Origin of the sequence: Paraburkholderia terricola, from assembly GCF_900142195.1 — a bacterium.
Lineage (GTDB): Bacteria > Pseudomonadota > Gammaproteobacteria > Burkholderiales > Burkholderiaceae > Paraburkholderia > Paraburkholderia terricola.
Window position 1 is genome coordinate 1 of record NZ_FRAB01000034.1, and the last position, 56,436, is coordinate 56,436.

Genomic DNA, 56,436 nt, shown 5'->3' on the forward strand with positions numbered 1-56,436 from the left:
GACCCGCTTCAAAGCTGGCGGTGTGAGCCGCTTTCTTTGCCTACTTTCTTTGCGGCGGCAAAGAAAGTAGGTGCCGCCCCGCACAGGGGCAACGCCAATAGACCACTAACAAATCAAGCAAAGGCCAACAAACCAACCCCAAAACCAAAACCAAAACCAAACCCGCCGACTAGGCAAAAAAAACCTCAATCGGGCAATTCCGCCGCCCCCATCCTCCGAGCAATGACCCGCGCGCGTTGCGCCAAATACCCTGACCCGCGATGCTCATCAAAATACCTGGGCTGCGGCAGCATCACCGCCAACCGCGCCGACTGCCCCGCGCTCAACTTGCTAGCGGACGTCTTGTAGTAATAGCGTGCCGCCGCCTCAGCCCCATAAACCCGATTCCCCCATTCAACGGAGTTGAGATAGATCTCAAAGATGCGCTCCTTGTCCATCAGGCTCTCGAGCATCCACGTAATGATCAACTCCTGTCCCTTGCGGATATAACTCTTCTCCCGAGACAAAAACAGATTCCGCGCCAATTGCTGCGTGATAGTCGACCCGCCGCGAACGATCTTGCCCTTGGCCTTATTCCGCTCCCAAGCCTGCAAGATGGCGTCCGTTTCATAGCCGTTGTTGCTGGCGAAATTCGCGTCTTCCGAAGCGATGATCGCGCGCTTCAGATTGCGCGAAATCTGGTCATACGGCACCCACGTATGCTGCATCGAAAGATCCGGCCGTTCCCGCGACAACCGCCACGCGTCCGAACGCATGAAAGCCGTCGAGCGCGGATTCACGTAATTCCACACCGCGATCTGCGCGAAGTAAAACGCCTGCGTCACGAACCACGCAATCGCCAGCACGGCGCCCAGATAAAACATCCATCGCACCGGACCTGGCCGGCTCGCGCGCCGCGTTGCTGTCATCGGGGTCTCAGTCCTGGAGTCGGTGAATGCCGCGAGATGAAGCGCCGCTCTATGCGTGCGACGGCGCCGTCAACAGCGCACGCAATTCGGCCAGCACCGGCGCGCCGTCGGGCCGCACGCCGCGCCATACGTAAAACGATTCGGCAGCCTGCTCGACCAGCATGCCGAGACCGTCGGCGCCGCGAGCGCCAAGTTTGCGCGCGTGTTCGATGAACACCGTCGGATGCGCGCCGTACATCATGTCGTAGGCGAGCGTGCCGCTGCCGAACGCGCGGTCGTCGCACTCGGGCAACGACGCCTCCAGACTGCCCGCCGTCGCGTTGACGATCACGTCATACGCGCCGGCTTCGATCGCCCGAGCGCTGCCGCCGCTCAAACGGCACGCGGCGTCGCGCGCGGCTTGCGCGAACTGATCGACGAGCGCCTCGGCCTTCTCCGCCGTGCGATTGACGATGGTCAGCGTGTGCGGCGCGCGCTCCAGCATCGGCAGCACCACGCCGCGCGCGGCGCCGCCCGCGCCCAGCAACAGGATGCGCGCGCCCTTCAACGGCACGCCGAGATTCACCTCGATGTCGCGCACCAGTCCAAAACCGTCCGTGTTGTCGCCGTAAATACCACTCGAATCGACGCGCAAGGTGTTCACCGCGCCCGCCGCCGCCGCCCGCGGCGACAACACATCGGCGAACGCGTGCGCGTCGAGCTTGAACGGCACGGTCACGTTCAGGCCGCGTCCGCCTGCGTCGATAAACGCGCGCACATGCGGCACGAAGGCATCCACCGGCGCGAGCAAATGGCTGTATTCGATCGGCTCGCCGGTCTGCGCGGCAAACCGGCCATGAATGAACGGCGATTTGCTGTGAGCGACCGGATTGCCGATCACCGCATAACGGTCGCGCGACGGGTTGGCGTTCATCGTCCCGGCTCCGTCACGTGCTGCTGGTCGGCTGACGCGTCGCTTGCGCCATCGCCGTTCCCGGCGTCGCTCTGTGTGGCCGCGTCGCCGTCGAGGTTGGCTTCGGCTTGCGCCTCGGCTTCGCCTTCGGCGCTTGCATCGGCGGCGTCGATGATTTCGTCCTCGCCGTCATCCGCTTCCTCGACCTCGCCACCGCTCGTCACGGTCGGCGCGTCGAGCACATGCAGCAGACGCACGGACGCTTCGACGGTCAGTTCGTCGAGCGACATCACTTCCATCAGCAAGCGCGTGCCACGTGCGTGCACGCCGAGGCCCGGCACGTGCAGCAGCAGCGGAATTTCCTCGAGGCGCACCAGATCGCCCTTCACCACCGACGCCACTACCTGCTTCCTGTTCTCCTGCTTCAGCCAGCGCAGGCACCAGAAGTACTCCATGCGGCGCTGGTGATCGGCGTACGCGGTATAGGTGTCGTCGAAACCTTGCACGACCGCGAACAGATCGGCGTCTTTCGGCTTGAACGGCGCGGCCAGCTTCGCGGTCACGCCATGCTGCACGCAGGCGATCAGTTGCCACTGATTCACCAGGTCGACGTAGCGGCGCAGCGGCGAGGTGCTCCACGCGTATTGCGTGACGCCGAGGCCCTCGTGCGGCGCGGCCGAGGTCTGCATGCGGGTGCGCTTGGGGCCGGTCGGCGCGCCGAATGCGCGCTGCGTGCGATAGATGCCGGGCACGCCGTGATCGTGCAAAAACGCGCCCCATGACGAGTTGGCGAGAATCGCCAGTTCCGCGACGATCGTGTCGAGCGGCGAACCGCGCCGGCGCGGCGTGATCGTGATGTGCTCGCCTTCCACGTAGAAATTGAAGTCGGTATTGCGCTGCACTTCGCGGCGCAGGCCGTAACCGGCGCGCGCGGCCTGTCGTTTCTCGAACAGCGCCTGCGCGAACGGCCACAGCACGGCGATGTCTTCCTTGTGCGGATAGTCGCCGGTGCCGGCGGCAAGCGCCTCTTCGGTGACGAGTTCGTCGAGCGTGTTGTGACGCAGGTTGTTCTTCACGAACACGCGCTCGGCGCGCGTTTCGCTCGCGACGATTTCCTGCGTCTCGCGATTGACGATCACATACAGCGAAAGCGCCGGCCGCAAGCCGCCTTCGGCGAGCGTAAACGCTTCGACGACGCTATCGGGCAGCATCGTGATCTTGTCGCCCGGCATGTAGACGGTGGACAAACGCGTGCGCGCGATCGCGTCGACCTCGTCGCCGCGCTGAATGCCGAGCGCCGGCGCGGCGATGTGCACGCCGATCCGCACGCGGCCGTCCGCCAGATGCTCGACGGAGAATGCGTCGTCGATTTCCGTGGTGGTGATGTCGTCGATCGAGAACGCCTCGACGTCGGCTTCCGGCAAATCCTCCGGCAACGCGCCGACCTGGACCGGCGGGAAACCGGTGCCGTGCGGGAAAAACTCCGACAGAAACCTGGCCTCATGCAGCGCGCGCGCCGACGCAATGCCGCCGCATTCGAGCATCAGGCGCGCCTGCGAAATACCGCGCGCCGCCGCGGCGCCCTCGAGCGCCTTGTATTCGATCGTGTTCTTGTCGGGCCGCGTAAGCAATGCGAGCGCCTTGCTGCCGGTGAACGCTTCGGGCAGACGGCCGGCCTTCAGCTCTTCCTCGTAGCCCGCCTGCACGAGCGCCTGCTGACGCTTGCGCTCGAGGCCGGCGAGCGCCATTTTCAGTTGCTCCTCGGGCGCGCGCTGATACATGCCGCGGCCCTTGCGGCGGAAGTACACGGGCGCGCCGTGCATGCGCAGCACCAGCGCCGCGCGCTCGATCGGGCCGAAGCTTTCGCCGAAATACTCCGCGCCGAGCGCGGCGAACGGGAATTCGTCGTCAGGCGCGCATTCCCACAGGAAATCCAGATCGATGTCCTGCGCGGCGGCGTCGGCCTGCTGCATCAGTTCGGCCGCGCTCGGCTTGTCGAATTCGATCAACACGTCTTTCGCGCGCACCTTGGCGCGCCGGCCGCCCGGCAACTCGACCTGAAACGCATCGCCCTGGCGCGACAGCACGCTGCCCGCCTTGAAACTGCCCGATTCCTCGAAGAAAACGTTCACTCAATACTCTCGTTCTGACTTGCATCTGCCGGCGCATCCGATCTGATTTCAGCGATCGGTCGACTGCGTGCGCGGCGCGGCAACGTGTTCGTGGTAGTGGATCCGCGGCGCGATACGCGCGCGCCGGCGGGTTGAATCCGATATTCGGCGGCCGGATCGCCGGATCGCCGGATTTGCGTGACTTCAGGCCGCTTCGCGCGGCGCCGGCGGCTCGACGTCTTCGGCGTCGCAAAAGGCCAGCACGTCGTCGACATATTGCGCAAACTCGCTGATCGCGTGGTCGCTTCCTTCGATCAGCGTAGTGCGTGCGCCGGGATAGTGCGCGAGCATTTCGCGGTAATCGAGTACCTCGTCGCCGGTGGCGGCCAGCAAATAATAGCGTTCGGGCCGTGTGATCGACGCCACGCCGAGCGCGCGCAACTCATCCAGATGATGCGGCTCGACAACGATGCTGCCGCCGCCGTGCCACAACGGCTGCTCGCCGAGATAGGCGCTCAGATCGCGCTGCGGCACGACCGCGGGGTTCAGCAAGACGGCGGGCCAGCCGTGCTTCTCCGCGAGATACGTGGCGAAATAGCCGCCGAGCGAACTGCCGATCAGCGTCACATGGTCGGGTTTCGCGGCAGCCACCAGCGATTCGGCGAGCGCGACCGTCTCGAGCGGCGAGACCGGCAGCATGGGGCAGCACCATTCGTCGCCGCGGCCCAGTTCGACGAGGCGCGCCGCCAGCACGCGCGCCTTGAACGAATTGGGCGACGAGCGGAAACCGTGCAGATAAAGGATCACGAAGCGCCTCGCGCTGAAAGTGCGTCGAGCAGCTTCTGATGCACGCCGCCGAAGCCGCCGTTGCTCATCACCAGAATCTGGTCGCCGGGGCGCGCCGCGTGGACCACCGCTTTCACCAGCGCGTCGAGATTGTCGAAGGCCTGCGCCTTGCCGCCGAGCGGCGCGAGCGCTTCGCCGAGGTTCCAGCCGAGCGCGTCGCGACCGGACGGCGCGCCGTAGCCGAATACGAGGTCGGCGTCGGCAAGACTGGCCGGCAACTGCGCTTTCATCACGCCGAGCTTCATGGTGTTCGAGCGCGGCTCCAGCACCGCGAGAATCCGCGTGTTGTCGCGGCCGACGCGGGCGCGCAGACCGGCCACCGTGGTGTCGATCGCGGTGGGGTGATGCGCGAAGTCGTCGTAGACGGTCACGCCGTCGACGCTGCCGCGCACTTCCATGCGGCGCTTCACATTCCGAAAACTCGCCAGCGATTTCGCGGCTTGCGCCGGCGGCACGCCGACATGGCGCGCGGCGGCGATCGCGGCCAGCGCGTTCATGCGGTTGTGCTCGCCCTGCACCTGCCACTCGACCACGCCGACGCGCTCGCCGTTGTGATACACGGCGAAACGCTCGTCGACGGGCACGCCGTCTTCCGCAGGCAGGGTTTCCCAGCCGCCCTGCACGCCGAAACGCTCCACCTCGCTCCAGCAACCGCGGGTCAGCACCCGTTCGAGCGCGTCCTCGCGACCGTTCGTCACGACGCGGCCGATGCCCGGCACCGTGCGGATCAGGTGGTGGAACTGCGTTTCGATCGCCGCCAGATCCGGGAAGATGTCGGCATGATCGAATTCGAGGTTGTTCAGGATCGCGGTTTTCGGCCGGTAGTGAACAAACTTCGAGCGTTTGTCGAAGAACGCGGTGTCGTACTCGTCGGCTTCGATCACGAAGAAGCTCGAATCGGTCAAGCGCGCCGACACGCCGAAGTTCAGCGGCACGCCGCCGATCAGGAAACCGGGATTGAGGCCCGCGTCTTCGAGCAGCCAGGTCAGCATCGAGCTGGTGGTGGTCTTGCCATGCGTGCCGGCCACCGCCAGCACCCACTTGCCGTTCAGCACGTGCTCGCCGAGCCACCGCGGACCGGACACATACGGCAGGCCGCGGTCGAGGATCGCTTCCATCAGCGGGTTGCCGCGCGAGACCACATTGCCGATCACGAACAGATCGGCGTTCAGGCCGTTCAATTGGTCCGCGTCGTAACCTTCGATCAGCCGAATGCCTTGCGCCTCGAGCTGCGTGCTCATGGGCGGATAGACGCCGGCGTCGCAGCCCGTCACGGTGTGACCCGCGCCGCGCGCGAGAACCGCGAGACCGCCCATGAACGTGCCGCAGATGCCGAGGATGTGGATGTGCATAAGCCTGTCGTGCCGCGCGGGCGTTTTTGCGAGGGATGGGATGCAGCGAAGCGGCCGGAACGACCGTCCGCAAAGGACGCTATTGTAACCGACCGCTTCCCTCCGCCCCACGGGCGCGCGCCCGCGCCGGCCGTCGAAAGGCCGGCGGCGGCTAGCCGGAAAGGCCTGTCATCAATCTCTAGTATGATCCAGAGATGGCCCGCAAATCACACTTCGATCCGCAGCGCGTGCGCGAGGAAATCGCCATCGCGGCTGCCCGGCTGATCGCCGAAGACGGTCTCGACTACGCCACGGCCAAGCGTAAGGCGGCGCGCCAGGTAGTCGGAGAGAGCCGTGTTGCCGGCGAATGGCTGCCGGATAACGACCAGATCGAGGAAGAAATCCGCGAATACCAGGCGCTCTTCCAGGGCGACAGCCAGCCGGCCCTGCTGAGGCGGCTGCGCCATATCGCGGTGGACTGGATGGAGCGGCTAGCGCCGTTCAACCCCTACCTGACTGGCGCCGTGCTCGGCGGCACGGCCGGCGAACACTCGGATATCCACCTTCAGGTGTTCTGCGACAACCCGAAGGAAGTCGCGATCTACTTTCTAAACGCCAATATTCAGTACGACGTCTCGGAAACGCGGCATTTCGCCGGACGCGGCTACGTCGAAACATTGAGCTTCATGTGGCGCCCATCCGATGAAGGGCGCGACGCGGAGCCGGTCGGCATCCGCGTCGCCTTGTACGAAACCGACGATCTGCGCGGCGCCGTGCGCGCCGACGCGCGTGGCCGCACCGCCCGCGCCAATCTGCAAGCGGTCCAGACACTGCTCCAGAGCAGCGACATCCCTTCCTGACCCAAGACAGACGCAACATGAACATAAGACGTATCGTGGCCGGCGCGCTAGTCGCTATCGTGGCGGCCGGAGGCGGTGTGCTCGCCAATCATTGGCTGAACGGCAACGATGCCCAACTTTCGCAATCTGCGCAGTCGAAACCCGACGAGAGCGCGGTCACTCAGTTATGGAGCGCGGCCGTGACCGACGCGACGGGCAAGCCGCAATCGCTGGCCTTGTTCAAAGGGCAGCCGATCGTCGTCAACTTCTGGGCTTCCTGGTGCGGACCCTGCGTCGAGGAAATGCCGGCTCTTTCGCAGCTTCAGCGCGAATATGCGAAGAAAGGGATCCGCTTCGTCGGACTTGGCGTGGATTCGGAGAAGAACGTCCAGGCGTTCTTGCAGAAGGTCCAGGTCGCCTACCCCGTCTATGTGACGGGGTTCGGCGGCGCCGATCTCGCCCGCGCGTTCGGCAACACGGCGGGAGGCCTGCCCTTCACCGTCGTCATCGACGCGCAGGGCAACGTGCGGTCGTCAAAATTAGGACAAATCGACCCGCAGGCGCTGAAACAGACGCTTGACGCCCTCTAAAACTTACATTCCTTTAACACTCGGATAATCGCTGAAGGCATTCGTTTCGCCGAAAATCCCGCATTTTTGGCGGAAGTTGGCAGGTTCGCGCGATGATACGGCCGCTTGGGGACCGGGGCGTATATCGGCGAAACTAGACAAGTTTCTCTAATCAGCGCTAAAGTGCGCCCAATTCCACGGAAAAAGAAGCGACCATGACGCGACTGCTGGTACTGCACGGACCGAACCTCAACCTTCTCGGCACCCGGGAACCCGAGGTCTATGGTCGCGTGACCTTGCCGCAGATCGATCAGGCGCTGGCGGACCGCGCAGCGGACGCCGGCGTCGAACTGGCCTCGTTCCAGAGCAATCACGAAGGCGCGCTGGTCGACCGCATCCAATCCGCCCGGACTGAACACACCGATTTCATCCTGATCAATCCCGCCGCGTACACGCACACGAGCGTGGCCATTCGGGACGCACTGGCGGGGGTCGGCATCCCGTTCGTCGAGATTCACCTGTCGAACGTGCATCGCCGAGAACCGTTCCGGCATCACTCGTATTTCTCCGACCAGGCTGAGGGCGTGATTTGCGGCCTCGGCTGGAAGGGATATCTATACGGGCTCGAATTCGCGCTCGACCGGCTCGCCGCCGGTTCATCGCGCGGCTGATTTCCAAACACATCTAATTTGCGCCGGCCGCACACGCGCCCGGCACTTCACGTATTAAAAGGGGCTCCTGATGGATCTACGTAAACTAAAAACTCTGATCGACCTCGTCTCGGAGTCCGGTATCTCCGAACTCGAAGTGACCGAGGGCGAAGGCAAGGTGCGCATCGTCAAGAATGCGCCGCCGGTTTACGTGCAGCCGTCCGCCTCGTACGCACCGCAATACGCGCAGCCCGCGCCGCCCGCCGGCGAAGCGCCCGCCGCGGCGGCTCCGGCCATTCCCGCAGCGGCCGCGCCGCAAGGCCACGTGGTGACCTCGCCGATGGTCGGCACGTTCTACCGCGCGCCGTCGCCGGGCGCCGATCCGTTCGTCCAGGTGGGCGACACGGTCAAGGAAGGCCAGACGATCTGCATCATCGAAGCGATGAAGCTGCTCAACGAAATCGAGTCGGACGCGTCCGGCGTGGTCAAGGAAATCCTCGTCGAAAACGGCCAGGCGGTCGAATACGGCCAACCGCTGTTCGTGGTCGGCTGACGCGGCACGCACTGCGCTCGCCGCCCGCGCGCCCGCTGTTCGAGGCGCGCGACCGATCCTCTGAGGCAGCCTGTGTCGTGAACGACCGGGCGCCCATTGATGAGTCGAAAACCCGCTATGTTTGAAAAAATCCTCATTGCCAACCGTGGCGAGATCGCGCTTCGTATCCAGCGCGCCTGTCGCGAACTCGGCGTCAAGACGGTCGTCGTCTATTCGGAAGCCGACAAGGAAGCCAAGTACGTGAAGCTCGCCGACGAGGCGGTCTGTATCGGCCCGGCGCCTTCGAATCTCAGCTACCTGAACATGCCTGCGCTGATCAGCGCCGCCGAAGTCACCGACGCCGAAGCGATTCACCCCGGCTACGGCTTCCTGTCGGAGAACGCCGACTTTGCCGAGCGTGTCGAGCAGTCCGGTTTCACCTTCATCGGCCCGCGCCCGGAAACCATCCGCATGATGGGCGACAAGGTCACGGCGAAGCAAACCATGATCAAAACCGGCGTGCCCTGCGTGCCGGGTTCTGAAGGCGCGTTGCCGGAAGATCCGAAAGAGATCGTGAAAATTGCCCGCCAGGTCGGCTATCCGGTCATCATCAAGGCCGCCGGCGGCGGCGGCGGCCGCGGCATGCGCGTGGTCCATACGGAAGCGGCGCTCGTCAACGCGGTCAACATGACGCGCGAGGAAGCCGGCCGTGCGTTCGGCAACCCGCAGGTCTACATGGAGAAATTCCTGGAGAACCCGCGGCACATCGAAATCCAGGTGCTGTCGGATTCGTTCAAGAACGCCGTATGGCTGGGCGAGCGCGATTGCTCGATGCAGCGCCGTCACCAGAAGGTGATCGAGGAAGCGCCGGCGCCGGGCATCGCACGGCGCCTGATCGACCGCATCGGCGATCGTTGCGCGGACGCCTGCAAGAAGATGGGCTATCTTGGCGCGGGTACGTTCGAGTTCCTGTACGAAAACGGCGAGTTCTACTTCATCGAAATGAACACGCGGGTGCAGGTCGAGCATCCGGTGACCGAACTGATCACCGGCGTGGACATCGTGCAGGAACAGATCCGTATCGCGGCCGGCGAAAAACTCGCGTTCCGTCAGCGCGACATCGTGTTCAAGGGTCACGCGATCGAATGCCGGATCAACGCGGAAGATCCGTTCAAGTTCATTCCGTCGCCGGGACGTTTGACGTCGTGGCACATGCCGGGCGGTCCCGGCATCCGCGTCGATTCGCATGCCTACAACGGCTATTTCGTGCCGCCGAACTATGATTCGATGATCGGCAAGCTGATCGCTTACGGCGCGACGCGCGAGCAGGCGATCAAGCGGATGCGCATCGCGTTGTCGGAAATGGTGGTGGAAGGCATTCAGACCAACATCCCCCTGCACCGCGAGTTGATGCTGGATGCGAAGTTCGTCGAGGGCGGCACCAGCATCCATTACCTCGAAAACCGCCTGGCCGCGAAGCTGCAAGCCGCGCCGGAAGAAGCATAAGCCATGAGCTACCGGGAACTGATCGCCGAGCTGGCACGCGAGCACGCGGAGGAGTTCTCCGACGCGCTGCTCGAGTTGGGCGCGCTGTCCGTATCGGTCGAGGACGCGGACGCCGACACGCCCGACGAACAGCCACTGTTCGGCGAACCCGGCCTCACGCCGGATCGCTCGGCATGGCAGCGTTCGCGCGTGATCGCGCTGCTCGCGCCGGAACACGAGCCGGCGGTGCTGCTCACCGCCGCGGCGAACCAGTTGGGTTTGTCCCCGGCGCCGGCGTTCACCGTGCGCGAGGTCGAGGAACAGGATTGGGTGCGGCTCACGCAGTCGCAATTCGATCCGATTCCGATCGGCCAACGTATCTGGGTCGTGCCGTCGTGGCACGACGCGCCGGACCCCGAAGCACTCGTGCTGGAACTCGATCCGGGCCTCGCGTTCGGCACGGGCAGCCATCCCACCACGCGTCTGTGCATGGAGTGGCTGGAGCAGTCGGTCGAGCCGGGGCAGTCCGTGCTCGACTACGGCTGCGGCTCGGGCATCCTCGCGATTCTCGCGAAGAAGTGCGGCGCCGATCCGGTGTACGGCATCGACATCGATCCGCAAGCGGTCGAGTCGGCCCGTCACAACAGCGAACGCAACCGCGCGGACGTCACCTACGGCCTGCCTGACGAATGTCCCACCGGCGAGTTCGATATCGTGGTCGCCAATATCCTGTCGAATCCGCTCAAGCTGATGGCCTCGATGCTCTCGTCGAAGGTGAAGCCGGGTGGCCGGATCGCGCTGTCGGGCATCCTCGCGCGGCAAGCGGACGAAGTGGCGCAGGTCTACGCGCGATGGATCGACATCGGCGTATGGCGCGAGCACGAAGGCTGGGTATGCCTAACGGGAACGCGCCGCGAAAGCCTTTAGAATAAGGGGTATTGTCCAACCAACGGCCTCCCCGGCTTATCGGCCCAATATGCTCCTGGCAACGCGCTGTCCCTTCTGCGAAACCGTTTTCCGCCTGCAACCGGCGCAGCTCGCGCTGCGTCGCGGCCTCGTGCGTTGCGGCAATTGCAATGAAGTCTTCGACGCGTCCAGCAGTCTGTTCGACATCACCGAAGGCGGAGACTTTTCCTCTGCCAAGCCGGTCGCCGCCGCCGCGGCGATCGAGGCGCTCTCCGGCGTGCGCCCCGAGCGGCTCGATTTCCGCGCGAGCAACTGGGACCCTCACGCGCCCTTTCTGGACGCCAAGGTCAACAACGGCCTGCCGTATGACGGGGGCAACGTGCCGCGCATGGCGGCTCTCGCCGGCGCGGCCGCGCCGCATCATCACGTCACGGATGAACCGGAATTTCCGGCCGGCGCTTTCACGGCGCCGACGGCCGCCGACGACGAACCTATCCTCGCCGACGCGCCACTCGACCCCTTCGCCTACCCGGCCGAGCCGCCGGCGGCAGATGCGCCGCGCGTCTGGCACAAGACCGAGCGCGCGCCTGAACCTCCCGTCGAAGAACCGCTTGCCGGAGAGCCGGCTTTCTTTCGCGGCATCCCCGACAACGAGCCGCGTTTCGGCGCGAGCGGTGCCGGCGCGGCCGGCTTCGGTGCCGTCGACCCCGGACCGGCGAGCGGCTTCGGCACGGCCGGTACAGCGCCGAGGGGACCCGCCGCTGCGGCCAGCGGCGAACCGTTCTCCGTCCATCCGGTGAACGATGGTGTCGATCCGTTCCCCGTGGTGCGTGAAACGCGTCCCGCCGAACCGCGCCGTGTCGGCTGGATCATCGTCGGGTCGGTGCTGGCGGTGCTGTTGATCGTCGCGCTCCTCGCGCAACTCGCCTGGTGGCAGCGCGAAACCGTGCAGGTCTATTTCCCGAGCTCGCAAGCGCTCTACGTGAAGGCCTGCGCGCAACTCCGCTGCCAGGTGACGCCGCCGCACGACATCGACGGCTTGCAGGTCGAGCCGTCCGATCTGCGGCAAATCGACGGTCCGCATAAGCTCGAACTGAAGATGCCGCTGCGCAACCGCTTCAATGTCGCGTTGGCCTACCCGGCCATCGAACTCACGCTGCTCGACGATCAGAACAACGTGGCCATGCGCCGCGTACTGTGGCCGCAAGACTACGTCGCGCCCGGCACGCCGATCGCGGCCGGTCTGCCCGCGCACACCACGCAAACCATGATCGTGCGCCTCGACACGGGCAATGCGGTCGCTTCCAATTTCCGCGTACAGATTTTTTATCCGTAACGCATCCTCGCGCGCCCGGCTTCGACCGGGCGCCTTCACCGTCATTCCTGACGACTTTTCGGAGCACGACAACATGAGTCAAGTTACGCTGGGCGGCAACCCGATCGAAGTGGCCGGCACCTTTCCGTCGGTGGGCCAGAACGCCCCCGCCTTCTCGCTGGTCGGCAAGGATCTGAAGCCGGTGTCGCTCGCCGATTTCGCCGGCAAGCGCAAGGTGCTGAACATCGTGCCGAGCCTCGACACGCCGACCTGCGCCACCTCCACCCGCAAGTTCAACGAAGCGGCCGCCAAGCTGAGCAACACGGCGGTGATCGTGGTGTCGGGCGACCTGCCGTTCGCCGCATCGCGCTTCTGCACGACGGAAGGCATCGAGAACGTCGTCACGGCCTCCACGTTCCGCGGCCATGAGTTCGCGCAAGCCTACGGCGTCGACGTGACGAGCGGGCCGCTCGCGGGTCTGACGGCGCGCGCCGTGGTGGTGATCGACGAGAACGACAAGGTCGTGCACGCCGAACTGGTCGGCGAGATCAAGAACGAACCGAACTACGATGCAGCACTCGCCGCGCTGAAGTAAAAACCTTCGCGCACGCACTCCGGCGCCGCGCTTGATGCGCGGCGCTGTCACATCGTCGCGCCTTTCTCTTCGTTGATTTTTACAGGAACGCTCGCCTTGGCTACGCTGATTTGCGGCTCGCTCGCCTACGACAACATCATGACCTTCGAGGGCCGTTTCCGGGAGCACATCCTGCCGGAGCAGGTCCACATCCTGAACGTGAGTTTTCTCGTGCCGACGATGCGCCGCGAGTTCGGCGGCTGCGCGGGCAACATCGCCTACTCGCTGAATCTGCTGGGCGGCGACGCGCGCATCATGGGCACGCTCGGCTCGGTGGATGGGCAACTCTACATGGACCGTTTCACGCAACTCGGCCTGTCGACGGAACACGTGCTGATGGTGCCCGACACCTATTCGGCGCAGGCGATGATCACCACCGACCTGGAAAACAATCAGATCACCGCGTTCCATCCCGGCGCGATGATGCAGTCGCATCTGAATCGCGCCGACGAAGCGCCGGGCATCACGCTCGCCATCGTCGCGCCCGATGGCTACGACGGCATGGTCCAGCACTCGGAGCATCTGGCCGCGGCCGGCGTGCCCTTCATCTTCGATCCGGGCCAAGGTTTGCCGCTGTTCGACGGCCCGTCGCTGCGGCGCATGATTGAACTTGCTACTTATGTAGCTGTCAACGATTACGAAGCCAAACTGGTGAGCAACAAGACGGGCTGGTCGATCGAAGAAATGGCCGGCAAGGTCGAGGCGCTGATCGTCACGCTCGGCGAACACGGTGCGCAGATTCATCACGCTGGCGGCGTCGAAGATATTCCGGCGGTCAAGGCACGGCAAGTGCTCGATCCCACAGGGTGCGGAGACGCATTCCGCGGCGGGTTGCTGTACGGCATCGAGAACAAGCTTGGCTGGGCTACCACCGGCCGTCTCGCCAGCCTGATGGGCGCGCTGAAGATCGAACACCAGGGCCCGCAAAACTACGCGCCCACTCGGGCGGAGATCAACGAACGGTTCGAGCAGGCGTTCGGATACGGCCTGCGGTAATACCGAGAGCTATTGGAGTTAGGGAATGAAAACAATGAGTCGCCTGGTGGTGGTCGCCTTGATCGCCGGTTCACTGGCCATGTCGGGGTGCGCATACAACAGCAGTTCCGCCGACGTCTACACCGCGTCGCAAGCGCAGCGTGAGGAAACGGTTCGCATGGGTACGGTCGACAGCGTCCGCGCGGTGAAGATCAGCTCGAACAACGGCCAGCCGAGCGGCTTGGGCGCGATCGGCGGCGGTGCCTTGGGCGCAGTGGCCGGCAGCGCGCTCGGCGGCGGCCGCGGCTCGATCGTGACGGGCATCATCGGCGGGCTGGCCGGTGCGGTGGCGGGCAATTCGGTCGAGAACGGCGTTGCCGTGCGCGACGGTCTCGAGATCACCGTGCGGCTCGACAACGGCGACATGCGCGCGATCACGCAAAGCGCCACCGGCGAAATCTTCCGCGCCGGCGACCGCGTGCGACTCCTCTCCAGCGGCGGCGTCACGCGCGTCACGCACTAGTTTCCCCTCTCGCGCGGCAGCGCTTTACGCGCCACCGCGGCGACCTCACACGCATGCCCTCCCCTGTGCATGCGTTTTTTTTCGCCTGTCGATTGCATGCGACATGAGATCCGCGAGCGAATCCTGGCATTGCTCGCACGCGGCGCAAAAAAAATCCCGTCGCCGGAAACCCGGCAACGGGACCCTGACCGAGTAGCGCTCGATCACACTGCGTTAAGCGCTACTCGATCATCGGACACATCATGCGACGTGTCGAAGTGCTTCTGCTTCTACCGCTTACGGACGGCTGCCCGTCGGGAACGGCCATGCCGCTGCCGGGTTCAGCGCGGTCTTCACCGTCGCCGCCGGTGCGCTCGAGACAGTAGTCGCAGCGGGTGCAGGCGCAGCCTTCTTGGCGACAGCCTTCTTCGCAGGCGCAGCCTTCTTGGCAGGAGCAGCGGCCTTCTTCGCGGCAGCCTTCTTGGCAGGCGCAGCCTTTTTAGCAGGCGCGGCCTTCTTGGCAGCAGCCTTCTTGGCGGGCGCAGCCTTCTTGGCAGCAGCCTTCTTAGCCGGTGCGGCCTTCTTTGCCGCAGCCTTCTTCGCCGGCGCCTTCTTTGCCGCAACCTTCTTTGCTGCAACCTTCTTCACAGCGGCCTTCTTCGCCGGCGCTGCCTTCTTGGCCGGCGCCTTCTTCGCTGCAACCTTCTTCACAGCGGCTTTCTTGGCGGCAACCTTCTTGGCCGGAGCAGCTTTCTTCGCTGCAACCTTCTTAGCCGGTGCCTTCTTCGCTGCAACCTTCTTCACAGCGACTTTCTTCGCCGCTACTTTCTTTGCCGGTGCGGCCTTCTTAGCCGGAGCAGCTTTCTTTGCCGCAACCTTCTTCGCTGCGGGCTTCTTAGCTGCGGCTTTTTTTGCAGTTGCCATCATTTTCTCCTTCAGGTTTTCAGATGAGAGTCAGTTCAAACTACACCCTTCGTCAAAACCCGCTTCCCGCGGACGCTTCTCAAGGCGCGCGCTACGAAGCGGGCTATTCATCGGCGTACGCAGGTGCTGCGCGCTTACGCTAATGAATGCGGTAAGGCGCGCCGTGCCCTTGGGCACCGCGCGCCAAATCTGGTCGGCACTGGATTCCAGCGCCGGCAATTGCTTGATCGAGCCGCCGGCGATCACGCCAACGGCTTTTTCCGGGGGGAAGTTTGCCCATCCCACTGAAGGGTTCGCAAAGTGCCGGTCATGTTCGTGGGCCGCGAAGGCACGCGGCGCACTGGGCACGCTTTGCATCAGGCGATTAAGCTCCTAAACATAAGTGCCGCGGCCTTGAGCCAACGGCATCCCCATCGATGAATACATCTGCGGCTCGAACCCGGATCACTCCCAGGTCAGCGCGCCGCCTGTTTGATATTCGATCACTCGCGTCTCGAAGAAGTTGCGTTCCTTCTTCAGGTCGATCATCTCGCTCATCCACGGGAACGGGTTTTCCTCGTTCGGATACAGCGGATCGAGACCGATCTGCTGGCAACGACGGTTGCAGATGAAGCGCAGATAGCTCTTGAACATCGACGCATTGAGGCCGAGCACCCCGCGCGGCATCGTGTCTTCCGCGTAACGATATTCAAGTTCGACCGCTTGCTGGAAGATCTCGCGGATTTCCGCGCGGAACGCAGCCGTCCAGAGTTGCGGGTTTTCGAGTTTGATCTGGTTGATCAGGTCGATGCCGAAGTTGCAGTGCATCGACTCGTCGCGCAGGATGTATTGGTACTGTTCCGCCGCGCCGGTCATCTTGTTCTGGCGGCCGAGCGCCAGGATTTGCGTAAAGCCGACGTAGAAGAACAGTCCTTCCATCACACAGGCGAACACGATCAGCGAGCGCAGCAGCGTCTGGTCCGCTTCGAGCGTGCCGGTCTTGAAGGCCGGGTCGGTCAGCGTGTGGATGAACGGAATCAGGAATTCGTCTTTCGCGCGGATCGAGGCAACCTCGTGATATGCGTTGAAGATTTCGCCCTCGTCGAGGCCCAGCGATTCGACGATGTACTGGTAAGCGTGCGTATGGATCGCTTCTTCGAACGCCTGGCGCAGCAGGAACTGGCGGCATTCGGGCGCCGTGATGTGGCGGTAGGTGCCCAGCACGATGTTGTTGGCGGCGAGGGAGTCCGCCGTCACGAAGAAGCCCAGGTTGCGCTTGACGATGCGGCGCTCGTCTTCGGTCAGCCCGTTCGGGTCTTTCCAGAGGGCGATGTCGCGCGACATGTTCACTTCTTGCGGCATCCAGTGGTTGGCGCAACCAGCCAGATACTTTTCCCAGGCCCACTTGTATTTGAACGGCACCAACTGATTGACGTCGGTCTGGCCGTTGATGATGCGCTTGTCGGCGACATTGACCCGCGCTTCGGAAGCGGCAGCCGTTCCGGCAGCGCGAGGAGCGGAAGCAACGGGAGCGACAGCGATGTCGTTCGCGAAGATGTCTTGAGCCGAGGGAGCGTGAGGAGCGGAACGCGTTCCGACTTGCGAACCGACAGCCGATCCCGCAGCGTTGCGCAACACGTTCTGTTGCGTAGCGCTCGAGGGAGTTACGGCAGTGATCTCGTCATCCCAGTTGAGCATAAATGTCACCATCAATTTAGAACGGTTTGTACCATCTTTTCACGAGCGATAAAAGCCTTCGCCGATGAAAAATCCTGTTTTCGATTCGCGTTGCTACGTTCATACAACACTTTGTTCGACACTGTGTGTGCGTCGCCTCATGTGAAGCGTGTTGAACGTGTGTCGTCGAGGTGCTTCGCGAGCTCGAGGAGCAACGTATCGAAGCCTCGTTTCGCTGCTCTGTCTATCTGTATCGCGGAGTGTGCGTGGAGCATGTTGCGTTGCCGACTGCTGCCTCGCTCGCGGCTTCTGCATTTACCCGCGTTTGCCATTTCGTCAGTGGCGGCGAGGTGAAGTTCAATGCAAGGTCGAGCGATGCATCTGGCCGGCTGCGTTGCCTTGGCCTCATCGATCGAAGCGTTTGCCGAGCGCACTGTGCCGCGCGCTTCGTTGGTGTCGCCGACTGCCGACTGCCGATCTACCGCTTCACGGCCTCAGTCGCTTGCCGTGCTTCGCTGCTTTCGATGAACGACGCGGCTTCGATCTCAACCACCGCGCCGCTCATCTCATTCGCTTCTGCGTCACTTCCACCAGGTTCGCTGCTCGCTGCATGCGGGTCTGCATGCGGGTCTGCATGCGGGTCTGCGTGCGGGTCTGCGTGCGGGTCTGCATGCGGGCCATTACCTACACCCGTCAGCAAACAACGATCCTGCTATCCGCTTCGTGCTTGCCGGGTTGTTACTGGCAAGCCTCGCACTCGTCGAAGCCGGGGTCGCCCGGACGCATCATGCACACCGGACCATCCGCTTCCGGCGCGGCTTCAACCGCGACGGCCGGCACTGCGGGCGCGGCCGCTGCCTGGATGCCGCCGCCAGCAACGCCGCCGCTCACGCCGAAGCCACCCGCCGCGCCGCCGCCGATACCGCCCGTGCCTTCACCGCCACCCGAGGACACCGCGTTCAGCGCGCCGTGCGCCACCGTCGATTTCTCGACGTGCGTCGCCGCCATCGTGCGGAGGTAGTAGGTGGTCTTGAGACCGCGCACCCAGGCGAGCTTGTAGATCTCGTCGAGCTTCTTACCCGACGCGCCACCCATGTAGATGTTCAGCGACTGCGCCTGGTCGATCCACTTCTGACGACGCGAGGCCGCTTCGACCAGCCACACCGGATCGAGCTCGAACGCGGTCGCGTAGATCGCGCGCAGGTCGGCCGGGATACGGTCGATGCGCGAGAGCGTGCCGTCGAAATACTTCAGATCGGCGACCATCACTTCGTCCCACAGGCCGCGTGCCTTCAGGTCGCGCACCAGGTAGTCGTTGACCACCGTGAATTCGCCTGACAGATTCGACTTCACGTACAGGTTCTGGAAAGTCGGCTCGATGCAAGCCGACACGCCGATGATGTTCGAGATCGTCGCCGTCGGGGCGATCGCGACGCAGTTCGAATTGCGCATGCCGTAGGTGGCGATGCGCTGGCGCAGTTCGGTCCAGTCCATCGACTCGCTCGAATCGACTTCGACGTAGCCGCCGCGCGCTTCGGCCAGCAGCTTGAGCGAGTCTTGCGGGAGGATGCCGCGATCCCACAGCGAGCCGCGGTAGCTGGAGTAACGGCCGCGCTCCTGCGCCAGTTCGGTCGACGCGTAGTAAGCGTAGTAGCAGACCGCTTCCATCGACGTGTCGGCGAACTTGACCGCCTCGTCCGACGCGTACGGCGTGCGCAGCAGGTGCAGGCAGTCCTGGAAGCCCATGATGCCGAGGCCGACCGGACGGTGCTTCAGGTTCGAGTTACGCGCCTTGGCGACCGCGTAGTAATTGATGTCGATCACGTTGTCGAGCATGCGCATCGCCACGCTGACGGTGCGCTTGAGCTTGTCGTGGTCGAGCGCGAGCGTGCCGTCGGCCTGCTCCTTCAGGTGAGCGACGAGGTTCACCGAGCCCAGATTGCAGACGGCGATTTCGGCGTCGCTGGTGTTGAGCGTGATTTCCGTGCACAGGTTCGACGAGTGGACCACGCCGACGTGCTGTTGCGGCGAGCGCACATTGCACGGATCCTTGAACGTGATCCACGGGTGGCCGGTCTCGAACAGCATGCCCAGCATCTTGCGCCACAGTTGCGCCGCCGGCAGCTTCTTGAACAGCTTGATCTCGCCGCGTGCGACCTTGTCTTCGTAAGCCGTGTAAGCCGTTTCGAATTCGGCGCCGAACTTGTCGTGCAGGTCCGGGCAGGTGGACGGCGAGAACAGCGTCCAGTCGCCGCCTTCCATCACGCGCTTCATGAACAGGTCGGGAATCCAGTTCGCCGTGTTCATGTCGTGGGTGCGGCGGCGGTCGTCGCCGGTGTTCTTGCGCAGTTCGAGGAATTCCTCGATGTCCAGGTGCCACGTTTCCAGGTACGCGCACACCGCGCCCTTGCGCTTGCCGCCCTGGTTCACGGCCACCGCCGTGTCGTTGACCACCTTCAGGAAGGGAACCACGCCTTGCGACTTGCCGTTGGTGCCCTTGATGTGCGAGCCGAGCGCACGCACGCGCGTCCAGTCGTTGCCGAGGCCGCCGGCGAACTTCGAGAGCAGCGCGTTTTCCTTCAGCGCTTCGTAGATGCCGTCGAGGTCGTCGTCCACCGTGGTGAGATAGCACGACGACAGTTGCGAGCGGCGGGTGCCCGAGTTGAACAAGGTCGGCGTGGACGACATGAAGTCGAAGCTCGACAGCACGTTGTAAAACTCGATCGCGCGCGCTTCGCGGTCGATCTCGTTCAGCGACAGACCCATCGCGACACGCATAAAGAATGCCTGGGGCATTTCGATCCGCACGCCGTCGTGATGAAGGAAGTAGCGGTCGTACAGCGTCTGCAGACCGAGGTAGCCGAATTGCAGGTCGCGGTTGTTGTCGAGCGCGGCGCCGAGGCGCTTCAGATCGAACTGCAGCAGCTTGTCGTCGAGCAACTCGGCTTGCACGCCGCGCTTGATGAACTGCGGGAAGTACTCGGCGTAGCGCTCGCCCATTTCGGCTTGCGTGACTTCTTCCTCGAGGATCTCGCGGCGGATGGTGTGCAGCAGGATGCGAGCGGTGACCTGGCTGTAAGCCGGATCTTTTTCGATCATCGTGCGCGCCGCCAGGATCGCCGAGTCGTAAACCTGGCTCATCGGCACGCCGTCGTACAGATTCTTGACCGTCTCCGCGACGATCGGCTCGGCGCTCACGGCGTCGCCCAGATTCGCGCAAGCCGATTCGATGATGCCGCGCAGCGCAGCCATGTCGAGCGGATGCGTCACGCCGTTATCGGTGACGTTCAGACCCGGCGCGCCGCCGGCCACCTGTTCGTCATGACCGCGCGCCTGGGTGCGCTTCTCGCGATACAGCACATAAGCACGCGCGACGTTGTGTTCGCCGCCGCGCATCAGCGCGAGTTCGACCTGATCCTGGATGTCTTCGATATGGAAGGTGCCGCCGTTCGGGCGGCTGCGCAGCAAGGCGCGCACGACGTTCTGCGTGAGCTGCTCGACCAGTTCGCGCACACGCGCCGACGCGGCGCCTTGACCACCGTTGACAGCCAGAAATGCCTTCGTCACGGCGATGGCGATTTTCGACGGCTCGAACGACACCACGCTGCCATTGCGGCGGATCACCTTGTAGTCGGCGTAGGTCGCTTGCGGCGCGAGCCCTTGGGCGCCTTGTGCCTGGCCGAACGCCTGGCCAGTCGGTGAACCCTCGTACCGGGTCGTCACGTTGTCGGTGGTTTGCATGTGCAAAGCTCCTGGTCCTGGAAATGTTGCGGCGAATGCCGCGGATTAAAACGAACGCTGCGCCGCCGCGTGCGCAAGCGATGGGGTGCAGGAAAAAGGCCGGCTGAGCCGGGTGGCGGGATGCGACAACGATGAAGCCTGGTTCGAATTCGTAACGGTCTTCATCATGTGTGTCGCGATCACTTGCCACGCCCCTTTCCTGAGTGCTTCTGGATGCCGCCGGTGGTCTCTTCCGGCCGCGCCGCAGGAATTTTTATCGCTGCCTGGAATGCTTGCGGCGCCATGCTCGAAGAGCGGGGCGCCGCTGACTTATCCACTAGTTGTGCACCGTTGTGCACTCGGTTATTCACATGGTTATGCACAACAAAGCACAAGATATAGTGCAAAACTGAATTTCTGGCACCAAGTATAGTGGAGTTTCGGGACAGGTCAAATCGATTTATTTACTCTCGAAGGGTTGACTTTCGCATCGCCCGGCGCAAAGCCGTCTCCCCGGAGAACAAGGCGGCGCCTTGCTCTCGTCGCATCACGCGGTGTCGCACGAAGGGCCGTTACGGCGTTTTGGAAAACTTGAGATAGGGGAAATACTGAGCGGGAAGCGAGGTGTCGCGTTGCAGACGCCGCCAGTCGAAATGAGGACCTGGATCCGTCTTGCGGCCGGGGGCAATATCCGAGTGACCGGCAAGCGCCTCGACCGGATAGCGCGCCTTGAGCGCCTTCACGAGGGCGCCGAGCATGCGGTATTGCGCCGCTTCGAAAACAGTCGTGTCGCTGCCCTCGAGCTCGATGCCGATCGAGAAGTCATTGCAACGCTCGCGGCCGAAAAAATTCGACGGCCCCGCGTGCCATGCGCGCTCATTGCAAGAGACGTATTGCTCCAGCACCCCGTCGCGATGAATCACGAAATGCGCCGACACGCGCACGCCGCGCAGGTGCGTGTCGTAGTACGGATGGGCATCGCAGTCGAGCGTGTTCTGGAACAGTTCGGCGATCGCCGTGCCGCCGAACTCATTGGGCGGCAGGCTGATGTTGTGGACGACGATCAGCGTCGGCAACGCGCCTTCGGGCCGCGCTTCGAAATTCGGCGAGGGGAGCTTGCGTGCGGCGGCGACCCAACCGTCGGCGTCGACGGTGAACCCGACGCTCATCGAGCGTCGCGGCCCGTGGGTCGCGCGCCGTGGCGCTGCGCATGCGCGGCGCTGCAGAACGGCTGTCCCGCCACCACCACGGAATCGCTCTTCGGCGCATGTACGCCGCACTCGACGCAGCGGATCATCGGCTCGGCGAGTTGGGGCTGAGCTTGCGCTTGCGCGGAGCCGGCCGAGCGCGCGCCGTCATGCGGACCCTTGGCGCCCGCGGCGCCGTTCGCGCCCGCGCGTTGCGATGTCTGCGCGTCATGACGGCGCAGCGCCTTCACCAGCCACTGGCCGACGATGAACAACATGATCAGCAGAAATATTTGTCGCATGGCACACGCTCACACTACGGCTCGGTGCAACAGCACCTCGAAAACAAAACGGCTGCCGACGTACGCCAGCAGCAGCGCGACGAACGAAGCCAGCACCCAGCGCAATGCCGCACGGCCGCGCCAGCCGGATACCTTGCGCGCGGTCAGCAGCGCGCCGAACATCACCCAGGAAAGAATCGCGAACACGGTTTTATGATCGAGGCTCAACGCGCGGTCGACCAGTTGCTCGCTGAACACGATGCCCGAAATCAGCGTGAGCGTGAGCAGCACGAAGCCGGCGCCGATCAGGCGGAACAGCAGCTTTTCCAGCGTGAGCAGCGGCGGCAAGGTATCGAGCCAGCTCGACAGCCAGCCGTTGCCGGCCGCGGCCCCATGCCGTTGCGACACGCCGCCGCGCATGGCGTGCAAACGCCGCTCCACCAGCAGCATCAGAATCGCGTGCAGCGCCGCGATCACAAACAATCCGTACGCGATGTTCGCGATCAGAAAGTGCAGCTTGAACATGGGCGCCGCGGAATACGGCAGCACGCGCACGCCGTTGAACGCCAGCGGCAACAACGACGCGACGCAGGCGAGCGGCAACACCAGCAGGCGCAAGCCGTCGAGCGGAAAGAAGAAACTCTCGATCCAGTAGATGCCGGCGCCGAGCCAGAACATCGCCGAAAGCGCGAACGCGAAACCGAACACCATCGCGTTCTGGGGAAAGATGGTGGTATGCAGCAACACGCCGTGCGCGAGCAGCGCGAGGAAAAGCAGCGCACGGCCCGGCGTGCTCATGCCCGAAGCGGCCGACACGCCCGCGGCAGCCGGCGCGCGTGGCACGGGCGGCACGCTCTCGAGCATGGGGCGCACGGCGGCGTGCCGGTGCGAGCGCCAGCCGGCCACGGCAAGGCCGCCGTAGAGAAGCGCAGTGAGGGCATACAGTACAATATCCATATTCGAAGTTTACACTAGGCCCCTACTCCGCGACGTCTTCCACTTCGCGCGCTGCGCGGGCCGCACTGCTCATCGCTCCCCATGCTCGACAATCTGACACAACGGATGGCGCGCGTCGTCAAGACGCTGCGCGGCGAAGCCCGGCTCACCGAGGCGAACACCCAGGAAATGCTGCGCGAAGTGCGCCTCGCGCTTCTCGAGGCGGACGTCGCGCTACCCGTCGTGCGCGAATTCATCGCCAAGGTGAAGGAGAAGGCGCTCGGCGAGGAAGTCATCAGCAGTCTGTCGCCGGGCCAGGCGCTCGTCGGCGTCGTGCAGCGCGAACTCACCGCGATCATCGGCGGCGACTATGAAGGCAAGGCGGTCGAACTGAATCTCGCCGTCACGCCGCCGGCCGTCATTTTGATGGCGGGTTTGCAGGGCGCCGGCAAGACGACCACGGTCGGCAAGCTCGCCAAACTGCTGCGCGAAAAGTACAAAAAGAAGGTGCTGACGGTTTCGTGCGACGTCTACCGTCCCGCTGCTATCGCGCAGTTGAAGACGGTGACCGAGCAGGTCGGTGCGGACTTCTTCCCGTCCGAGCCGGATCAGAAACCGGTCGATATCGCGCGCGCCGCAGTGGACTGGGCCAAGCGCCACTATCACGACGTGCTGCTGGTCGACACGGCCGGCCGTCTCGGTATCGACGAAGCGATGATGCAGGAAATCACCGCGCTGCACAGCACGCTGAAACCCGCGGAAACACTGTTCGTGGTCGACGCGATGCTGGGTCAGGATGCGGTGAACACCGCCAAGGCCTTCAGCGATGCGCTGCCGCTCACCGGCGTCGTGCTCACCAAGCTCGACGGCGACTCGCGCGGCGGCGCGGCGCTCTCGGTGCGTCACGTCACGGGCAAGCCGATCAAGTTCGTCGGCGTCGCGGAGAAGCTCGACGGCCTCGAAATCTTCTACCCGGACCGCATGGCAAACCGGATTCTCGGCATGGGCGACATTCTCGCCCTCGTCGAGGAAGCGCAACGCGGCGTGGACGTGCAGGCCGCGCAAAAGCTCGCGGACAAGGTCAAGAAAGGCGGCGACTTCGACCTCAACGACTTCCGCGCGCAGCTCACGCAAATGAAGGGCATGGGCGGCCTGTCGTCGCTGATGGACAAACTGCCCGCGCAGTTCCAGCAAGCCGCCGCCGGCGCCGACATGAGCCAGGCCGAAAAGCAGATGCGCCGCATGGAAGGCATCATCAATTCCATGACGCCGCTGGAGCGCGCCAAACCCGATCTGATCAAGGCCACCCGCAAGCGCCGCATTGCCGCCGGCGCGGGCGTGCAGGTGCAGGAAGTCAACCGCATGCTGAACCAGTACGACCAGATGCGCACGATGATGAAGAAGCTGAAGGGCGGCAACATGCAGAAGATGATGCGCGGCATGAAGGGCATGTTGCCCGGCATGCGCTAAGCTTTAGCAAGACGGCGGGCGCGCGTGGCTCGGCGCATGAACAAGGGCACGCGCGGCCGACTCCGGTCCTTGCTGGTTTATTCCATACCGCACGCCGCCGTCGCCCAAGGGGACATCCTTCGGGGCGTTCTCACCCACACTATGTATACAGTTACCGCCTGTCAGACGTCATGAACCGCGAAGAAGCTCTCCACATTTTCAGCCACTCCGAAGAAATCGTTTCGGCCGACGACGTCAACGCGTCGATCAGCGGCATGGCGGCCGCCATCCGCGACGAGATGAGCGAGGACTTTCCGCTCGTGCTGTCGGTGATGGGCGGCGCGGCGGTGTTCACCGGCATGCTGCTGCCGCACCTCGATTTCCCGCTCGAGTTCGACTACATCCACCTCACCCGCTACCGCAATACCACCAAGGGCGGCAGCGAGATGCAGTGGCGCGTGGCGCCGGCCGAGTCGGTGAAGGATCGCGTGGTGCTGGTGCTCGACGACATCCTCGACGAAGGCGAGACGATGGCCGCGATCCGCGACCGCATCCTCGAGATGGGCGCGAAGCGCTTCCTGAGCGCGGTGCTGTGCGAGAAGATCATTCCGAAGGCGAAGCCGCTGCGCCCGGATTACTGCGGTTTCGAAGTGCCGGACCGCTATGTGTTCGGCTGCGGGATGGACGCGAGAGGCTACTGGCGCAACCTGCCGACGATTCGAGCGCTGACCGACGGGGCTTGAGCCGTTGAACCGCCTTTGAGCGCGGGTGCGAAGCGATGTGAAAAAGCGGCCGACTGGCCGCTTTTTCTTTGCCGTGATTGGCCGAAGCGCCGTTCCGCTGCATGCGGCCAGTCTCCGCGCCGGGCCCGACTCATAAGTGATTCACGAAAGACCGGATGCCGCCGAGCATCATCTCGACCGAGATCGCCACCAGCACCAGGCCCATCAGGCGTTCGAAAGCCATCATCGCGCGTTCGCCGAGCCATGCCTCGATACGCTCGGAGAGCATCAGCACGATCGCGCAGACGATCATCGTGACAGTCAGCGCACCGATCCACTCGAGCATCTTGCCGGGCGCCTGCGACGTCAGCAGCATCACGGTCGCCAGCGCCGAGGGGCCCGCCAGCGCCGGAATGGCAAGCGGCACGATCAGCGGCTCGCCGCCGCGCACGTCGCCGCCGAATGGGCCGTCCGGATGCGGAAACACCATTCTCAGCGCGATCAGGAACAATACGATGCCGCCGCCGATGCGCAGCGACTGGTCGGTCAGACTCATCATGCGCAGGAAGCGATCGCCGAGCACCATGAACACCAGCAGGATCGCGAAGGCGATCGCCACTTCACGGAGAACGACGATTGCGCGCCGCCTGGGCGCCACACCGCGCAGGCAACTGATGAAGATCGGAATGTTGCCGAGCGGATCGGTAATCAGGATGAGCAGGACGGTGGCGGACAGGAAGGTGTACTCCACTGTCCGCTCCGCTTAGCGCGCCAGGGCCGCGCGGACCTTCGCGATCACCGTTTGCGCGGCATCTTCGAGCGGCAACAGCGTCGCTTCGGCATCGCGGCGGCCCTGGTATTCGAGCTTGCCGTCCTTCAGACCACGGTCGCCGATCACCAGACGATGCGGCACGCCGATCAATTCCCAGTCGGCGAACATCACGCCGGGCCGCTCACCGCGATCGTCGAGGATCACGTCGATGCCCGCTTCGACCAGCGTTGCATACAGCTTGTCGGCTTGCTCGCGCACGGCTTCGCTGCGGTCGTAGCCCATCGGGCACAGCACGACTTCGAACGGCGCGATCGATTCCGGCCAGATGATGCCCTTGTCGTCGAAATTCTGCTCGATCGCGGCGCCCAGGATACGCGTGATGCCAATACCGTAGCAGCCCATTTCCATCGGCTGCGGCTTGCCGGTTTCGTCGAGGCAGTTCGCGTTCATCGCTTCCGAATACTTCGTGCCGAGCTGGAACACGTGGCCGACTTCGATGCCGCGGCAAATGTCGAGCACGCCCTTGCCGTCCGGCGACGGGTCGCCCTTCTTGACGTTGCGAATGTCGGCGACGACCGGTTCCGGCAGATCGCGGCCCCAGTTCACGCCGGTGATGTGGTAGTCGACCTCGTTCGCGCCGACCACGAAGTCGCTCATGTTCGCCACGGTGCGATCCGCGACGACCTTGACCGGCTTCTTCGGATTGATCGGACCGAGGTAACCCGGCGGCGTGCCGAAGGTCGCGATGATCTCGGCTTCGGTCGCCATGCGGAACTCGGACAGACCCGGCAGGTTGCCCACCTTGATCTCGTTCAGATCGTGATCGCCGCGCAGCATCAGCAACCAGATGGTCGGCTCGGCGCCTTCGTTTTCGGTAGCAAGGACGATCGACTTGATCGTGCGTTCGAGCAGAATGTCCAGCAGTTCGGCGACGGCTTCGCACTTGGCTTTGCCCGGCGTCGCGGTCTTTTTCATCGCCTCGGCGGGCGCCGCGCGTTCGGCGTAGAGCGGCAATGCTTCGGCCGCTTCCACGTTCGCGGCGAACTCGGAGGTCGGGCAATAGGCGATCGCGTCTTCGCCGGTTTCCGCGATCACGTGGAATTCATGCGAGCCGCTGCCGCCGATCGAACCGTTGTCCGCAGCCACCGCGCGGAAATCCAGACCGAGGCGCGTGAAGATGCGCACGTACGCGTCGTACATCTTGCGATACGTCTCACGCAGACCTGCCGCGTCCTTGTCGAACGAGTACGCGTCTTTCATGATGAATTCGCGGCCGCGCATCACGCCGAAACGCGGACGGATTTCGTCGCGAAACTTCGTTTGGATCTGATAGAAATTCACCGGCAACTGGCGATAGCTCTTGATCTGATTGCGCGCGATGTCGGTGATCACTTCCTCGTGCGTCGGTCCGAGCACGAAATCGGATTGCTTGCGGTCCGTGAAGCGCAGCAGCTCGGGGCCGTACTTTTCCCAGCGGCCCGATTCCTGCCAGAGTTCGGCCGGCTGCACCGAAGGCATCAGCAATTCGATCGCGTCCGCCCGGTTCATTTCTTCGCGCACGATGGCTTCCACCTTGCGGATCGAACGCAGGCCGACCGGCAGGTAGTTATAGATGCCGCCGGCGACGCGGCGGATCATGCCGGCGCGCACCATGAGCTTGTGGCTGACGATTTCGGCGTCGGCAGGCGCTTCTTTCAGGGTGCCGATAAAGAAACGGGAAGCTTTCATTCAGATTATCCAAAAGCGGCGGCTCCGGAGGGACCGCCCGAAAGGTGAAAACGGTGGGAAATCGACACTGATCCGGCACTTGGCCGGTACGGATTCGCCCGATATCGGCACGCACTGGCCGATCCCGGCGCAGAAGCCGCCGCGCAAAGCCTTTACACGTGGGATAAGGCGCGGAAAGACTGACAGGCTACCGCAAACAGGCCCTTTTGCGGCGAATCGTTCCATTCTGGGGCGAATCGGTGCGGCGGGACCGTTATCTGTTTATAATCAAAGCAATTTTAAAGGATTCGAAGGTGGTTGTATGCTGGATCGTGAAGGCTTTCGCCCGAACGTCGGCATCATCCTCTTGAACGCGCACAACGAGGTGTTTTGGGGCAAACGGCTCCGTGAACATTCCTGGCAGTTTCCGCAAGGGGGCATCAAGTACGGAGAGACCCCCGTGCAAGCGATGTATCGGGAGTTACACGAAGAAACCGGGCTGCTTCCTGAGCACGTCAAGGTGATCGGTCGCACACGCGACTGGTTGCGTTACGAGGTGCCTGACAAGTTCATCAAGCGCGAAGTACGCGGTCATTACCGCGGCCAGAAGCAAATCTGGTTTTTGCTCAGAATGGTTGGACGCGATTGCGATATCTGCTTGCGCGCCACCGACCACCCTGAGTTCGATGCGTGGCGCTGGAACGAGTACTGGGTGCCGCTCGACTGTGTGATCGAGTTCAAGCGGGATGTGTATCAGTTGGCGCTGACGGAGCTATCCCGTTTCATGCGCCGGGCTGCGCCGCGTGCGGAAAAACCTGGCGGGCACCACGGACCGCGTTATCCCCGGATAGCGTCGTCAATGGAAAGTCCGCCGGATTCCACGGTGATGACGGTGACCACTGTCAGCATCGAAACATCGATTCGCACGGCGGCCGAGTCCGATTGCGGTTCGGGCGCCAGATCGGCGGACGAGGTTGGCGCTGCTCCCGAACACGAAGACGAATCGGCTCATGAAACCGCCGGCTCGCTGTTCCGCCCGGGCGTGCGCAATTAACAACGCTGTGCGGCTGTCCATGCCGTCTCTCTCTGGCGCGGCTCCTCGAGTCGCGCCAGTGTTTCGAGGAAACCATATTGAAAGCACTTGCTCTCGTCGTGGCGTGCGTCGCCACCGGCGCCCTGCTGGCTGGCTGTTCGAGCGCCGGCAAACCCACCAACAAGGACGACAGCGCATTTACCTACCTGCTTGACCGACAAGGCACCTGGGTTGAGAACAAGGTGGACACCTTGCCGCCACTACCGCAAGAATCGAATCTGCTGCCCTTTGAGGTCTCCGGCAATACGCCGCTGCACTTTTCGATCGACCGGAATTCGCTCAGCGTCGGCTCCGACGGTGTGGTGCGCTATACCGTGGTCGTGACGAGCCCAGCCGGCGCGCGCAACGTCAACTACGAAGGGATTCGCTGCGATACGTATGAATGGCGCCTGTATGCGGGCCTGAACGCGGATCACGACGGTTGGGACCGGACGGTGGCGAACGATTTCACGCGTATCGAGAATGGCGCGCTGAACGCGTATCACGCCGCGTTGTACCAGGATTATCTGTGCGCGAACAAGATACCCACGGGTAACGCGAAGCAGATTGTCGAGAATATTCGCTACAAGCGCACCGCGGCTTCCATGGTCCGCTAAAGCGCTGTTCGCGAACGTACTTCGGGTCTGTAGGCGTCGGCGGATGTGAAAAAGCCGTTCCAGCTTTCGCTGGAACGGCTTTTTTTCTGTCTCGTTGCGCCTGGCAGTGAATCAGATCAACACCAGGTTGTCGCGATGAATCAGTTCCGGCTCCAGCATATAGCCGAGCACCGATTCGATTTCACCGCTCGGACGCCGTTGAATCAACTTGGTTTCCGCGCTGCTGTAATTCGTCAGTCCACGCGCCACTTCGCGCCCTGCGGCGCTCAGACAAGCGATCACTTCACCGCGCGCAAACGCGCCTTGCACACCGACGATGCCGATCGGCAGCAAGCTCTTGCCGCCTTCGGTGAGCTTCTCGACTGCGCCGTCGTCGATCACCACATGGCCGCGCACCTGCAGATGATCGGCCATCCACTGTTTGCGCGCCGCCATGCGCGCTGTGCGCGCGATCAACTGCGTGCCGATCGCCTCGCCCGAGGCCAGTCGCGACAACACGTCCGCCTCGCGCCCACTAGCGATCACCGTGTTGGCGCCGCTGTGAGCCGCGCGCTTGGCGGCAAGAATCTTGGTCAGCATGCCGCCGCGCCCCAGGCTCGAACCCGCACCGCCCGCCATCGCTTCGAGGTCCGGGGCACCGGCGTCGGCCTGCTGGACAAGCGTGGCATTCGGGTCCTTGCGAGGGTCGGCGGTGAAAAGCCCTTGTTGATCGGTGAGGATGACAAGCGCATCGCCTTCGATCAGGTTGGCGACCAGCGCGCCGAGGGTGTCGTTGTCGCCGAACTTGATTTCGTCGGTGACGACCGTGTCGTTCTCGTTGATGATCGGCACCACGCCCAGACGCAGCAGCGTGAGCAGCGTGGAGCGCGCGTTCAGATAGCGTTCGCGGTCGGCCAGATCGGCGTGGGTCAACAGAATTTGCGCGGTCTGGATCGAATGCTCGGCAAAACGGCTTTCATACACCTGCGCAAGGCCCATTTGCCCGACGGCCGCAGCCGCCTGCAATTCGTCGATTTCGCGTGGCCTCTTAGTCCAGCCGAGCCGTTGCATGCCTTCGGCAATGGCGCCCGAACTGACGAGCACCACTTCCTTGCCTTGCGCTCGCAGCGCCGCAATTTGCGCGGCCCAACGGCCGATCGCAGCATGATCGAGGCCGCGGCCGTCGTTGGTGACGAGGCTCGAACCGACTTTCACTACCAATCGCCGTGAGTCTGCGATGACGGAACGCATTGTGCGCGGTCTCCAAGATGACGCTTGATGCATGCCGGCAGCCCGCGAGGGCGCCGACGCTCGCGCTTGTTATTCCTGCGGATCGGCGCTGGATCCGTCCGCGGCGGCCGGTGCTTGCGGTTTCTCGCGAAAGCGCACGTCGGCGGCGAGATCTTCGGCTTCGGCCGCGCGTTGCGCGTCCGAATGCGCGGCGATGTAATCGAACACCGCATAGCAGAGGTTCTCGCAACCCTGGCCGGTCAGCGCCGAGATTTCGAATACCGGGCCGTCCCAGCCAAAGCCCTCGATGAAGGCCGAAACACGCGTTTTGCGCTCGTCTTCCGGCACCATGTCGAGCTTATTGAGCACCAGCCAGCGCGGCTTTTCATACAGCAACTCGTCGTACTTGCGCAGTTCGTTGACGATCGCCTTGGCTTCCGCCACAGGATCGACCGCGTCGTCGAACGGTGCGAGGTCGACGATGTGCAGCAACAGTCCCGTGCGCTGCAAGTGACGCAGGAACTGGTGACCGAGGCCGGCGCCTTCGGCCGCGCCCTCGATCAAGCCGGGAATATCGGCGATCACGAAACTGCGGCTCGGCCCCACACGCACCACGCCGAGATTCGGCGCGAGCGTCGTGAACGGGTAGTCGGCGATCTTCGGTCGCGCGTTCGACACCGACGAGATGAAGGTCGACTTGCCCGCATTCGGCATGCCGAGCAAACCGACGTCCGCCAGCACCTTCAGTTCGAGGCGCACCATGCGGCGCTCGCCAGGCTTGCCGTCGGTTTTCTGACGCGGCGCGCGGTTCGTGCTGGACTTGAAATGCAGGTTGCCGAGACCGCCCGCGCCGCCTTGCGCGATCTGCACGGTCTGGTTGTGTTCGGTCAGATCGGCGATCAACTCGCCGGTCTCCATATCGGTGATGGTGGTGCCCACCGGCATGCGCAGCGTGATATCGTCGCCGCCCTTGCCGTAGCAGTCCGCGCCGCGGCCGTTTTCGCCGTTGCGCGCCATGTGTTTTTTCGCGTAGCGGTAGTCGATCAGCGTGTTGATGTTGCGGTCCGCGACCGCGATCACGCTGCCGCCCCGGCCGCCGTCGCCGCCATCCGGGCCGCCGAACGGAACGAATTTCTCGCGGCGCATCGACGCGCTGCCATCCCCTCCGTCGCCGGCGATGACTTCAATCCTCGCTTCGTCAATGAACTTCATGCGTAACTCCGTCCCGTGGTGTACTGCTCAATGGTGCTGCCAGATTTGATGCTGCCGCATGCTTCTATTTTGCCGCGCTCGCCGCGCGATGATCAATCGGCCGAACGACATAGGCATGCCGGCATGAGGGATTCATTCCCGCCCATGCCCGCGGCGGAAAACACCGCAAATAAAAAAAGCCCCGCTAACTTCGCGGGGCCTTTTCCGGTCCTGAAGCCCGTGCCTGGGTAAAACTCAGACTGCTGCCGGGACGACGTTGACCATGTGCTTCTTCGCTGCGCCTTTGGTCGAAAACGTGACGTGGCCGTCTGTCAGCGCGAACAAGGTGTGATCCTTGCCGATACCGACGTTTTCGCCCGGGTGCATGCGCGTGCCACGTTGACGCACGATGATGCCGCCCGCGTTGATGGCTTGACCGCCGTACACCTTCACGCCGAGACGCTTCGACTCGGAGTCGCGGCCGTTTCGTGACGATCCGCCTGCCTTTTTGTGTGCCATTTGATTTGCTCCTTAACCGGTGCGCTTACGCGTTGATCGCGTCGATGCGCAGTTCGGTATAGTTCTGGCGGTGGCCGCCATGCTTCTGGTAGTGCTTCCGGCGACGCATCTTGAAGATGGTCACTTTTGCGTGACGACCTTGCGACACGACGGTAGCCTTGACGGAAGCCCCACTGACCAGCGGCGTACCGAACTTAATCGATTCGCCTTCGCCCACTGCGAGAACCTGGTCGAGCGTGATTTCAGCGTCAATGTCTGCCGGTATCTGTTCTACTTTAAGTTTTTCGCCGACGGCAACTTTATACTGCTTGCCACCGGTTTTTATGACCGCGTACATTGAGAACCTCACTCTGTGTTCATTTTTCCCACGCACCGCGCGCGGAAACCCGTGATTATACATAGAGTTAGCTGCTCGGTCAAAACTCGTTGAGAGCCGCCATGCGCACCGTCCGGCGCCTTGCCCGCCCAGCGTAGCCGCGCCGCCCGCCGTGGCGCAGATCGCCCCCGCGCCGTAGCCTGCGGCCCGGAACTGCCGCGATTCGCCTTATAATTCGCGGCACTACCCAATTCAGCCATCATGTCGTCGACCGCCACCCCCTCCCCCAACGCCGCCAGCCTGCTCGCCCCGATCGCCGAAGACATGGAGCAGGTCAATCGCGTCATCCGGCACCGCCTCGCGTCCGACGTGATGCTGATCAACCAGATCTCCGAGTACATCATCAGCGCCGGCGGCAAGCGGCTGCGGCCCGCGCTGCTGCTGCTGGTGGCGGGCGCACTGGGCGAGACCACGGGGCACCGGCACGTACTGGCGGCGGTCGTCGAGTTCATCCACACGGCGACGCTGCTGCACGACGACGTAGTCGACGAATCGGACTTGCGGCGCGGCCGTCAGACCGCCAATGCGCTGTTCGGCAACGCCGCGAGCGTGCTGGTGGGCGACTTTCTGTACTCGCGCTCGTTCCAGATGATGGTCGGCGTGGGCAAGATGCGCGTGATGGAAATCCTGTCGGAGGCGACCAACATCATCTCCGAAGGGGAAGTGCTGCAACTGCTCAACATGCACGACGCCGACGTAGACCAGTCGCGCTACATGCAAGTGATCCGCTACAAGACCGCCAAGCTGTTCGAAGCCGCCGCCCAACTGGGCGCGGTGCTGGCCGGGGCGGACGCGAAAACGGAAGCCGCCGCGGCGGAGTTCGGCCGGCGCATCGGCACGGCGTTCCAGATCATGGACGACTGGCTCGACTACACGGGCACGGCGCAATCCATGGGCAAGAATGCCGGCGACGATCTGCGCGAAGGCAAACCCACGCTGCCGCTAATCTATCTGATCGAGCGCGGCACGCCTGAGCAGTCGGCGCTCGCGCGTGAAGCGATCGAGCAAGGCGGCACCGATCGCTTCGACACGATTTTCGAGGCGATCACGCGTTCGGGCGCGCTGGATCACACGCTCGAATGCGCGAAACAGGAAGCACAGGCCGCAGCCGCAGCAATTTCGTCGTTCCCTGATTCCATTTACAAAGAAAGCCTGCTAGAATTATGTTCTTACTCGACGGCGAGACAGTCTTGAACGAGACTGAAACGCCGGGTTTGTCTGAATTGAGTCCGCAGTACCAAATTCGGGGTGTAGCTTAGCCTGGTAGAGCGCTACGTTCGGGACGTAGAGGCCGGAGGTTCGAATCCTCTCACCCCGACCAGATTTTCCTTGTTAATTCAAGGTTCGAAAAACCGCCCAGCTTGCTCGGCGGTTTTTTTTGTTTGCGTCTCGCTTTTCGCTTCCCATGCGTGACCTGCGCCGATGTGCCGATCGTCCCGGGCCATCCGAACGGGCGGCTCGCATAATCCCCTCTGCTATATTCACTCCATCCTGTCCCTATCCGTCACTACGCGTGGAACAACTTCCCTTATGGGCGCAGATCGGCGCCGTCTTTCTGCTGCTCATCTGCTCCAGCTTCTTTTCGATCTCTGAAACGGCGATGATGGCGCTCAACCGCCATCGCCTGAAACATCTTGCCAACCAGAACGCGTTCGGCGCGAAGACCACGCAAGGCCTGCTCGGACACACCGATCAATTGTTGAGCGTGATCCTGATCGGCAACAATCTGTTCAACACGATCATCCCGGTGCTCACCACGTCGATTGCACTGCACACGTTCGGCCGCAACAACGTGGTGCTGTCGATCGCGACCGGCATCGTCGCGTTCCTGATCATCGTGTTCGCGGAAATCACACCGAAAATCGTCGGCGCCACGTTTCCCGAAAAAATCGCGTTGCCGGCCAGTCTGCTGATCGCGCCGATGATGCGCGTCGCCAAGCCGCTCCTCTGGTTCGTCAATCTGTTCGCAAACGGCATCTTGCGCGTGCTGCACATCAATACGAAAGACGTGCGCGACCAACGCCTGTCCACCGAGGAACTGCGCACCATCGTGCTCGAGTCCGGCAGCTTCATGCCGACCAAGCACCGCAGCATTCTGCTGAACCTGTTCGACCTCGAGAATATTTCCGTGGACGACGTGATGATCCCGCGCCGCCGCATCGAATCGCTCGATTTCGACGCGCCGTTCGAACAGATCCTGCATCAACTGGAAACCTGCTACCACAACAAGCTGATCGTCTATCAAGGCGACATCGACCGCGTGCTCGGCGTGCTGCATGTTCGCAAGACGCTCGCCGCGCTGCACAACCAGGAACTGGAGCGCGAGACGCTGCGCGAGCTGCTGGCCGAGCCGTATTTCGTGCCGACCGGTACGCCGGTGTTCCAGCAACTGCAATACTTCCAGGAGAGCCGTCACCGCACGGCGCTGGTCGTCAACGAATACGGCGAACTGCAAGGACTCGTGACGCCGGAAGACATCATCGAAGAGCTGATCGGTGAGTTCACCACGTCGATTCCGCGTAGCGCCAGTTCACGCGGCGGCTGGAACGAAAATGGCGAATGCATCGTGGCAGGCAGTATGCCGCTGCGCGAACTGAACCGCTGGCTGCATCTCACGCTGCCCACCGACGGACCCAAAACGCTCAATGGACTGATCCTCGAAATTCTCGAGGACATTCCCGATGGCGACGTCTGCGTGCAGATTGGCGAACTCAAACTCGAGGTATTGCGCAGCGACGATCAGGCGATCCGCACCGTCAAGCTGTTCAAACCGCCGGTACGCGCCAAAACCGGCAAAGCGTCGCGCGGCTGACCCGGCGCACGCCAGCATCGCACACGAGCGCAGCGCGCGCCATTAGCCGAATGGCTGAATGGCGGCGGCCGCCGCCATACCGGATGATGAAGCCGTCACGTTCCACAGGCGGCTCATCACCGAATTCTCATGCAAGCTTCTTTTCAACCCGCAGCGGCATCGTTGCGCCCCGTCGCATTCGATAGCGAAAGCGCCGCCAAGGCGAAGCCCAAGGCATTCACGCCCGACGCCAGCGCCAATCTCACCGATCCGGACAACGCCCCCGCCGTGCGGCTGTTGACCGACACGCTGCAGGAAGCCACCCGCCGCAACGCGTCGGACCTGCACATCGAGCCGGCCGAACAGGGCTGGCGCATGCGTCTGCGAATCGACGGCGTGCTGCATGCAATACCACAGCCGCCCGCGCATCTGCGCGACGCCTTCATCACGCGCGTGAAGGTGCTGGCGCGCATGGACATCGCCGAGCGCCGGGTGCCGCAAGACGGCCGACTACGCATCGCCACGTCGCCGGGACGGGTCGAGGACTATCGCGTCAACTCGCTGCCGACCCTGTTCGGCGAAAAGCTGGTATTGCGTCGGCTCGACGCGCTGCCCGCCGATCTTTCCCTCGACTCGCTCGGCCTCGATCCGCGGCAACGCGAAACCGTCGATGCCGCGATTCGCGCGCCGCACGGCCTCGTGCTCGTCACCGGGCCCACCGGCAGCGGCAAAACGCTGTCGCTGTATTGTTTCCTGAATCTGCTCAACGGCGAGGCACGCAATCTCTGTTCGGTGGAAGACCCGGCGGAGATCCAGCTGGCCGGCATCAATCAGGTCAGCGTGCGCGAAAAAGCCGGGCTGACTTTCGCGGTGGCGTTGCGCGCGTTTCTTCGGCAGGACCCGGACGTGATCATGGTCGGCGAGATCCGCGACGAGGAAACCGCCGACGTCGCGGTAAAAGCCGCGCAGACCGGCCACCTCGTCCTGTCCACCTTGCATACGAACGACGCGCCCGCCGCCATCGCGCGCCTGATCGACATCGGCGTCGAGCCGTACAACCTGGCAGCGGCGCTGCGGCTGGTGACGGCGCAGCGGCTGGTGCGGCGACTCTGCGCTGCCTGCCGCGCGCCCGCGCCGCAATCGGCAGCGGCGCTTCGGGCAGCCGGCTTCACCGACGACCAACTCGACGGCTGGGAACCCTACGCCGCCACGGGATGCGCGGCATGCCACGGTATCGGCTACCGCGGCCGTGTCGGCGTGCATCAGGTGATGCCCGTCTCCGATGCGATGCGTGAAATGATCGTGGCGAGCGCGGGCACGCATGAACTCGCTCGGCTCGCGCAAACCGAGCAGGTGGCCACCTTGCGCGACGCGGCGCTGGCCCGTGTACGCGACGGCACCACGAGTCTCGCCGAAGCGCTCGCGGCCACCGAGGTTGCATGAGCGCCGTCACGCCCCGTCCGCCGCTAGCGGCCGACGTGCGCTTCAAATGGCGCGGCGTCGACGGCAACGGTGCAAGGAAAAACGGCGCGCTCATCGCGCCGGACGCCGGTTCCGCGCGCGCGATGCTCAAGCGCGACAACCTGTTCGTCGTCGAACTCACGGCGCAGGGGCCGGCGCCGCGCGCGAAAGCCCGCGCCGCGGACGTCACGCTCTTCACCCGGCAGCTCGCCAGCCTGTTGCGCGCCGGTCTGCCGCTCGCGCCCGCGCTGGAGCTGCTGGCGCAAGCGCAGACTTCGCGGCGGCAAGGCATGCCGCGCATCATCGGCGCACTGGCGCGCGACATCACCGGCGGCTTGCGTTTCTCGGCGGCATTGCAGCGGCATCCGGCGCAATTCAATGCGCTGTACTGTCAGCTCGTCGAAGTGGGCGAAGCAGCGGGCGCGCTAGCCGCCGTCCTCGCCCGCATCGCCGATGACCGGGAACGCGCCGCCGCGCAACGCGCGAAGGTGCGCGCCGCCCTGACCTATCCGCTTGCGATTCTGTTGCTGGCGTTGGCCATTACCGCGGCGTTGCTGATATGGGTCGTGCCGACCTTCAAGCAGATCTTCGACGGCTTCGGCGCCAAACTGCCCGCGCCGACGCAGTTCGTGCTGGCGCTATCGGCCGGCGCGGCGCGCTGGAGCATACCGGTGATCGCCATGCTCTTCGCGGCAAGCTCGGCTATGACCTTTCTGCTACGAACCTCTGAAGCGGCGCGCCTGCGCTTCGCGCGCTCGTCGCTGAAAATACCGGTCGCCGGTCCGTTGCTCGGCACGTTGTGCGCGGCGCGCTGGAGCCGCGCGCTCGGCACCTTGCTGTCGGCCGGCACGCCGCTCGCCGACGCGTTCGACTCCCTGACGCACGCCACCGGCAACGCGTTCTTCGACCGCGCCACCGTCGAAATCGCCGCGCGGCTGCGGCGCGGCGAACGGCTCGCAGCGGCAATGCGCGCGGCGCATTGCTTTCCGCCGGAGATCGTGCAGCCGGTTGCGGTTGCCGAGGAATCCGGCGCCCTTGACACCATGCTGCTCGACGTGGCCGCGCTCGCCGATCGTCAGGTAGACGAAAAGATCGGCACACTGGCAAGCCTGTGCGAGCCGCTTGTGATCATCGTGCTGGGTGCGCTGGTCGGCGGCCTCGTGATCGCGATGTATCTTCCCATTATTCAACTCGGCAACGTGGTGTAGCATCGCAGCCGAATCCACCCCTTTACCTATGCAGGCGACTCTTCCACTCGTGCCAGAAACCTCTTCCAGCCTGCTTTCGAGTCTACTGCCCGGTCATGTCGCAACGGGTCTCGGCCTCGCGTTCGGCAGCTTGCCGGCCGGCGTTCAGTTCACGTTCGCGATCGTGTTCGGCCTCGTGATCGGCAGCTTCCTGAACGTCGTCGTGCATCGGGTGCCGATCATGCTCGAACGCGCATGGCGCGAGGAAATCAGCGAGGCCACCGATAAGCCGGTGGAACAAGACGGCCTGCCGGCGCGCTACAACTTGTGGGTGCCGCGCAGCGCGTGCCCGCACTGCGGTCATGTCCTCAGCGCATGGGAGAACCTGCCGGTGCTGAGCTACGTGCTGCTGCGCGGGCGCTGCTCGGCATGCAAGGCGCGCGTGAGCCTGCGCTATCCGGCCATCGAAATCGCCAGCGCCGCGCTCGCGGCAGGCGCGCTCGCGCTGTTCGGCCCGACCGGCACGGCGCTCGCCGCATTCGGACTCTGCGCGGCGCTGCTCGCGATGAGCGCGATCGACATCGACACGCATCTACTGCCTGACTCGATGACGCTGCCGCTCTTGTGGGCGGGTCTCATCGTCAACTTCAACGGCATGTTCGCGAGCCTCCATGACGCGGTGCTCGGCGCGATTTTCGGCTACCTGGTGCTGTGGGCCGTGCATTGGTTATTCCGGCTGGTGCGCGGCGTCGAAGGCATGGGTTATGGCGATTTCAAACTGCTGGCGGCGCTCGGTGCGTGGCTCGGCTGGGCCGCGCTGCTGCAGATCGTGCTGATCGCCGCGCTGACGGGCGCGGTGGTCGGTCTCGCGGCCACATGGCGCGGCCGCATGCGCTTCGCGGAACCATTGCCGTTCGGGCCTTTTCTCGCGGCGGGCGGCGCTGTTACGCTGTTCGTCGGCACACCGCTTTTCATGGTTCTGGGAGGCTGAAGCATGTTCGTTGTGGGACTGACCGGCGGCATCGGCAGCGGCAAATCCACCGTGGCCGATCTATTCGCCGCGCATGGCGTACCGCTTGTCGACACGGATCGGATCGCGCACCGCATCACCGCGCCGCATGGCATGGCGATGCCGCAAATCGCCGCCGAGTTCGGCAATGTGTTCGTCGCGGCGGACGGCTCGCTCGACCGCGCCCGCATGCGCGCCCTGGTGTTCAGCGACGAAGGCGCGCGCAAGCGGCTCGAAGCCATCACGCATCCGTTGATTCGCGCGGAAACCGAACGGGAGCAGCGGGACGCACAGGGACCGTACGTCATCGTAGTCGTGCCGCTGCTCGTGGAGTCCGGCAACTGGAAAACGCGTGTGAACCGCGTTTTGACTGTGGATTGCAGCGTCGACACGCAAATCTCGCGCGTGATGCTTCGCAATGGTTTCAGCCGCGAACAGGTGCTGGCGATCATCGGCCACCAGGCGACGCGCGAAGCGCGCCTCGCCGCAGCCGACGACGTGATCGACAACGACAACGTGCCGTTCGATGCACTGAAGGCGCAAGTCGACGCCCAGCATTGCGTGTACCTGTCGCTCGCGGGCGCGTGAGCGGCACGCGCCCACATCTCCCGCTGCTGCGTTGAACTTTGCCGCCTTACGCGAGCCGAAGCACGCAGAAAACTGCCCGAAACACGTGAAGGAAGTTGCGAAAACGTGCCAAGAAAGTGCGTGATTGCTAGGGTAGTCCCACGGCATTAGAATGTCCTGCATTCCCGTCACCGACCACGCCCGAGGCGAGCCCGCTTGATCCTTTACGAGTATCCCTTCAACGAGCGAATCCGGACGCTATTGCGCCTCGAAGATCTGTTCGAGCGCTTCACGTTCTTTCTGACGCAGGAAGACGCCAGGGAACATCACGTTGCACTGACAACGCTGTTCGAAATCTCAGAGGTGGCGGGTCGCGCGGATCTGAAGTCGGATCTGATGAAGGAACTCGAGCGTCAACGGCAAACGCTCGCGCCGTTTCGGGGCAATCCGGGAATCGAGCAGAACGCGCTCGAAGCGGTGCTCGGCGAAATCGAGCAAACCTTGTCGGGCCTTTCGCAAATGCAAGGGAAAACCGGCCAGCATCTTGCAGACAACGAGTGGCTCGCCAGCATCCGCAGCCGAGCGATCATCCCTGGCGGCACGTGCAAGTTCGATCTGCCTTCGTACTACGCCTGGCAGCAAACTCATCCCGATCAGCGCCGGCAAGACATTGCCAAATGGGTGACGCCCTTGCTGCCGCTGCGCGATGCCGCCACGATCGTCTTGCGTCTCGCGCGCGAATCCGGCCAGGCGTCCAAGGTCATGGCGATGCAAGGCAGCTATCAGCAAATGCTGTCCGGCCGTTCGTATCAATTGATGCAGGTACGCGTGGCACCTGAATTGCGTGTGATCCCAGAGGCAAGCGCCAACAAGTACATGCTGTGGGTGCGTTTCACCGTGCAGGACGGCGATCTGCGTCCGCGCGCCGTCGATATCGACGTGCCGTTCCAGCTCACCTTGTGCAGCCTGTAACGTTCGCCCCGTAAAACCGGATCGCGGGGTCGCGCCTTTAAAGCGGCGGGAAACACCCTATATTCGACCTATATTCCATTCGCGATTGACTGCCTGACCGTATGCCCACTGTCGTCAAATGCCCTACTTGCGGAAAGGATGTCCGCTGGACCCCTGAAAACCGCTTTCGCCCGTTCTGCTCCGATCGTTGCAAGCAGATCGACCTCGGCGCCTGGGCCGCCGAGAAGTACAAGATCGGCGCCTCGGACCAGGACGCGCAGTCCGACGAGTCGCCGGGCGGGGACTACAACCCGCACTGAATGCAGCGCCGCGCGCACTGTTCCGCGCACCCGGACGCTGCGTCACACAGCGCTCGCGACCTCACGTCGTTCCATTAGTTTTTCTCAGCCGCGAGCCATTCCAACACGGGAATCGTCGCCGGCAACAGAGGCGAGACGTCCGCGGGCAGTGCCTGCCAGACAAACGCCTGACCCTCGCGCCCGTGCGGTTCGCCGGCCCAGTCCGTCACCTTGCAGAAGAACAGCCGCACATACGCATGCGGGTAATCGTGTTCGAGCGTATGCCAAAGGTGGCTCGCCTTGACGTCGATGCCCAACTCTTCGTGCAGTTCGCGAGCCAGCGCCGCTTCGACCGACTCGCCCGCCTCCAGCTTGCCGCCCGGAAACTCCCAATAACCCTCGTACGGCTTGCCGGCCGGACGCTGCGCCAGCAGATACCGGCCGTCGGGCTGAATCAGCACGCCGACGGCGACTTCCGTCACCGGACGGCCCGCGGCGTTGTTCCGCGCGCCGCTCATGCCTCGTTCTTGCGGCCAGACCAGTCGCGCGCGAATTGCCATGCAACGCGCCCCGAGCGCGACCCGCGTTCGAGCGCCCACACCAGCGCATCGCCGCGCGCCGCCTCGACTTCCGCGTCGTCGCAGCCGAAATGGCGCAGCCAGTGGCCGATGATCGACAGGTAGTCGTCCTGCTTGAACGGATAGAAGCTGACCCACAGCCCGAAGCGCTCGGACAGCGAGATCTTTTCCTCGACCAGTTCGCCGGGATGGATTTCGCCGTCGGACGTGTGCTTGTACGTCTCGTTGTCGCTCATGTACTCGGGCAGCAAATGACGGCGGTTCGAGGTCGCGTAGATCAGCACGTTGTCCGATTGCGCGGCGATCGAGCCGTCCAGCGCGACCTTCAGCGCCTTATAACCCGACTCGCCGTCCTCGAACGAGAGATCGTCGCAGAACACCACGAAGCGCTCCGGCCGCTGCGCGATCAGCTCGACGATATCGCCGAGATCGTGCAAGTCGTCCTTGTCCACTTCGATCAGACGCAAGCCGTCTTTCGCATACGCGTTCAGGCAGGCCTTGATCAGCGACGACTTGCCCGTGCCGCGCGCGCCCGTCAGCAGCACGTTGTTGGCCGGCTGCTTGTGCACGAATTGACGCGTGTTCTGCTCGATCAAGCCTTTCTGGCGATCGATGTTTTGCAGGTCGTCGAGCGTGATGGTCGAGATCGCCGGCACCGGCTGCAAGTAGCCGCGCCCCTGGCGCTTGCGCCAGCGAAAAGCGACCGCCGACGACCAGTCGATCTGCGGTGCGGCGGGCGGAAGCATTGCTTCGAGGCGAACGAGCACGGCTTCGGCCCGGGTCAGAAACTGTTCGAGTTTGTCCATGGCTGTGAGTGAGCGGCCGTCAGCCGCGTGATGAACCTGGTTACGAACGATAGTCGGCGTTGATGCTCACGTAGTCGTGCGACAGATCGCAAGTCCAGATCGTGGCTTGCGCGTTGCCGCGGCCGAGCACGACGCGAATGCCGATCTCGCTCTTTTTCATGACGCGCTGGCCGTCTTCCTCGCGGTAGGCCGGATTGCGGCCGCCGGCAGTCGCGACCAGCACGTCGTCCAGATACAGATCGATCTTGCCGACGTCGAGATCGTCCACGCCGGCATAGCCGATGGCCGCGAGAATGCGGCCGAGATTTGGATCCGATGCGTAAAAAGCCGTTTTCACGAGCGGCGAATGGCCGATCGCGTACGCGATCTGGCGGCATTCGCCGACGCTCGAACCGCCTTCGACATGCACCGTCATGAATTTGGTCGCGCCTTCGCCGTCGCGCACGATCAGTTGCGCAAGCGTTTGTGCGACTTCGGTCACCGCGTCGCGCAGCGCTGCGTAGGCGGGCGAATCGGTGGAGGTGATCGCCGGCAGGCTCGATTTGCCCGACGCGATCAGGATGAAGGAATCGTTGGTCGACGTATCGCCGTCGATCGTGATGCAGTTGAACGAGCGGTCCGCCACGTGCTTGACCAGCGCGTCGAGCACCGGCTGAGCAACCGCGGCGTCGAACGCGAGGAAGCCGAGCATGGTCGCCATGTTCGGCTTGATCATGCCGGCGCCCTTGCTGATGCCGGTTAGCGTGACCGTGTGGCCTTCGATCGTGACTTGGCGCGACGTGGCCTTCGGCAGCGTGTCCGTGGTCATGATCGCCTGCGCCGCGTCATACCAGTTCGCTTCCTTGCGGTTCGCCAGCGCGGCCGGCAGGCCCGCCTTCAAACGATCGACCGGCAGCGGCTCCAGAATCACGCCCGTCGAAAACGGCAGCACCTGTTCCGGCGCGATGTCGGCCAAACGCGCGAGTTCGGCACAGGTTTCGCGCGCATGCGCAAGGCCCGGTTCGCCCGTACCCGCATTGGCGTTGCCAGTGTTGATCACCAGCGCGCGAATCGGCTTGCCGCCCGCGCGCACGCGCTCCAGGTTTTCGCGGCACACCGTAACGGGCGCGGCGCAAAAACGGTTCCGCGTAAACACGCCGCCTACTGTCGCGCCTTCGTCGACGGAAATGACGAGCACGTCCTTGCGGTTCGGCTTGCGGATATTCGCCTCCGCCCAGCCGAGCGTGACGCCGGCGACGGGATGGAGTTGAGCGGGATCGATCGAGGGGAAATTGACAGCCATGGTCGCGACCTGTCGAAGAAAATGCCGGCGGACGCCGGCATCGAGGGATCGGAAACTGATGGCTCGGGTGTGTTGCCGAACCACCGCGAAATCAACAGCAAGCAGCGTACAAAACGACGCGGCGCGCTCGGAAGCGCGCCGCCTTCGGCATTACGCGATCTTGCCGTGGCACTGCTTGTACTTCTTGCCGCTGCCGCACGGGCACGGGTCGTTGCGGCCGACCTTCGGCACCTCGTCCGCGCTGACACGCGAGCCCGCCGCGTGCGACGACGAGCCGTGGCTCATCGCCTCGCCGATCATGGCGGCGGTGGCCGCCTCGGCGGCAACGGGTGCCGCGGCGGCGGCCTCGGCGAATTCGGCATGACGGAATTCGACGTTTTCGAGGTGGCTGCCCTGCTCCTCGAACTGCTCGGCCGCCTGTTCCAGTTGTTCCGGCGACTGGATCTGCACGTTCATCACCACGCGGGTGACTTCGAGCTTGACGGCGTCGAGCATGGCGGCGAACAGTTCGAACGCCTCGCGCTTGTATTCCTGCTTCGGATTCTTCTGCGCATAGCCGCGCAGGTGAATGCCCTGGCGCAGATGATCGAGCGCGGCCAGATGTTCGCGCCAACTGCGATCCAGCGTTTGCAACATGATGGAGCGTTCGAACGCGCTGAACGATTCGCGGCCGACCAGTTCGACCTTCGCTTCGTACGCTTCGTCCGCGGCGCCTTCGACCGCTTCGAGAATCTCGTCCACGCTGATCGAGTTCGACTCGTTGATCATTTCCTGGATCGCGAGGTCGAGCTGCCATTCGTTGCGCAGCACTTCCTCCAGTTCAGGCACGTCCCACTGCTCCTCGATGCTGCCGGCCGGCACGAACTGATGAACGATGTCGGCGATCACGCCATGGCGCATGGCGCCGATGGTTTCCGTGATGTCGTTCGCTTCGAGCAATTCATTGCGTTGCTGGTAGATCACCTTGCGCTGATCGTTCGACACGTCGTCGTATTCGAGCAATTGCTTGCGAATGTCGAAGTTGCGCGCTTCCACCTTGCGTTGCGCCGATTCGATCGAGCGCGACACGATGCCCGCCTCGATCGCTTCGCCTTCCGGCATCTTCAGGCGATCCATGATCGCGCGCACGCGGTCGCCCGCGAAAATGCGCAGCAGCGGATCTTCCAGCGACAGATAGAAGCGCGACGAACCGGGGTCGCCCTGACGGCCCGCACGGCCGCGCAACTGATTGTCGATCCGGCGCGACTCGTGACGCTCGGTGCCGATGATGTGCAGACCGCCCGCGGCCTTCACCTGATCGTGAAGCGCCTGCCATTCGTCGTGCAGCTTCTGGATGCGGCGCTGCTTTTCGTCGGCCGGAATCGTTTCGTCCTGTTCGATGAACGACGCCTGCTTTTCCGCGTTGCCGCCGAGCACGATGTCGGTGCCGCGGCCGGCCATGTTGGTGGCGATCGTGATGCGTTTCGGACGGCCCGCTTCGGCGACGATCTCCGCTTCACGCGCGTGCTGCTTCGCGTTCAGCACCTCGTGCGACAAGCCGGCCTGCTTCAGCAGATGCGACAGCAGTTCCGAGTTTTCGATCGACGTCGTGCCGACCAGCACCGGCTGCCCGCGCTCATAGCAATCGCGGATGTCGCGGATCACCGCGTCGTAGCGTTCCTTCGCGGTCTTGTAGATCTGATCCTGCTTGTCGATCCGCTTGGGCGGACGGTTGGTCGGGATCACGACCGTCTCGAGCCCGTAGATCTCGTTGAATTCGTACGCTTCGGTATCGGCCGTGCCGGTCATGCCGGCCAGCTTCGCGTACATGCGGAAGTAGTTCTGGAACGTAATCGAAGCGAGCGTCTGGTTCTCGCTCTGGATCTTGACGTGTTCCTTCGCCTCGACGGCCTGGTGCAAGCCGTCCGACCAGCGGCGGCCCGACATCAGACGGCCGGTGAATTCGTCGACGATGACCACCTCGCCGTTCTGCACCACGTAGTGCTGATCCTTGAAGAACAGCGTGTGCGCGCGCAGCGCCGCGTACACGTGGTGCATCAGCGTGATGTTCTGCGGCGCATACAGGCTTTCGCCCTCGCCGATCAAGCCCCACTCGGCGAGCAGACGCTCCGCCTTTTCGTGGCCCGATTCCGTCAGGAACACCTGACGGCCTTTCTCGTCCAGCGTGTAGTCGCCCGGCTTCTCGACGCCGGTGCCGTCCGCCTTCTCTTCGCCGATCTGGCGTTCGAGCAGCGGCGGCAGCGCGTTCATGCGCACGTAGAGTTCGGTGTGATCCTCGGCCTGGCCGGAGATGATCAGCGGCGTGCGGGCTTCGTCGATCAGGATCGAGTCGACCTCGTCGACCACCGCGAAATTGAGGGCTCGCTGCACGCGCGCGTCGGTCTCGTAGACCATGTTGTCGCGCAGGTAGTCGAAGCCGAATTCGTTGTTGGTGCCGTAGGTAATGTCGGCGGCGTAGGCCTGTTGCTTGGCCGCGTGATCCATCTGCGACAGATTGATGCCGACCGACATGCCGAGGAAGTTGTACAGCCGCGCCATCCATTCGGCGTCGCGCTGCGCGAGATAGTCGTTGACCGTGACGACGTGCACGCCGCGGCCCGACAGCGCGTTCAGGTAGACCGGCAACGTGGCGACGAGCGTCTTGCCTTCGCCGGTGCGCATTTCGCCGATCTTGCCGTAGTGCAAGACCATGCCGCCGATCAGCTGCACGTCGAAGTGGCGCATTTTCAGCGTCCGCTTGCTCGCCTCGCGACACACCGCGAAGGCTTCCGGCAGGAGCTTGTCGAGCGATTCGCCGCTCGCGACGCGCTGGCGGAATTCACCCGTTTTGGCGCGCAGTTGATCGTCCGCCAATTGCTCGATCTGCGGCTCGAGCGCATTGATCGCCGCGACGGTCTTTTGGTATTGCTTGACTAACCGCTGATTGCGGCTGCCAAAAATCTTCTGTAGAAAGCCGGTGGTCATCGGATCGGTGTCTGCGTCGCGGCTTCGGCTGGTTCGCGGCGTGCGGTTCATGCACGTGCGCTCCCGGGTCGGAAGGGCCTCGGCGGCTTAGTCCAAGAGTGAATTCGAATCGCGCATTTTAGCACGCGCCCCAGCCCGCGCCTGTGTCAGCGGTGCGACGGCGGCAAGGCGTCCGAAGCCCGTCGCAGCGAGCTCCGGCGGCGCCGTTCGAGGCGGACCGCGACGTGTCTCGCGCGGTACAATCGCGGCGTGAACGCGCATGGGGCGCGAACACGCCGTCACGATCGAACATGAGCCGTTCTCCGTCCTTTTCGAGGCCGCCGCCCAAGCAGTTCAACGCGCGCCGCCCACAGCCCGTCGCCGAGGTGCTCAAGCGCACCGACGCGTTCGCGGCCCTGCGCGCGGGCGTCGAGCAGATCGCCGCGCTGGAGAAGGATTTGCGGGAATTGCTGCCCGACTATCTGGCAACCAGCGTGGAGCCCAGCTTCATCAAGGAAGGCGTGCTGGCGCTGTTTGCCGCGCACAACGCTTTGGCGGCGCGTTTGCGGCACATCGAGCCGCGCTTGCTATCCGATTTGCAGCAGCGCGGCTGGCCGGTGAATGCGCTGCGAATCCGCGTGCGGCCGCAGCCTGTCAAGGAACCGCCGCCGGCCAAGCAGGCGCGCATGACGCCGGTCGGCGCCGACGCGCTGCACGCGTTGAGCGAATCGCTCGCGCCGTCGCCGCTACAGGAAGCGCTGGCGAAAATGGCGGCACGACATCGGAGAAATCGCTGAGCAAAAAACAAGCGGCCCGTTTGGGCCGCTTGTTTATCATCCGTTCGCTTCGAGGTTTTCAACCGCAGAGCTTATGCAAAAGCCGTCTGCGTCTCGTAGGCGAAGCCGCGCGGCGCTTTTTGCTGGTCGTCGAAGGTGACGATTTCGTACGCATCTTCATGCGCCAGCAGTTCGCGCAGCAGCGCATTGTTCAGGCCGTGACCCGACTTGTACGCGTTGTACGAAGCCAGCAGCGGATGACCGATCACATACAGGTCGCCGATCGCGTCGAGCATCTTGTGCTTCACGAATTCGTCGTCGTAACGCAGGCCGTCGTTGTTCAGAATGCGGTATTCGTCGAGCACGATCGCGTTGTCCATGCTGCCGCCGCGCGCCAGGCCCAGTTCGCGCATCATTTCGACTTCATGCGCGAACCCGAAAGTACGGGCACGGGCGATTTCCCGCACGTATGACGTATTGGCGAAATCCACTTCCAGCGCCTGACCGGTTTTATCCACAGCCGGATGACGAAAATCGATCGTGAATTTGAGCTTGAAACCGAAATACGGATCGAGACGCGCGAATTTATCGCCGTCGCGAATTTCGACTGGCTTGGTGACCTTGATAAATTTCTTCGCCGCGTTCTGTTCTTCAATACCGGCCGATTGAATCAGAAACACGAAAGAACCCGCGCTGCCGTCCATGATCGGGATTTCCTCGGCGGTGACGTCGACGTAAAGATTGTCGATGCCGAGACCGGCGCAGGCGGACATCAAATGCTCGACCGTCGACACGCGCGCGCCGTCTTTCTGCAGCACCGAAGCGAGGCGCGTATCGCCAATCGACATTGCCGATGCGGGAATATCCACCGGCGTGGGCAAATCCACGCGCGAAAACACGATGCCGGTATCCGGCGCCGCCGGACGGAGCGTCAAGTCGACTTTACGGCCGGAATGCAGGCCGATGCCGACTGTCTTGACGATCGATTTGATAGTGCGCTGCTTCAACATGGTGATCTTCTATTCGATTGAAAATCCCAATCGGGACTTTTTGTTCCATAGCACGAATTATACTCCATTACCCTAAGGAGCGTCGTCGCATGGAACGTATCAATCTGTTTCGCTCCATTACCCGCTGGGCGGCTGCCAGGGAAAGCGTGACGGGCCGATGTCCGGAACGGAGGCGTTTCCGGTCATCGGCCCGCGTAACGGCATGTCACAAAAGCGTCTTATCCGTCGTTGCCCCTGCACAACAGGCTCGCGGCGTACCGCTGCGTGATCGAGCGCGAGGACTCGACGTCGAGTGACTAGCTCAACGTAGCCAGAATACTCCCTGCATCGCTGACTTCGAATTTGCCGGCAGCCTCGACGTTCAACGTCTTGACCACGCCGTCGTCGACCACCATTGCGTAGCGCTGGGAACGGATTCCCATGCCGCGCGCCGACAAATCCTGCTCCAAACCGAGTGCCCGCGTGAAAGCCGCGCTGCCGTCCGCCATCATGCGCACCTTGCCCGAGGCGTGCTGATCGCGTCCCCACGCGCCCATTACGAACGCGTCGTTGACGGACACGCACCAGATCTCGTCGACGCCAAGCGCGCGACACTGCTCGGCATGCTCGACATAACCCGGTACATGTTTGGCCGAACAGGTCGGCGTGAACGCGCCCGGCAATCCGAAGATCACCACGCGCTTGCCCGCCGTCTGCTCGCGCACGTCGAAGCTGTTAGGCCCGATCGTGCAGCCCGCCCGCTCGTCTTCGACGAATTCGAAGAGTGTCGCGTCGGGCAGCTTGTCACCTGCCTGAATCATGCTCAGTCCTTTGCATCGATGCGGAGCATGCTCGCACGTCGTCGTGTCGCAGTGATTTCAGCGTCAGCCCAATCGCAGGCTGCGCCGTCCGGCGACAGTCGCCCCATCCGCTTCGCAAATCCGAAGAGGGCACTTGTCCTTGCCGCGAATCCGACGATACGCGGCCTGATCGCCGTTCACCCGCCACGCTGGTGCAGTCGTCCGCCAACGCTTTTAAAACAGCGCGGCGACGAAAGCCTGCTCGTGCGCTCAGTCCGCCTGCTTGCGCAGGAACGCCGGAATGTCGTACGTGTCGACGCCCTTTTCCTGCAACGCCTGCACATGCGACGCCGCCGTATCGCGCGACGTGCGCCACACAGCCGGCGTATCCAGCGCGCCGTAATCGGCGGTGCTCGCGTGCGACGGCGTATAGCCGGCGTGGTGCGCGTTGACCGGCTGGTTGTCGGTGCCGGTGCGCAGCAGCGTCATCGGTGCCGATTGCTGCTTCTTCGCCGCGCGACCCAGACCCGTTGCCACGACCGTCACGCGCAGCGCGTCGCCCATTGCATCGTCGTACACCGCGCCGAAGATCACCGTGGCGTCTTCCGCCGCATAGCTCTTGATGGTGTTCATCACTTCGCGCGTTTCCGACAGACGCAGCGAACGGCTCGACGTGATGTTCACCAGCACGCCACGCGCGCCCGACAGATCCACACCTTCCAGCAGCGGGCTGGCGACAGCCTGCTCTGCGGCCAGACGCGCGCGATCGACGCCGGCGACCGTCGCCGTGCCCATCATCGCCTTGCCCTGTTCGCCCATCACCGTCTTCACGTCCTCGAAGTCGACGTTCACCAGACCGTCGACGTTGATGATTTCCGCGATGCCGGCAACCGCGTTGTTCAGAACGTCGTCTGCGCACTGGAAGCACTTGTCCATCTCGGCGTCATCGCCCATCACCTCGAACAGCTTGTCGTTCAGAACGACGATCAGCGAGTCGACGTGATCCTCCAGTTGCTGCGAACCGGCTTCCGCGACGCGCATCCGCTTGCCGCCTTCGAATTCGAACGGCTTGCTGACCACGCCGACGGTCAAGATGCCCATTTCCTTGGCGATCTGCGCGACCACCGGCGCCGCGCCCGTGCCCGTGCCGCCGCCCATGCCGGCGGTGATGAACACCATGTGCGCGCCGCGCAGCGAATCCGCGATGCGTTCACGCGCTTCTTCCGCTGCCGCGCGGCCCATTTCCGGCTTGGCGCCAGCGCCAAGCCCCGTATTGCCGAGCTGGATCACCGCGGTGGCGCGCGAGCGCGACAGCGCCTGCGCATCCGTGTTCATCACGATGAAGTCGACGCCTTGCACGCCTTTGTTGATCATGTGCTGAACGGCATTGCCGCCAGCGCCACCGACTCCGATCACCTTGATGATGGTGCCGTTCGTTTCGGTTTCCAGCATCTGGAATTCCATGTTGCCTCCGTCAAGATAAAAAATTGCAGCCACTCGGCCGTTATTCGGCAGGAGATCGGGCAACCTCCTGTCGCGCGCCGGCCGCCGGCACCAGCGCGTATTTTTTAAAGCCCGTTCTTTAAAGCCAATTCGTTAGAAGTTGCCGAGGAACCAGTCCTTCATTCGCGTGAACACCTGCCCCATCGACCCCGACTGCACCGCGACCTTGCGGCCGCGCATGCGTTGCGAGCGTCCTTCGACGAGCAGGCCCATCGCCGTCGAATAACGCGGGTTGCGCACCACGTCGGCGAGACCGCCCGCGTATTCCGGCACGCCGATGCGCACCGGCTTTAGGAAAATGTCCTCGCCCAGTTCGACCATGCCGAGCATCATCGACGCGCCGCCGGTCAGCACCACGCCGGAGCTCAGCAGTTCCTCGTAACCCGACTCGCGCACCACCTGCTGCACGAGCGAAAACAGTTCCTCGACACGCGGCTCGACCACCGCCGCCAGCGCCTGGCGCGACAGCGTGCGCGGACCGCGCTCGCCGAGACCCGGCACTTCGATCATTTCGTCGGGATCGGCCAGCGCCTGCTTGGCGATGCCGTAATCCACCTTGATGTCTTCCGCGTCCGGCGTCGGCGTGCGCAGGGCCATCGCGATATCGCTCGTGATCTGGTCGCCGGCGATCGGAATCACCGCCGTATGGCGGATCGCGCCTTCGCTGAAAATCGCGATATCCGTCGTGCCGCCGCCGATATCGACCAGCACCACGCCGAGTTCCTTTTCGTCCTCGGTCAGCACCGCCAGCGACGACGCCAGCGGCTGCAGAATCAGATCGTTCACTTCGAGCCCGCAACGGCGCACGCACTTGACGATGTTCTGCGCCGCGCTCACCGCGCCGGTGACGATATGCACCTTCACTTCGAGACGAATGCCGCTCATGCCGATCGGCTCGCGCACATCTTCCTGGCCGTCGATGATGAATTCCTGCGTGAGGATGTGCAGCACCTGCTGATCGGTCGGGATGTTGATCGCCTTCGCCGTCTCGATCACGCGCGCCACATCCGTCTGCGTGACTTCCTTTTCCTTGATCGCCACCATGCCGCTCGAATTGAAGCTGCGGATATGGCTGCCGGCGATGCCGGTGAATACGTTGGTGATCTTGCAGTCGGCCATCAACTCCGCTTCTTCGAGCGCACGTTGAATGGACTGCACGGTGGCCTCAATGTTCACCACCACGCCCTTTTTGAGCCCCTTCGATTCGCTCTGGCCGAGACCGATCACCTCGTAGTGACCCTCGCCCTTCAACTCGGCGACGATGGCCACCACCTTCGACGTCCCGATGTCGAGGGCGACCAGCAGATCTTTATAGTCTTTACTCATAGCGTGCTCATTGCGTGTGATGTCCGTTTACTTCTTGCCCTTGTCGGGTTCGCTGATGAAGCGCATGCCAGCGGCACGAATCGCGAAACCGTTCGGATAGCGCAAGTCCGCATACTCAATGTCCTTCCCCCAACGTTGCGTCACCGCGTTCCAGGCCGCGGTCAGGCGCTTGCTGCGATCGAGCAGCGTGTCCTGATTGCGTTCGCGTCCAAGTTCCACCTGCATGCCGTTCGACAGCTTCACCGTCCACGCGTAGCGCGGCGACAGCGTCACTTCCTCGGGCGTCGCGCCTAACGGCGCAAACCATTTCTGGAAGTCGTGATACCGCGCGACGACTTCCTTCGCCGTTCCGTCCGGGCCGTCGAATGCAGGCAGCTCCTCTTCGAGTTCGCCCTGGTTCGCGGTGAACAGTTCGCCGTCCACGCTCACCAGTTGATCGCTGCCCCACGTCCCCAGCGGTTTGTACTCTTCGAGCGTGACAGCCAGCGCATTCGGCCAGACACGCCGCACGCTCGCGTGACGCACCCACGGCATCTGCTCGAACGCCTGACGCGCGACGTCGAGATCGACCGTGAAAAAGTTGCCCTTCAGACGCCCGACCACACCGGCGCGCACCGTCGGCGAATTGATGTGCTCGGTATCGCCGTCGATCTGAATCTCGTGCAGCGCGAAGTTCGGACGCTGGATCAGCCAGTAACCGCCTGCCGCCAGCAGCACGAGCACCAGCAACGCATGCAATGCGTTGGCGGCGAGATTGAGCTGGCGAACGTTGTTCCACATGGTGTTGCTTTCGAGTTGCCCCGTTTAGTCCTTCTCAGTCCTTCAAGGTCAGCGCCAACACGCCGACGACCAGTTCCTGATAGCTGATGCCCACCGCGCGCGCCGCTTTCGGCGGCAGCGAGTGATCGGTCATGCCGGGCGCCGTGTTCACTTCCAGGAAGTACGGGTTGCCGTCGGCGTCGAGCATGAAATCGGCGCGACCCCAATCGGTGCAGCCGAGCACGTCGAACGCGCGGCGCGCCAGCACTTTCAGACGCGCTTCCTCATCCGCCGTCAGGCCGCACGGAATCAGGTATTGCGTGTCGTTGGCGATGTACTTCGCGTGATAGTCGTAGAACTCGCCGGCCGGCACGATGCGGATCACCGGCAGGTCGAGATCGCCGGCGATGCACGCGGTGTACTCGCCGCCGCCCTCGATGCTCTTTTCGACCACCACGATCCTGTCGTACTTGACCGCTTCGATCAGCGCCGCCGGCAATGCGTCGGCGCTCTTCACCTTGATCACCGCGACGCTCGACCCTTCGCTCGCCGGCTTCACGAAGAGCGGCAAGCCGAGCTTCGCGACGATCTCGTGGGAGCGCGCTTCGTAGTCGTCGCCGCGCAGCACGGCTTCGAACGGCGGCGTCGGAATGCCGAGTTGCTGCCACACGAGCTTGGTGCGGAACTTGTCGAGACCGAGCGCCGAGCCGAGCACGCCGCTTCCCGTGTAGCGGATGCCGTAAAAATCGAGTGCGCCCTGGATCTGGCCGTTCTCGCCGTAGCCGCCGTGCAGCGCGTTGAACGCGCGCACGAAGCCTTCGTCCTTCAACGCGGCGAGCGGACGCTCGGCCGGATCGAACGGATGCGCGTCGATACCGGCGTCGCGCAGACCTTGCAGCACGAGGCGGCCGGAATTGAGCGACACCTCGCGCTCGGCGGAATTTCCACCGAGGAGCACTGCCACCTTGCCGAATTGTTTAGGGTCGATACTGCTCATCTCACACCTTCGTTTCCTGCGCGAGACGACCCGGCACACCGCCGATCGAACCCGCGCCCATCGTGATCACCACATCGCCGTCGCGCACCAATGCAGCGAGCGCGTCCGGCACTTCATCCACCGTATCGACGAACACCGGCTCGACCTTGCCCGCCACCCGCAGCGCCCGCGCCAACGCGCGGCCGTCCGCGGCGACGATCGGCGCTTCGCCGGCCGCATAGACTTCGGTGAGCACCAACGCGTCGACGGTCGACAGCACCTTCACGAAGTCCTCGAAGCAATCGCGCGTGCGCGTGAAGCGGTGCGGCTGAAACGCCAGCACCAGACGCCGGCCGGGGAACGCACCGCGCGCCGCCGCCACCGTGGCCGCCATTTCAACCGGGTGATGCCCGTAATCGTCGACCAGCGTGTACGCGCCGGTTTTACCGTCGGCCACGACCGGCACCTCGCCGTAGCGCTGAAAGCGCCGGCCCACGCCGTTGAAATCCGCCAGCGCTCGCTGGATATCGGCATCTTTCACTTCGAGTTCAGTCGCAATCGCAATCGCGGCCAACGCGTTCTGCACGTTGTGCTCGCCCGGCAGGTTCAACACGATGTCGAGCGGCGGCGCGTCTTCGCGCATCGCGGTGAAATGCATCTTGCCGCCGCGCGCTTCGACGTTGACCGCACGCACTTGCGCATCGGGCGCCAGGCCGTAGCGGATGATCGGCTTCGACACGAACGGCAGGATTTCCTTCACGCTCGGATCGTCGACGCACAGCACGGCAATGCCGTAGAACGGCAGACGATGCGTGAACTCGATGAACGCCTGCTTGAGCCGCGCGAAGTCGTGGCCGTAGGTGTCCATGTGATCCGCGTCGATGTTCGTGATGACCTCGATCACCGGGAACAGGTTCAGGAACGACGCGTCCGATTCGTCCGCTTCCGCGACGATGAAGTCGCCCGTGCCCAGCCGCGCATTCGCGCCCGCGCTGATCAGCCGTCCGCCGATCACGAAGGTCGGATCGAGCCCGCCCGCGGCCAGCACGCTCGCCACCAGCGACGTGGTAGTGGTCTTGCCGTGCGTGCCGGCAATCGCGATGCCCTGCTTCAGGCGCATCAACTCCGCGAGCATCACCGCGCGCGGCACGATCGGAATACGGCGATGGCGCGCGGCCAGCACTTCGGGGTTGTCGCTGCGCACCGCCGTGGAGACGACCACCGCGTTCGCGTCCTCGATGTTCTCCGCCGCGTGGCCGATCGCGATGCGCGCGCCGAGCGCCGCCAGCCGATCGGTCACGGCGTTCTTCGACAGATCCGAGCCGCTCACCTGATAGCCGAGATTGAGCAGCACCTCCGCGATGCCGCTCATGCCGACACCGCCGATGCCGACAAAATGAATGTGTTTGACGATGTGTTTCATTGCTTTCCTTCTGGGCTCGCGCCCGAAATCGAACCCGCCACGGTCGCGCAAATCTGCGCGACCTGTTCCGTGGCGTCGGGTTTCGCGAGCGAGCGCGAACGCTCCGCCATTTCCGCGAGGGTCTCGCGCGTCTGGCTGCGCAACCATTCGGCGAGCGTTTCCGCCGACAGGTCGCGTTGCTGCACGACAAGCGCCGCGCCGTTGTCGGCGAGGAACGCTGCATTGGTGGTCTGGTGATCGTCCACCGCATACGGGAACGGCACGAAAAACGCCGCCACGCCGACCGCTGAAATCTCCGCGACCGTCATCGCGCCCGCGCGGCAAATCACGAGGTCCGCGTTCGCGTAGGCGCTCGTCATGTCGTCGATGAAGGCGACGAGTTCGACGCCGGCTTGCTCGCCGTCGGCGGTTTGCAATCCCGCTTCCGTGTAGTTCTCGCGCAGCGCGTCGATATGCTTCGCGCCCGCCTGATGCACGATGCGCGGACGTTCGTTCGGCGCCAGCAGCGCGACCGCGCGCGGCACCACTTCGTTCAACGCGGCCGCGCCGAGACTGCCGCCCACCACGAGCACATTCAACGGGCCCTTGCGTTGCGCGTAGCGTGCTTTGGGTGCGATTGCGCGTGCAAGTTCCGCGCGGATCGGGTTGCCGGTCCATTCGCCGTGCGGCAGCGTATTCGGGAACGCGACCAGCACACGTTTCGCGAGCTTCGCGAGCACTTTGTTCGCGAGGCCCGCGATCGAATTCTGTTCATGCAAGACCAGCGGACGGCCGCTCAATACTGTCATCAAGCCGGCCGGGAACGTGATGTATCCGCCCATGCCCAGCACGACATCCGGCTTCACGCGACGCAGCACGCTCAGGCTTTGCGCGCAGGCACGCAGCAGATTCACGGGCAGCATCAGCTTGGTTTTGAGGCCCTTGCCGCGCAGGCCGCCAAAGCGCACGTATTCCATCGCGATGCCGTGCTTCGGCACCAGCGTCGCTTCCATGCCGGCAGGGTTGCCGAGCCAGACGACCTTCCAGCCCCACGTCTGCATCAGATGAGCGACCGCGAGACCAGGGAACACGTGTCCCCCGGTGCCGCCGGCCATCACCATCAGCGTGCGTTGCGGCAGGGAGGTCATACTTTTCCTCCGCGCATGAGAACCCGGTTCTCGTAATCCACCCGCATCAA

At 63.7% G+C, this 56,436-nt stretch carries 54 protein-coding genes and 1 tRNA gene (1 of these 55 only partly in view); 24 read left to right on the forward strand and 31 right to left on the reverse strand.

The window, feature by feature from the left end; translation table 11 throughout:
• Positions 1 to 185 precede the first annotated feature (185 nt).
• The 5 genes from mtgA to mpl form a co-directional block, all read right to left on the reverse strand.
• A complete protein-coding gene (gene mtgA, locus BUE39_RS24095; RefSeq protein ID WP_073431234.1) occupies positions 186 to 908 on the reverse strand; it encodes a monofunctional biosynthetic peptidoglycan transglycosylase in 723 nt (240 codons plus the stop codon).
• Positions 909 to 957: 49 nt separating this feature from the next.
• Positions 958 to 1,821 (reverse strand): shikimate dehydrogenase, encoded by an 864-nt coding sequence (gene aroE / locus BUE39_RS24100; protein WP_073431235.1) that lies wholly within the window; start codon positions 1,819 to 1,821, stop codon positions 958 to 960.
• Entirely contained in the window at positions 1,818 to 3,932 is a 2,115-nt protein-coding gene (locus BUE39_RS24105) for a ribonuclease catalytic domain-containing protein (RefSeq protein ID WP_073431236.1), read from the reverse strand. Before BUE39_RS24105 ends, aroE begins: the two co-directional genes overlap by 4 nt.
• Before the next feature lie 183 nt (positions 3,933 to 4,115).
• Entirely contained in the window at positions 4,116 to 4,718 is a 603-nt protein-coding gene (locus tag BUE39_RS24110) for a YqiA/YcfP family alpha/beta fold hydrolase (RefSeq protein ID WP_073431237.1), read from the reverse strand.
• The gene (mpl, locus tag BUE39_RS24115; protein WP_073431238.1) at positions 4,715 to 6,109 is read right to left on the reverse strand and encodes a UDP-N-acetylmuramate:L-alanyl-gamma-D-glutamyl-meso-diaminopimelate ligase; all 1,395 of its coding nucleotides are present in this window, start codon (positions 6,107 to 6,109) and stop codon (positions 4,715 to 4,717) included. The genes BUE39_RS24110 and mpl overlap by 4 nt, the downstream gene beginning before the upstream one ends.
• 194 nt (positions 6,110 to 6,303) lie before the next feature.
• Here mpl and BUE39_RS24120 point away from each other — a divergent pair, with 194 nt between their 5' ends.
• The 10 genes from BUE39_RS24120 to BUE39_RS24165 all read left to right on the forward strand — a co-directional run bounded on the left by BUE39_RS24120 (position 6,304) and on the right by BUE39_RS24165 (position 14,516).
• Positions 6,304 to 6,948: a UDP-N-acetylmuramate--alanine ligase gene (locus BUE39_RS24120; RefSeq protein WP_073431239.1), complete on the forward strand. Its 645-nt coding sequence runs from the start codon at positions 6,304 to 6,306 to the stop codon at positions 6,946 to 6,948.
• 17 nt (positions 6,949 to 6,965) lie between these two features.
• Complete coding sequence (locus tag BUE39_RS24125; RefSeq protein ID WP_073431240.1) at positions 6,966 to 7,517, forward strand: TlpA family protein disulfide reductase; 552 nt, start codon at positions 6,966 to 6,968, stop codon at positions 7,515 to 7,517.
• Positions 7,518 to 7,711: 194 nt separating this feature from the next.
• Entirely contained in the window at positions 7,712 to 8,167 is a 456-nt protein-coding gene (aroQ, locus tag BUE39_RS24130; RefSeq protein ID WP_073431241.1) for a type II 3-dehydroquinate dehydratase, read from the forward strand.
• Between the two features lie 70 nt (positions 8,168 to 8,237).
• The gene (gene accB, locus BUE39_RS24135) at positions 8,238 to 8,699 is read left to right on the forward strand and encodes an acetyl-CoA carboxylase biotin carboxyl carrier protein (protein WP_073431242.1); all 462 of its coding nucleotides are present in this window, start codon (positions 8,238 to 8,240) and stop codon (positions 8,697 to 8,699) included.
• A 117-nt stretch (positions 8,700 to 8,816) separates the two neighbouring features.
• Positions 8,817 to 10,184 (forward strand): acetyl-CoA carboxylase biotin carboxylase subunit, encoded by a 1,368-nt coding sequence (gene accC, locus BUE39_RS24140; RefSeq protein WP_020071265.1) that lies wholly within the window; start codon positions 8,817 to 8,819, stop codon positions 10,182 to 10,184.
• 3 nt (positions 10,185 to 10,187) lie between these two features.
• Positions 10,188 to 11,090: a 50S ribosomal protein L11 methyltransferase gene (gene prmA / locus BUE39_RS24145; protein WP_073431243.1), complete on the forward strand. Its 903-nt coding sequence runs from the start codon at positions 10,188 to 10,190 to the stop codon at positions 11,088 to 11,090.
• A gap of 49 nt (positions 11,091 to 11,139) precedes the next feature.
• Positions 11,140 to 12,405 carry a zinc-ribbon and DUF3426 domain-containing protein gene (locus tag BUE39_RS24150; RefSeq protein WP_073431244.1) on the forward strand — a complete coding sequence of 422 codons (1,266 nt, stop codon included), beginning with the start codon at positions 11,140 to 11,142 and terminating at the stop codon, positions 12,403 to 12,405.
• A gap of 73 nt (positions 12,406 to 12,478) precedes the next feature.
• Positions 12,479 to 12,979 (forward strand): thiol peroxidase, encoded by a 501-nt coding sequence (gene tpx, locus BUE39_RS24155; protein WP_073431245.1) that lies wholly within the window; start codon positions 12,479 to 12,481, stop codon positions 12,977 to 12,979.
• A 96-nt stretch (positions 12,980 to 13,075) separates the two neighbouring features.
• A complete protein-coding gene (locus BUE39_RS24160; protein ID WP_073431246.1) occupies positions 13,076 to 14,014 on the forward strand; it encodes a carbohydrate kinase family protein in 939 nt (312 codons plus the stop codon).
• Positions 14,015 to 14,039: 25 nt separating this feature from the next.
• Complete coding sequence (locus BUE39_RS24165; protein WP_073431247.1) at positions 14,040 to 14,516, forward strand: outer membrane lipoprotein; 477 nt, start codon at positions 14,040 to 14,042, stop codon at positions 14,514 to 14,516.
• 276 nt (positions 14,517 to 14,792) lie between these two features.
• Here BUE39_RS24165 and BUE39_RS24170 read toward each other — a convergent pair whose 3' ends face one another.
• The 7 genes from BUE39_RS24170 to BUE39_RS24200 all read right to left on the reverse strand — a co-directional run bounded on the left by BUE39_RS24170 (position 14,793) and on the right by BUE39_RS24200 (position 23,220).
• The gene (locus BUE39_RS24170; protein ID WP_073431248.1) at positions 14,793 to 15,419 is read right to left on the reverse strand and encodes a histone H1-like DNA-binding protein; all 627 of its coding nucleotides are present in this window, start codon (positions 15,417 to 15,419) and stop codon (positions 14,793 to 14,795) included.
• 30 nt (positions 15,420 to 15,449) lie between these two features.
• Entirely contained in the window at positions 15,450 to 15,776 is a 327-nt protein-coding gene (locus tag BUE39_RS24175; RefSeq protein WP_073431249.1) for a hypothetical protein, read from the reverse strand.
• 87 nt (positions 15,777 to 15,863) lie between these two features.
• A complete protein-coding gene (locus BUE39_RS24180; RefSeq protein WP_073431250.1) occupies positions 15,864 to 17,096 on the reverse strand; it encodes a ribonucleotide-diphosphate reductase subunit beta in 1,233 nt (410 codons plus the stop codon).
• A 717-nt stretch (positions 17,097 to 17,813) separates the two neighbouring features.
• Entirely contained in the window at positions 17,814 to 20,816 is a 3,003-nt protein-coding gene (locus BUE39_RS24185; RefSeq protein ID WP_073431251.1) for a ribonucleoside-diphosphate reductase subunit alpha, read from the reverse strand.
• A 551-nt stretch (positions 20,817 to 21,367) separates the two neighbouring features.
• Entirely contained in the window at positions 21,368 to 21,964 is a 597-nt protein-coding gene (ampD, locus tag BUE39_RS24190) for a 1,6-anhydro-N-acetylmuramyl-L-alanine amidase AmpD (RefSeq protein ID WP_073431252.1), read from the reverse strand.
• A complete protein-coding gene (locus BUE39_RS24195; RefSeq protein ID WP_073431253.1) occupies positions 21,961 to 22,284 on the reverse strand; it encodes a PP0621 family protein in 324 nt (107 codons plus the stop codon). Before BUE39_RS24195 ends, ampD begins: the two co-directional genes overlap by 4 nt.
• Positions 22,285 to 22,293: 9 nt before the next feature.
• Positions 22,294 to 23,220, reverse strand: a complete 927-nt coding sequence (locus BUE39_RS24200) for a cytochrome C assembly family protein (protein WP_073431254.1) — start codon at positions 23,218 to 23,220, stop codon at positions 22,294 to 22,296.
• Positions 23,221 to 23,301: 81 nt separating this feature from the next.
• Here BUE39_RS24200 and ffh point away from each other — a divergent pair, with 81 nt between their 5' ends.
• Together ffh and BUE39_RS24210 are read left to right on the forward strand one after the other, a co-directional pair.
• Entirely contained in the window at positions 23,302 to 24,669 is a 1,368-nt protein-coding gene (gene ffh / locus BUE39_RS24205) for a signal recognition particle protein (protein WP_073431255.1), read from the forward strand.
• A gap of 170 nt (positions 24,670 to 24,839) precedes the next feature.
• Entirely contained in the window at positions 24,840 to 25,391 is a 552-nt protein-coding gene (locus tag BUE39_RS24210; protein ID WP_073431256.1) for a hypoxanthine-guanine phosphoribosyltransferase, read from the forward strand.
• Between the two features lie 130 nt (positions 25,392 to 25,521).
• Here BUE39_RS24210 and BUE39_RS24215 read toward each other — a convergent pair whose 3' ends face one another.
• Positions 25,522 to 26,121 (reverse strand): MarC family protein, encoded by a 600-nt coding sequence (locus tag BUE39_RS24215; RefSeq protein ID WP_073431257.1) that lies wholly within the window; start codon positions 26,119 to 26,121, stop codon positions 25,522 to 25,524.
• A 12-nt stretch (positions 26,122 to 26,133) separates the two neighbouring features.
• Positions 26,134 to 27,870, reverse strand: a complete 1,737-nt coding sequence (locus BUE39_RS24220) for a proline--tRNA ligase (RefSeq protein WP_073431258.1) — start codon at positions 27,868 to 27,870, stop codon at positions 26,134 to 26,136.
• 301 nt (positions 27,871 to 28,171) lie between these two features.
• Here BUE39_RS24220 and BUE39_RS24225 point away from each other — a divergent pair, with 301 nt between their 5' ends.
• Entirely contained in the window at positions 28,172 to 28,903 is a 732-nt protein-coding gene (locus BUE39_RS24225; protein WP_073431259.1) for an RNA pyrophosphohydrolase, read from the forward strand.
• 77 nt (positions 28,904 to 28,980) lie between these two features.
• Positions 28,981 to 29,538, forward strand: coding sequence for a CNP1-like family protein (locus tag BUE39_RS24230; protein WP_073431260.1), 558 nt, complete (start codon positions 28,981 to 28,983; stop codon positions 29,536 to 29,538).
• A 111-nt stretch (positions 29,539 to 29,649) separates the two neighbouring features.
• Here BUE39_RS24230 and proB read toward each other — a convergent pair whose 3' ends face one another.
• The 4 genes from proB to rplU all read right to left on the reverse strand — a co-directional run bounded on the left by proB (position 29,650) and on the right by rplU (position 32,794).
• Positions 29,650 to 30,768, reverse strand: coding sequence for a glutamate 5-kinase (gene proB / locus BUE39_RS24235; RefSeq protein ID WP_073431261.1), 1,119 nt, complete (start codon positions 30,766 to 30,768; stop codon positions 29,650 to 29,652).
• A 69-nt stretch (positions 30,769 to 30,837) separates the two neighbouring features.
• Positions 30,838 to 31,959: an Obg family GTPase CgtA gene (cgtA, locus tag BUE39_RS24240; protein WP_073431262.1), complete on the reverse strand. Its 1,122-nt coding sequence runs from the start codon at positions 31,957 to 31,959 to the stop codon at positions 30,838 to 30,840.
• 234 nt (positions 31,960 to 32,193) lie between these two features.
• Positions 32,194 to 32,457 carry a 50S ribosomal protein L27 gene (gene rpmA, locus BUE39_RS24245; RefSeq protein ID WP_073431263.1) on the reverse strand — a complete coding sequence of 88 codons (264 nt, stop codon included), beginning with the start codon at positions 32,455 to 32,457 and terminating at the stop codon, positions 32,194 to 32,196.
• Between the two features lie 25 nt (positions 32,458 to 32,482).
• The gene (gene rplU, locus BUE39_RS24250) at positions 32,483 to 32,794 is read right to left on the reverse strand and encodes a 50S ribosomal protein L21 (protein ID WP_007180329.1); all 312 of its coding nucleotides are present in this window, start codon (positions 32,792 to 32,794) and stop codon (positions 32,483 to 32,485) included.
• Positions 32,795 to 33,034: 240 nt separating this feature from the next.
• Between rplU and BUE39_RS24255 the strand changes: the two genes are divergently transcribed.
• The 9 genes from BUE39_RS24255 to yacG all read left to right on the forward strand — a co-directional run bounded on the left by BUE39_RS24255 (position 33,035) and on the right by yacG (position 41,119).
• Positions 33,035 to 34,027: a polyprenyl synthetase family protein gene (locus BUE39_RS24255; protein WP_073431264.1), complete on the forward strand. Its 993-nt coding sequence runs from the start codon at positions 33,035 to 33,037 to the stop codon at positions 34,025 to 34,027.
• Between the two features lie 50 nt (positions 34,028 to 34,077).
• Positions 34,078 to 34,154: transfer RNA gene (locus BUE39_RS24260), tRNA-Pro, on the forward strand.
• 192 nt (positions 34,155 to 34,346) lie between these two features.
• Complete coding sequence (locus BUE39_RS24265; protein WP_073431265.1) at positions 34,347 to 35,645, forward strand: HlyC/CorC family transporter; 1,299 nt, start codon at positions 34,347 to 34,349, stop codon at positions 35,643 to 35,645.
• A gap of 129 nt (positions 35,646 to 35,774) precedes the next feature.
• Positions 35,775 to 37,067: a GspE/PulE family protein gene (locus tag BUE39_RS24270; protein WP_073431266.1), complete on the forward strand. Its 1,293-nt coding sequence runs from the start codon at positions 35,775 to 35,777 to the stop codon at positions 37,065 to 37,067.
• Positions 37,064 to 38,293 carry a type II secretion system F family protein gene (locus BUE39_RS24275; RefSeq protein WP_073431267.1) on the forward strand — a complete coding sequence of 410 codons (1,230 nt, stop codon included), beginning with the start codon at positions 37,064 to 37,066 and terminating at the stop codon, positions 38,291 to 38,293. Before BUE39_RS24270 ends, BUE39_RS24275 begins: the two co-directional genes overlap by 4 nt.
• Before the next feature lie 28 nt (positions 38,294 to 38,321).
• Positions 38,322 to 39,263, forward strand: coding sequence for a prepilin peptidase (locus BUE39_RS24280; RefSeq protein WP_073431268.1), 942 nt, complete (start codon positions 38,322 to 38,324; stop codon positions 39,261 to 39,263).
• 3 nt (positions 39,264 to 39,266) lie between these two features.
• The gene (gene coaE / locus BUE39_RS24285; RefSeq protein WP_073431269.1) at positions 39,267 to 39,869 is read left to right on the forward strand and encodes a dephospho-CoA kinase; all 603 of its coding nucleotides are present in this window, start codon (positions 39,267 to 39,269) and stop codon (positions 39,867 to 39,869) included.
• A 195-nt stretch (positions 39,870 to 40,064) separates the two neighbouring features.
• Positions 40,065 to 40,820 (forward strand): cell division protein ZapD, encoded by a 756-nt coding sequence (gene zapD, locus BUE39_RS24290; protein ID WP_073431270.1) that lies wholly within the window; start codon positions 40,065 to 40,067, stop codon positions 40,818 to 40,820.
• 101 nt (positions 40,821 to 40,921) lie between these two features.
• Positions 40,922 to 41,119 (forward strand): DNA gyrase inhibitor YacG, encoded by a 198-nt coding sequence (gene yacG / locus BUE39_RS24295; protein ID WP_073431271.1) that lies wholly within the window; start codon positions 40,922 to 40,924, stop codon positions 41,117 to 41,119.
• A 74-nt stretch (positions 41,120 to 41,193) separates the two neighbouring features.
• Here yacG and BUE39_RS24300 read toward each other — a convergent pair whose 3' ends face one another.
• The 4 genes from BUE39_RS24300 to secA form a co-directional block, all read right to left on the reverse strand.
• Positions 41,194 to 41,616: an NUDIX domain-containing protein gene (locus BUE39_RS24300; RefSeq protein WP_073431272.1), complete on the reverse strand. Its 423-nt coding sequence runs from the start codon at positions 41,614 to 41,616 to the stop codon at positions 41,194 to 41,196.
• Positions 41,613 to 42,482: an ATP-binding protein gene (locus BUE39_RS24305; RefSeq protein ID WP_073431273.1), complete on the reverse strand. Its 870-nt coding sequence runs from the start codon at positions 42,480 to 42,482 to the stop codon at positions 41,613 to 41,615. The genes BUE39_RS24300 and BUE39_RS24305 overlap by 4 nt, the downstream gene beginning before the upstream one ends.
• A gap of 40 nt (positions 42,483 to 42,522) precedes the next feature.
• A complete protein-coding gene (argJ, locus tag BUE39_RS24310; protein ID WP_073431274.1) occupies positions 42,523 to 43,764 on the reverse strand; it encodes a bifunctional glutamate N-acetyltransferase/amino-acid acetyltransferase ArgJ in 1,242 nt (413 codons plus the stop codon).
• Positions 43,765 to 43,914: 150 nt separating this feature from the next.
• On the reverse strand, positions 43,915 to 46,728 hold the full coding sequence (gene secA, locus BUE39_RS24315; protein ID WP_073431297.1) for a preprotein translocase subunit SecA: 2,814 nt from the start codon (positions 46,726 to 46,728) through the stop codon (positions 43,915 to 43,917).
• A gap of 290 nt (positions 46,729 to 47,018) precedes the next feature.
• Between secA and BUE39_RS24320 the strand changes: the two genes are divergently transcribed.
• Positions 47,019 to 47,504, forward strand: coding sequence for a DciA family protein (locus BUE39_RS24320; RefSeq protein ID WP_073431275.1), 486 nt, complete (start codon positions 47,019 to 47,021; stop codon positions 47,502 to 47,504).
• Positions 47,505 to 47,575: 71 nt separating this feature from the next.
• On the opposite strand, the gene lpxC is transcribed toward BUE39_RS24320, so the two are convergent.
• The 9 genes from lpxC to ftsW all read right to left on the reverse strand — a co-directional run.
• On the reverse strand, positions 47,576 to 48,493 hold the full coding sequence (lpxC, locus tag BUE39_RS24325; protein ID WP_073431276.1) for a UDP-3-O-acyl-N-acetylglucosamine deacetylase: 918 nt from the start codon (positions 48,491 to 48,493) through the stop codon (positions 47,576 to 47,578).
• A 296-nt stretch (positions 48,494 to 48,789) separates the two neighbouring features.
• Positions 48,790 to 49,293, reverse strand: a complete 504-nt coding sequence (locus BUE39_RS24330; protein WP_073431277.1) for a peroxiredoxin — start codon at positions 49,291 to 49,293, stop codon at positions 48,790 to 48,792.
• A 249-nt stretch (positions 49,294 to 49,542) separates the two neighbouring features.
• A complete protein-coding gene (gene ftsZ / locus BUE39_RS24335) occupies positions 49,543 to 50,736 on the reverse strand; it encodes a cell division protein FtsZ (RefSeq protein ID WP_073431278.1) in 1,194 nt (397 codons plus the stop codon).
• A gap of 132 nt (positions 50,737 to 50,868) precedes the next feature.
• Positions 50,869 to 52,101: a cell division protein FtsA gene (ftsA, locus tag BUE39_RS24340; RefSeq protein ID WP_007180311.1), complete on the reverse strand. Its 1,233-nt coding sequence runs from the start codon at positions 52,099 to 52,101 to the stop codon at positions 50,869 to 50,871.
• A gap of 27 nt (positions 52,102 to 52,128) precedes the next feature.
• Complete coding sequence (locus BUE39_RS24345; RefSeq protein WP_073431279.1) at positions 52,129 to 52,881, reverse strand: cell division protein FtsQ/DivIB; 753 nt, start codon at positions 52,879 to 52,881, stop codon at positions 52,129 to 52,131.
• Between the two features lie 34 nt (positions 52,882 to 52,915).
• A complete protein-coding gene (locus BUE39_RS24350; protein WP_073431280.1) occupies positions 52,916 to 53,857 on the reverse strand; it encodes a D-alanine--D-alanine ligase in 942 nt (313 codons plus the stop codon).
• 1 nt (position 53,858) lies between these two features.
• Positions 53,859 to 55,259, reverse strand: coding sequence for a UDP-N-acetylmuramate--L-alanine ligase (murC, locus tag BUE39_RS24355; protein WP_073431281.1), 1,401 nt, complete (start codon positions 55,257 to 55,259; stop codon positions 53,859 to 53,861).
• On the reverse strand, positions 55,256 to 56,386 hold the full coding sequence (gene murG, locus BUE39_RS24360; RefSeq protein ID WP_073431282.1) for an undecaprenyldiphospho-muramoylpentapeptide beta-N-acetylglucosaminyltransferase: 1,131 nt from the start codon (positions 56,384 to 56,386) through the stop codon (positions 55,256 to 55,258). Before murG ends, murC begins: the two co-directional genes overlap by 4 nt.
• Positions 56,383 to 56,436, reverse strand: the 3' portion of a protein-coding gene (gene ftsW / locus BUE39_RS24365; RefSeq protein WP_073431283.1) for a putative lipid II flippase FtsW. 1,227 nt of this gene lie beyond the right edge of the window; 54 of the gene's 1,281 nt are visible here — the last part of the coding sequence; its start codon lies beyond the right edge, outside the window; its stop codon occupies positions 56,383 to 56,385. Before ftsW ends, murG begins: the two co-directional genes overlap by 4 nt.

What these genes read in the sequence shown, in the direction of transcription:
- rpmA (WP_073431263.1), bottom strand. Translation starts at nt 32,457, where the DNA reads ATGGCACACAAAAAGGCAGGCGGATCGTCACGAAACGGCCGCGACTCC.
- aroE (WP_073431235.1), bottom strand. Translation starts at nt 1,821, where the DNA reads ATGAACGCCAACCCGTCGCGCGACCGTTATGCGGTGATCGGCAATCCG.
- mpl (WP_073431238.1), bottom strand. Translation starts at nt 6,109, where the DNA reads ATGCACATCCACATCCTCGGCATCTGCGGCACGTTCATGGGCGGTCTC.
- BUE39_RS24210 (WP_073431256.1), top strand. Translation starts at nt 24,840, where the DNA reads ATGAACCGCGAAGAAGCTCTCCACATTTTCAGCCACTCCGAAGAAATC.
- coaE (WP_073431269.1), top strand. Translation starts at nt 39,267, where the DNA reads ATGTTCGTTGTGGGACTGACCGGCGGCATCGGCAGCGGCAAATCCACC.
- ampD (WP_073431252.1), bottom strand. Translation starts at nt 21,964, where the DNA reads ATGAGCGTCGGGTTCACCGTCGACGCCGACGGTTGGGTCGCCGCCGCA.
- BUE39_RS24195 (WP_073431253.1), bottom strand. Translation starts at nt 22,284, where the DNA reads ATGCGACAAATATTTCTGCTGATCATGTTGTTCATCGTCGGCCAGTGG.
- yacG (WP_073431271.1), top strand. Translation starts at nt 40,922, where the DNA reads ATGCCCACTGTCGTCAAATGCCCTACTTGCGGAAAGGATGTCCGCTGG.
- BUE39_RS24150 (WP_073431244.1), top strand. Translation starts at nt 11,140, where the DNA reads ATGCTCCTGGCAACGCGCTGTCCCTTCTGCGAAACCGTTTTCCGCCTG.
- BUE39_RS24120 (WP_073431239.1), top strand. Translation starts at nt 6,304, where the DNA reads ATGGCCCGCAAATCACACTTCGATCCGCAGCGCGTGCGCGAGGAAATC.
- argJ (WP_073431274.1), bottom strand. Translation starts at nt 43,764, where the DNA reads ATGGCTGTCAATTTCCCCTCGATCGATCCCGCTCAACTCCATCCCGTC.
- BUE39_RS24220 (WP_073431258.1), bottom strand. Translation starts at nt 27,870, where the DNA reads ATGAAAGCTTCCCGTTTCTTTATCGGCACCCTGAAAGAAGCGCCTGCC.
- BUE39_RS24350 (WP_073431280.1), bottom strand. Translation starts at nt 53,857, where the DNA reads ATGAGCAGTATCGACCCTAAACAATTCGGCAAGGTGGCAGTGCTCCTC.
- BUE39_RS24200 (WP_073431254.1), bottom strand. Translation starts at nt 23,220, where the DNA reads ATGGATATTGTACTGTATGCCCTCACTGCGCTTCTCTACGGCGGCCTT.
- murG (WP_073431282.1), bottom strand. Translation starts at nt 56,386, where the DNA reads ATGACCTCCCTGCCGCAACGCACGCTGATGGTGATGGCCGGCGGCACC.
- BUE39_RS24225 (WP_073431259.1), top strand. Translation starts at nt 28,172, where the DNA reads ATGCTGGATCGTGAAGGCTTTCGCCCGAACGTCGGCATCATCCTCTTG.
- BUE39_RS24255 (WP_073431264.1), top strand. Translation starts at nt 33,035, where the DNA reads ATGTCGTCGACCGCCACCCCCTCCCCCAACGCCGCCAGCCTGCTCGCC.
- tpx (WP_073431245.1), top strand. Translation starts at nt 12,479, where the DNA reads ATGAGTCAAGTTACGCTGGGCGGCAACCCGATCGAAGTGGCCGGCACC.
- BUE39_RS24180 (WP_073431250.1), bottom strand. Translation starts at nt 17,096, where the DNA reads ATGCTCAACTGGGATGACGAGATCACTGCCGTAACTCCCTCGAGCGCT.
- BUE39_RS24175 (WP_073431249.1), bottom strand. Translation starts at nt 15,776, where the DNA reads ATGCAAAGCGTGCCCAGTGCGCCGCGTGCCTTCGCGGCCCACGAACAT.
- BUE39_RS24320 (WP_073431275.1), top strand. Translation starts at nt 47,019, where the DNA reads ATGAGCCGTTCTCCGTCCTTTTCGAGGCCGCCGCCCAAGCAGTTCAAC.
- secA (WP_073431297.1), bottom strand. Translation starts at nt 46,728, where the DNA reads ATGACCACCGGCTTTCTACAGAAGATTTTTGGCAGCCGCAATCAGCGG.
- BUE39_RS24280 (WP_073431268.1), top strand. Translation starts at nt 38,322, where the DNA reads ATGCAGGCGACTCTTCCACTCGTGCCAGAAACCTCTTCCAGCCTGCTT.
- lpxC (WP_073431276.1), bottom strand. Translation starts at nt 48,493, where the DNA reads ATGTTGAAGCAGCGCACTATCAAATCGATCGTCAAGACAGTCGGCATC.
- rplU (WP_007180329.1), bottom strand. Translation starts at nt 32,794, where the DNA reads ATGTACGCGGTCATAAAAACCGGTGGCAAGCAGTATAAAGTTGCCGTC.
- BUE39_RS24345 (WP_073431279.1), bottom strand. Translation starts at nt 52,881, where the DNA reads ATGTGGAACAACGTTCGCCAGCTCAATCTCGCCGCCAACGCATTGCAT.
- accB (WP_073431242.1), top strand. Translation starts at nt 8,238, where the DNA reads ATGGATCTACGTAAACTAAAAACTCTGATCGACCTCGTCTCGGAGTCC.
- proB (WP_073431261.1), bottom strand. Translation starts at nt 30,768, where the DNA reads ATGCGTTCCGTCATCGCAGACTCACGGCGATTGGTAGTGAAAGTCGGT.
- BUE39_RS24300 (WP_073431272.1), bottom strand. Translation starts at nt 41,616, where the DNA reads ATGAGCGGCGCGCGGAACAACGCCGCGGGCCGTCCGGTGACGGAAGTC.
- BUE39_RS24305 (WP_073431273.1), bottom strand. Translation starts at nt 42,482, where the DNA reads ATGGACAAACTCGAACAGTTTCTGACCCGGGCCGAAGCCGTGCTCGTT.
- BUE39_RS24185 (WP_073431251.1), bottom strand. Translation starts at nt 20,816, where the DNA reads ATGCAAACCACCGACAACGTGACGACCCGGTACGAGGGTTCACCGACT.
- BUE39_RS24125 (WP_073431240.1), top strand. Translation starts at nt 6,966, where the DNA reads ATGAACATAAGACGTATCGTGGCCGGCGCGCTAGTCGCTATCGTGGCG.
- aroQ (WP_073431241.1), top strand. Translation starts at nt 7,712, where the DNA reads ATGACGCGACTGCTGGTACTGCACGGACCGAACCTCAACCTTCTCGGC.
- prmA (WP_073431243.1), top strand. Translation starts at nt 10,188, where the DNA reads ATGAGCTACCGGGAACTGATCGCCGAGCTGGCACGCGAGCACGCGGAG.
- accC (WP_020071265.1), top strand. Translation starts at nt 8,817, where the DNA reads ATGTTTGAAAAAATCCTCATTGCCAACCGTGGCGAGATCGCGCTTCGT.
- BUE39_RS24270 (WP_073431266.1), top strand. Translation starts at nt 35,775, where the DNA reads ATGCAAGCTTCTTTTCAACCCGCAGCGGCATCGTTGCGCCCCGTCGCA.
- BUE39_RS24170 (WP_073431248.1), bottom strand. Translation starts at nt 15,419, where the DNA reads ATGGCAACTGCAAAAAAAGCCGCAGCTAAGAAGCCCGCAGCGAAGAAG.
- BUE39_RS24275 (WP_073431267.1), top strand. Translation starts at nt 37,064, where the DNA reads ATGAGCGCCGTCACGCCCCGTCCGCCGCTAGCGGCCGACGTGCGCTTC.
- ffh (WP_073431255.1), top strand. Translation starts at nt 23,302, where the DNA reads ATGCTCGACAATCTGACACAACGGATGGCGCGCGTCGTCAAGACGCTG.
- murC (WP_073431281.1), bottom strand. Translation starts at nt 55,259, where the DNA reads ATGAAACACATCGTCAAACACATTCATTTTGTCGGCATCGGCGGTGTC.
- BUE39_RS24330 (WP_073431277.1), bottom strand. Translation starts at nt 49,293, where the DNA reads ATGATTCAGGCAGGTGACAAGCTGCCCGACGCGACACTCTTCGAATTC.
- ftsZ (WP_073431278.1), bottom strand. Translation starts at nt 50,736, where the DNA reads ATGGAATTCCAGATGCTGGAAACCGAAACGAACGGCACCATCATCAAG.
- cgtA (WP_073431262.1), bottom strand. Translation starts at nt 31,959, where the DNA reads ATGAAGTTCATTGACGAAGCGAGGATTGAAGTCATCGCCGGCGACGGA.
- BUE39_RS24165 (WP_073431247.1), top strand. Translation starts at nt 14,040, where the DNA reads ATGAAAACAATGAGTCGCCTGGTGGTGGTCGCCTTGATCGCCGGTTCA.
- ftsA (WP_007180311.1), bottom strand. Translation starts at nt 52,101, where the DNA reads ATGAGTAAAGACTATAAAGATCTGCTGGTCGCCCTCGACATCGGGACG.
- mtgA (WP_073431234.1), bottom strand. Translation starts at nt 908, where the DNA reads ATGACAGCAACGCGGCGCGCGAGCCGGCCAGGTCCGGTGCGATGGATG.